General features: G+C 75.3%; 57 protein-coding genes (2 of these 57 running past the window's edge). 25 read left to right on the top strand and 32 right to left on the bottom strand.

Features of this window, described 5'->3' with window-relative positions; genetic code table 11:
• Positions 1 to 858, top strand: partial view of a glycerophosphodiester phosphodiesterase family protein gene (locus ACH436_RS05905; RefSeq protein WP_430559266.1) — the 3' portion only. 624 nt of this gene lie to the left of the window's left edge; only the last 858 of its 1,482 coding nucleotides appear in the window; its start codon lies off the left edge, out of view; its stop codon occupies positions 856 to 858.
• A gap of 45 nt (positions 859 to 903) precedes the next feature.
• On the opposite strand, the gene ACH436_RS05900 is transcribed toward ACH436_RS05905, so the two are convergent.
• Genes ACH436_RS05900 through ACH436_RS05890 form a run of 3 tightly spaced genes read right to left on the bottom strand, consistent with a single transcriptional unit; the run spans position 904 to position 2,991 of the window.
• On the bottom strand, positions 904 to 1,350 hold the full coding sequence (locus tag ACH436_RS05900; RefSeq protein WP_430559265.1) for a DUF6098 family protein: 447 nt from the start codon (positions 1,348 to 1,350) through the stop codon (positions 904 to 906).
• A 7-nt stretch (positions 1,351 to 1,357) separates the two neighbouring features.
• Positions 1,358 to 2,221, bottom strand: a complete 864-nt coding sequence (locus ACH436_RS05895; RefSeq protein ID WP_430559264.1) for an SDR family oxidoreductase — start codon at positions 2,219 to 2,221, stop codon at positions 1,358 to 1,360.
• 59 nt (positions 2,222 to 2,280) lie between these two features.
• Positions 2,281 to 2,991: a PAS and ANTAR domain-containing protein gene (locus ACH436_RS05890; protein ID WP_430559263.1), complete on the bottom strand. Its 711-nt coding sequence runs from the start codon at positions 2,989 to 2,991 to the stop codon at positions 2,281 to 2,283.
• Positions 2,992 to 3,169: 178 nt separating this feature from the next.
• Between ACH436_RS05890 and ACH436_RS05885 the strand changes: the two genes are divergently transcribed.
• Entirely contained in the window at positions 3,170 to 5,638 is a 2,469-nt protein-coding gene (locus tag ACH436_RS05885) for a molybdopterin oxidoreductase family protein (RefSeq protein ID WP_430559262.1), read from the top strand.
• The gene (locus ACH436_RS05880; protein WP_430559261.1) at positions 5,635 to 6,168 is read left to right on the top strand and encodes a hypothetical protein; all 534 of its coding nucleotides are present in this window, start codon (positions 5,635 to 5,637) and stop codon (positions 6,166 to 6,168) included. Before ACH436_RS05885 ends, ACH436_RS05880 begins: the two co-directional genes overlap by 4 nt.
• A gap of 66 nt (positions 6,169 to 6,234) precedes the next feature.
• Here the strand turns inward: ACH436_RS05880 and ACH436_RS05875 are convergent, their stop codons facing one another.
• The gene (locus ACH436_RS05875) at positions 6,235 to 6,408 is read right to left on the bottom strand and encodes a hypothetical protein (RefSeq protein WP_430559260.1); all 174 of its coding nucleotides are present in this window, start codon (positions 6,406 to 6,408) and stop codon (positions 6,235 to 6,237) included.
• 150 nt (positions 6,409 to 6,558) lie between these two features.
• Here ACH436_RS05875 and ACH436_RS05870 point away from each other — a divergent pair, with 150 nt between their 5' ends.
• Positions 6,559 to 7,128, top strand: coding sequence for a DUF2231 domain-containing protein (locus ACH436_RS05870; protein ID WP_430559259.1), 570 nt, complete (start codon positions 6,559 to 6,561; stop codon positions 7,126 to 7,128).
• Between the two features lie 6 nt (positions 7,129 to 7,134).
• Here the strand turns inward: ACH436_RS05870 and ACH436_RS05865 are convergent, their stop codons facing one another.
• Complete coding sequence (locus ACH436_RS05865) at positions 7,135 to 7,797, bottom strand: PAS and ANTAR domain-containing protein (protein WP_430559258.1); 663 nt, start codon at positions 7,795 to 7,797, stop codon at positions 7,135 to 7,137.
• Between the two features lie 397 nt (positions 7,798 to 8,194).
• Between ACH436_RS05865 and ACH436_RS05860 the strand changes: the two genes are divergently transcribed.
• From ACH436_RS05860 to ACH436_RS05850, 3 genes are all read left to right on the top strand, one after another.
• A complete protein-coding gene (locus ACH436_RS05860) occupies positions 8,195 to 9,394 on the top strand; it encodes an alcohol dehydrogenase catalytic domain-containing protein (protein WP_430559257.1) in 1,200 nt (399 codons plus the stop codon).
• A gap of 71 nt (positions 9,395 to 9,465) precedes the next feature.
• Positions 9,466 to 10,080, top strand: a complete 615-nt coding sequence (locus ACH436_RS05855) for a TetR/AcrR family transcriptional regulator (protein ID WP_430559256.1) — start codon at positions 9,466 to 9,468, stop codon at positions 10,078 to 10,080.
• Positions 10,077 to 10,763 (top strand): hypothetical protein, encoded by a 687-nt coding sequence (locus tag ACH436_RS05850; protein WP_430559255.1) that lies wholly within the window; start codon positions 10,077 to 10,079, stop codon positions 10,761 to 10,763. Before ACH436_RS05855 ends, ACH436_RS05850 begins: the two co-directional genes overlap by 4 nt.
• On the opposite strand, the gene ACH436_RS05845 is transcribed toward ACH436_RS05850, so the two are convergent.
• The 6 genes from ACH436_RS05845 to ACH436_RS05820 form a co-directional block, all read right to left on the bottom strand.
• On the bottom strand, positions 10,748 to 12,334 hold the full coding sequence (locus ACH436_RS05845) for an NAD-dependent epimerase/dehydratase family protein (RefSeq protein ID WP_430559254.1): 1,587 nt from the start codon (positions 12,332 to 12,334) through the stop codon (positions 10,748 to 10,750). The two genes, ACH436_RS05850 and ACH436_RS05845, sit on opposite strands and share 16 nt — an antisense overlap.
• 102 nt (positions 12,335 to 12,436) lie before the next feature.
• Complete coding sequence (locus tag ACH436_RS05840) at positions 12,437 to 13,549, bottom strand: aromatic acid exporter family protein (RefSeq protein WP_430559253.1); 1,113 nt, start codon at positions 13,547 to 13,549, stop codon at positions 12,437 to 12,439.
• Complete coding sequence (locus ACH436_RS05835) at positions 13,546 to 13,974, bottom strand: PRC-barrel domain containing protein (RefSeq protein WP_430559252.1); 429 nt, start codon at positions 13,972 to 13,974, stop codon at positions 13,546 to 13,548. Before ACH436_RS05835 ends, ACH436_RS05840 begins: the two co-directional genes overlap by 4 nt.
• Positions 13,971 to 14,360, bottom strand: coding sequence for a hypothetical protein (locus tag ACH436_RS05830; protein ID WP_430559251.1), 390 nt, complete (start codon positions 14,358 to 14,360; stop codon positions 13,971 to 13,973). The genes ACH436_RS05835 and ACH436_RS05830 overlap by 4 nt, the downstream gene beginning before the upstream one ends.
• The gene (locus tag ACH436_RS05825) at positions 14,357 to 15,586 is read right to left on the bottom strand and encodes an NRAMP family divalent metal transporter (RefSeq protein ID WP_430559250.1); all 1,230 of its coding nucleotides are present in this window, start codon (positions 15,584 to 15,586) and stop codon (positions 14,357 to 14,359) included. The genes ACH436_RS05830 and ACH436_RS05825 overlap by 4 nt, the downstream gene beginning before the upstream one ends.
• Entirely contained in the window at positions 15,583 to 16,095 is a 513-nt protein-coding gene (locus tag ACH436_RS05820) for a hypothetical protein (RefSeq protein ID WP_430559249.1), read from the bottom strand. Before ACH436_RS05820 ends, ACH436_RS05825 begins: the two co-directional genes overlap by 4 nt.
• Before the next feature lie 186 nt (positions 16,096 to 16,281).
• Here ACH436_RS05820 and ACH436_RS05815 point away from each other — a divergent pair, with 186 nt between their 5' ends.
• The 4 genes from ACH436_RS05815 (at position 16,282) to ACH436_RS05800 (ending at position 20,547) form a co-directional block, all read left to right on the top strand.
• Positions 16,282 to 16,887, top strand: coding sequence for a DUF4956 domain-containing protein (locus ACH436_RS05815; protein ID WP_430559248.1), 606 nt, complete (start codon positions 16,282 to 16,284; stop codon positions 16,885 to 16,887).
• Entirely contained in the window at positions 16,884 to 17,693 is an 810-nt protein-coding gene (locus ACH436_RS05810; protein ID WP_430559247.1) for a polyphosphate polymerase domain-containing protein, read from the top strand. The genes ACH436_RS05815 and ACH436_RS05810 overlap by 4 nt, the downstream gene beginning before the upstream one ends.
• 46 nt (positions 17,694 to 17,739) lie before the next feature.
• Positions 17,740 to 19,542 (top strand): carbohydrate-binding domain-containing protein, encoded by a 1,803-nt coding sequence (locus tag ACH436_RS05805; RefSeq protein ID WP_430559246.1) that lies wholly within the window; start codon positions 17,740 to 17,742, stop codon positions 19,540 to 19,542.
• A 96-nt stretch (positions 19,543 to 19,638) separates the two neighbouring features.
• On the top strand, positions 19,639 to 20,547 hold the full coding sequence (locus ACH436_RS05800; RefSeq protein WP_430559245.1) for an NAD-dependent protein deacetylase: 909 nt from the start codon (positions 19,639 to 19,641) through the stop codon (positions 20,545 to 20,547).
• A gap of 9 nt (positions 20,548 to 20,556) precedes the next feature.
• Here ACH436_RS05800 and ACH436_RS05795 read toward each other — a convergent pair whose 3' ends face one another.
• Genes ACH436_RS05795 through ACH436_RS05780 form a run of 4 tightly spaced genes read right to left on the bottom strand, consistent with a single transcriptional unit; the run spans position 20,557 to position 23,529 of the window.
• The gene (locus ACH436_RS05795; RefSeq protein ID WP_430559244.1) at positions 20,557 to 21,489 is read right to left on the bottom strand and encodes a DUF4097 family beta strand repeat-containing protein; all 933 of its coding nucleotides are present in this window, start codon (positions 21,487 to 21,489) and stop codon (positions 20,557 to 20,559) included.
• Entirely contained in the window at positions 21,486 to 22,148 is a 663-nt protein-coding gene (locus ACH436_RS05790) for a response regulator (protein WP_430559243.1), read from the bottom strand. The genes ACH436_RS05795 and ACH436_RS05790 overlap by 4 nt, the downstream gene beginning before the upstream one ends.
• Positions 22,136 to 22,993, bottom strand: a complete 858-nt coding sequence (locus ACH436_RS05785) for a sensor histidine kinase (protein ID WP_430559242.1) — start codon at positions 22,991 to 22,993, stop codon at positions 22,136 to 22,138. The genes ACH436_RS05790 and ACH436_RS05785 overlap by 13 nt, the downstream gene beginning before the upstream one ends.
• Positions 22,942 to 23,529 carry a sensor domain-containing protein gene (locus ACH436_RS05780; RefSeq protein WP_430559241.1) on the bottom strand — a complete coding sequence of 196 codons (588 nt, stop codon included), beginning with the start codon at positions 23,527 to 23,529 and terminating at the stop codon, positions 22,942 to 22,944. The genes ACH436_RS05785 and ACH436_RS05780 overlap by 52 nt, the downstream gene beginning before the upstream one ends.
• A gap of 109 nt (positions 23,530 to 23,638) precedes the next feature.
• Here ACH436_RS05780 and ACH436_RS05775 point away from each other — a divergent pair, with 109 nt between their 5' ends.
• Positions 23,639 to 25,177, top strand: coding sequence for a phytoene desaturase family protein (locus ACH436_RS05775; protein WP_430559240.1), 1,539 nt, complete (start codon positions 23,639 to 23,641; stop codon positions 25,175 to 25,177).
• A 13-nt stretch (positions 25,178 to 25,190) separates the two neighbouring features.
• Here the strand turns inward: ACH436_RS05775 and ACH436_RS05770 are convergent, their stop codons facing one another.
• Together ACH436_RS05770 and ACH436_RS05765 are read right to left on the bottom strand one after the other, a co-directional pair.
• Complete coding sequence (locus ACH436_RS05770; RefSeq protein ID WP_430559239.1) at positions 25,191 to 26,225, bottom strand: transglutaminase domain-containing protein; 1,035 nt, start codon at positions 26,223 to 26,225, stop codon at positions 25,191 to 25,193.
• A gap of 54 nt (positions 26,226 to 26,279) precedes the next feature.
• Complete coding sequence (locus tag ACH436_RS05765) at positions 26,280 to 26,711, bottom strand: nucleoside deaminase (RefSeq protein WP_429766818.1); 432 nt, start codon at positions 26,709 to 26,711, stop codon at positions 26,280 to 26,282.
• 190 nt (positions 26,712 to 26,901) lie between these two features.
• Here ACH436_RS05765 and upp point away from each other — a divergent pair, with 190 nt between their 5' ends.
• Complete coding sequence (upp, locus tag ACH436_RS05760) at positions 26,902 to 27,537, top strand: uracil phosphoribosyltransferase (protein WP_430559238.1); 636 nt, start codon at positions 26,902 to 26,904, stop codon at positions 27,535 to 27,537.
• Positions 27,538 to 27,559: 22 nt separating this feature from the next.
• Here the strand turns inward: upp and ACH436_RS05755 are convergent, their stop codons facing one another.
• Positions 27,560 to 31,516, bottom strand: a complete 3,957-nt coding sequence (locus tag ACH436_RS05755; protein ID WP_430559237.1) for a sigma-70 family RNA polymerase sigma factor — start codon at positions 31,514 to 31,516, stop codon at positions 27,560 to 27,562.
• Between the two features lie 225 nt (positions 31,517 to 31,741).
• On the opposite strand from ACH436_RS05755, the gene ACH436_RS05750 reads away from it, so the two are divergent.
• The gene (locus ACH436_RS05750) at positions 31,742 to 32,533 is read left to right on the top strand and encodes a hypothetical protein (protein WP_430559236.1); all 792 of its coding nucleotides are present in this window, start codon (positions 31,742 to 31,744) and stop codon (positions 32,531 to 32,533) included.
• Between the two features lie 46 nt (positions 32,534 to 32,579).
• Here ACH436_RS05750 and ACH436_RS05745 read toward each other — a convergent pair whose 3' ends face one another.
• From ACH436_RS05745 to ACH436_RS05710, 8 genes are all read right to left on the bottom strand, one after another.
• Positions 32,580 to 32,888: a DUF1540 domain-containing protein gene (locus tag ACH436_RS05745; RefSeq protein ID WP_430559235.1), complete on the bottom strand. Its 309-nt coding sequence runs from the start codon at positions 32,886 to 32,888 to the stop codon at positions 32,580 to 32,582.
• Between the two features lie 166 nt (positions 32,889 to 33,054).
• Entirely contained in the window at positions 33,055 to 33,480 is a 426-nt protein-coding gene (locus tag ACH436_RS05740; protein WP_430559234.1) for a heat shock protein transcriptional repressor HspR, read from the bottom strand.
• 34 nt (positions 33,481 to 33,514) lie between these two features.
• Positions 33,515 to 34,519 carry a DnaJ C-terminal domain-containing protein gene (locus tag ACH436_RS05735; protein WP_430559233.1) on the bottom strand — a complete coding sequence of 335 codons (1,005 nt, stop codon included), beginning with the start codon at positions 34,517 to 34,519 and terminating at the stop codon, positions 33,515 to 33,517.
• Positions 34,520 to 34,624: 105 nt separating this feature from the next.
• A complete protein-coding gene (gene grpE / locus ACH436_RS05730; RefSeq protein WP_430559232.1) occupies positions 34,625 to 35,272 on the bottom strand; it encodes a nucleotide exchange factor GrpE in 648 nt (215 codons plus the stop codon).
• Positions 35,269 to 37,152: a molecular chaperone DnaK gene (dnaK, locus tag ACH436_RS05725; RefSeq protein WP_430559231.1), complete on the bottom strand. Its 1,884-nt coding sequence runs from the start codon at positions 37,150 to 37,152 to the stop codon at positions 35,269 to 35,271. The genes grpE and dnaK overlap by 4 nt, the downstream gene beginning before the upstream one ends.
• Positions 37,153 to 37,353: 201 nt before the next feature.
• Positions 37,354 to 38,295: a cold-shock protein gene (locus ACH436_RS05720; protein WP_430559230.1), complete on the bottom strand. Its 942-nt coding sequence runs from the start codon at positions 38,293 to 38,295 to the stop codon at positions 37,354 to 37,356.
• Positions 38,296 to 38,371: 76 nt separating this feature from the next.
• Positions 38,372 to 38,977: a flavin reductase family protein gene (locus ACH436_RS05715; protein ID WP_430559229.1), complete on the bottom strand. Its 606-nt coding sequence runs from the start codon at positions 38,975 to 38,977 to the stop codon at positions 38,372 to 38,374.
• A 49-nt stretch (positions 38,978 to 39,026) separates the two neighbouring features.
• Positions 39,027 to 39,503, bottom strand: a complete 477-nt coding sequence (locus ACH436_RS05710; RefSeq protein ID WP_430559228.1) for a GNAT family N-acetyltransferase — start codon at positions 39,501 to 39,503, stop codon at positions 39,027 to 39,029.
• 153 nt (positions 39,504 to 39,656) lie between these two features.
• Between ACH436_RS05710 and ACH436_RS05705 the strand changes: the two genes are divergently transcribed.
• Both ACH436_RS05705 and ACH436_RS05700 read left to right on the top strand, forming a co-directional pair.
• Entirely contained in the window at positions 39,657 to 40,457 is an 801-nt protein-coding gene (locus tag ACH436_RS05705) for an AraC family transcriptional regulator (RefSeq protein WP_430559227.1), read from the top strand.
• A gap of 104 nt (positions 40,458 to 40,561) precedes the next feature.
• On the top strand, positions 40,562 to 41,176 hold the full coding sequence (locus ACH436_RS05700) for a LysE family translocator (RefSeq protein WP_430559226.1): 615 nt from the start codon (positions 40,562 to 40,564) through the stop codon (positions 41,174 to 41,176).
• A 20-nt stretch (positions 41,177 to 41,196) separates the two neighbouring features.
• On the opposite strand, the gene ACH436_RS05695 is transcribed toward ACH436_RS05700, so the two are convergent.
• The gene (locus ACH436_RS05695; protein WP_430559225.1) at positions 41,197 to 41,874 is read right to left on the bottom strand and encodes a histidine phosphatase family protein; all 678 of its coding nucleotides are present in this window, start codon (positions 41,872 to 41,874) and stop codon (positions 41,197 to 41,199) included.
• A gap of 68 nt (positions 41,875 to 41,942) precedes the next feature.
• Positions 41,943 to 42,353, bottom strand: a complete 411-nt coding sequence (locus ACH436_RS05690; protein ID WP_430559224.1) for a RidA family protein — start codon at positions 42,351 to 42,353, stop codon at positions 41,943 to 41,945.
• A gap of 79 nt (positions 42,354 to 42,432) precedes the next feature.
• On the opposite strand from ACH436_RS05690, the gene ACH436_RS05685 reads away from it, so the two are divergent.
• Positions 42,433 to 42,813, top strand: a complete 381-nt coding sequence (locus ACH436_RS05685) for a winged helix-turn-helix transcriptional regulator (protein WP_430559223.1) — start codon at positions 42,433 to 42,435, stop codon at positions 42,811 to 42,813.
• On the opposite strand, the gene ACH436_RS05680 is transcribed toward ACH436_RS05685, so the two are convergent.
• A complete protein-coding gene (locus tag ACH436_RS05680) occupies positions 42,803 to 44,047 on the bottom strand; it encodes an MFS transporter (protein ID WP_430559222.1) in 1,245 nt (414 codons plus the stop codon). The two genes, ACH436_RS05685 and ACH436_RS05680, sit on opposite strands and share 11 nt — an antisense overlap.
• Before the next feature lie 72 nt (positions 44,048 to 44,119).
• On the opposite strand from ACH436_RS05680, the gene ACH436_RS05675 reads away from it, so the two are divergent.
• Positions 44,120 to 45,013, top strand: coding sequence for a LysR family transcriptional regulator (locus ACH436_RS05675; RefSeq protein ID WP_430559221.1), 894 nt, complete (start codon positions 44,120 to 44,122; stop codon positions 45,011 to 45,013).
• On the opposite strand, the gene ACH436_RS05670 is transcribed toward ACH436_RS05675, so the two are convergent.
• Together ACH436_RS05670 and ACH436_RS05665 are read right to left on the bottom strand one after the other, a co-directional pair.
• On the bottom strand, positions 44,998 to 45,693 hold the full coding sequence (locus ACH436_RS05670) for a response regulator (protein ID WP_430559220.1): 696 nt from the start codon (positions 45,691 to 45,693) through the stop codon (positions 44,998 to 45,000). The genes ACH436_RS05675 and ACH436_RS05670 overlap by 16 nt on opposite strands.
• On the bottom strand, positions 45,690 to 47,414 hold the full coding sequence (locus tag ACH436_RS05665) for a sensor histidine kinase (protein WP_430559219.1): 1,725 nt from the start codon (positions 47,412 to 47,414) through the stop codon (positions 45,690 to 45,692). The genes ACH436_RS05670 and ACH436_RS05665 overlap by 4 nt, the downstream gene beginning before the upstream one ends.
• A gap of 108 nt (positions 47,415 to 47,522) precedes the next feature.
• Here ACH436_RS05665 and ACH436_RS05660 point away from each other — a divergent pair, with 108 nt between their 5' ends.
• From ACH436_RS05660 to ACH436_RS05630, 7 genes are all read left to right on the top strand, one after another.
• Entirely contained in the window at positions 47,523 to 48,533 is a 1,011-nt protein-coding gene (locus ACH436_RS05660) for a Bug family tripartite tricarboxylate transporter substrate binding protein (protein WP_430559218.1), read from the top strand.
• A complete protein-coding gene (locus tag ACH436_RS05655) occupies positions 48,530 to 49,051 on the top strand; it encodes a tripartite tricarboxylate transporter TctB family protein (protein WP_430559217.1) in 522 nt (173 codons plus the stop codon). The genes ACH436_RS05660 and ACH436_RS05655 overlap by 4 nt, the downstream gene beginning before the upstream one ends.
• Before the next feature lie 7 nt (positions 49,052 to 49,058).
• Positions 49,059 to 50,627 carry a tripartite tricarboxylate transporter permease gene (locus tag ACH436_RS05650; RefSeq protein WP_430559216.1) on the top strand — a complete coding sequence of 523 codons (1,569 nt, stop codon included), beginning with the start codon at positions 49,059 to 49,061 and terminating at the stop codon, positions 50,625 to 50,627.
• The gene (locus tag ACH436_RS05645) at positions 50,624 to 51,061 is read left to right on the top strand and encodes a universal stress protein (protein WP_430559215.1); all 438 of its coding nucleotides are present in this window, start codon (positions 50,624 to 50,626) and stop codon (positions 51,059 to 51,061) included. The genes ACH436_RS05650 and ACH436_RS05645 overlap by 4 nt, the downstream gene beginning before the upstream one ends.
• Positions 51,062 to 51,170: 109 nt before the next feature.
• Positions 51,171 to 51,749 carry an RNA polymerase sigma factor gene (locus ACH436_RS05640; RefSeq protein WP_430559214.1) on the top strand — a complete coding sequence of 193 codons (579 nt, stop codon included), beginning with the start codon at positions 51,171 to 51,173 and terminating at the stop codon, positions 51,747 to 51,749.
• Complete coding sequence (locus ACH436_RS05635; protein WP_430559213.1) at positions 51,746 to 53,143, top strand: hypothetical protein; 1,398 nt, start codon at positions 51,746 to 51,748, stop codon at positions 53,141 to 53,143. The genes ACH436_RS05640 and ACH436_RS05635 overlap by 4 nt, the downstream gene beginning before the upstream one ends.
• Positions 53,140 to 54,048, top strand: coding sequence for a phosphotransferase family protein (locus ACH436_RS05630; RefSeq protein WP_430559212.1), 909 nt, complete (start codon positions 53,140 to 53,142; stop codon positions 54,046 to 54,048). Before ACH436_RS05635 ends, ACH436_RS05630 begins: the two co-directional genes overlap by 4 nt.
• A gap of 27 nt (positions 54,049 to 54,075) precedes the next feature.
• Here ACH436_RS05630 and ACH436_RS05625 read toward each other — a convergent pair whose 3' ends face one another.
• Positions 54,076 to 54,147: the 3' portion of a hypothetical protein gene (locus ACH436_RS05625; protein ID WP_430559211.1), read on the bottom strand. 513 nt of this gene lie beyond the right edge of the window; the window shows 72 of its 585 coding nt (coding positions 514–585); its start codon lies off the right edge, out of view; it ends in the stop codon at positions 54,076 to 54,078.

Here is a 54,147-nt window from a genome sequence, read left to right as displayed (position 1 = left end):
GGGCTGTTCAAGTCGAACGCGCCCGTCGCGGAGGTCCAGGCCTTCCGCGAGGCGCACCCCGAGGCCCTCTACCTGCACATGATCAGCGACGACAACCTCGCCTCGTTCGACCAGTTCGGCGACGACCAGCCCGTCGGCTACGAGGTCGTCTTCGGCACCGAGCAGGACGCCGTCGCGCGGGCGCCGTTCCTCGCGCGCCTCGCCGGCGAGTCGCGGGTGTGGGTCAACTCGATGTGGAACGGCCTCGCCGACCACCTCACGGACGAGGCGTCGCTGGTCGACCCGAGCCGCGGCTGGGAGCGCATCGTCTCCACCTACCGGGCGTCGATGATCCAGACCGACGACGTCGAGAAGCTCGAGCGCTGGCTGCACACCGGCGAGGGCGACCCGCTCCCCCGCGGCAGCGTCCGCGTGCAGGCGGAGGACTACGCACCGGGCGGAGAGGGCGTCGCGTACCACGACGTCGACGCCGGCAACCGCGGCGGGCTCGACCTGCGCCCCGGGGACGACGTCGACATCTCCGACGCCGACGGCAACGTGCGCGTCTCCTGGATGCGCGGCGGCGAGTGGCTGACCTACGAGGTCGACGTGCCCCGCACCGGCACCTACGCGCTGTCCGCGCGCGTCTCCTCGCCCTACACCCCCGCCGGCAGCTACACGGTCGCGTTCGACGGCGGCGCTCCGAGCGAGCCCGTCGCCGTGCTCACCACCACCAGCCACAACAAGCAGGAGCTCCAGCCGAGCGGCGTCGTGCAGCGGCTCACGAAGGGCACCCACACCCTGCGGGTCAGCCTGCCGCAGGACGCGTACCAGAACTGGAACCTCGACTACCTCCAGCTCGACCCGGTGCGCCGCTGACGCCACCCCGCGCGGGGCACGGCGGCCGTCACCGACCCCGGACGGTCAGGTCCCGTCGTTGCCGGGGTCGAAGACCCGCTCGTACAGGGCGGCCGCCTCGTCCACGACGGAGCGCGCCACCGACGCCACGGGGGTGCTCGCGTCGAGCAGCGGCTCGCAGTCGGGGCCACGGCCGACCACCTCCCCGGTGAGCACCCACGGGAACCGCTCCGGGGTCATGAGGTGCGCGTACTGGCACAGCTGTCGCGCCACCCAGTGCTCCACGGGCCGGTCCCACCACGGCTCCGGGTCGAGCGGGTTCACGCTCAGCCCCGGCAGCAGGCACCCGCTCTCGTGGTCACGGCTCACCGTGGACGCGTCGGCCGCCGGCCCCGCGCTGAACCGCACGTACAGCGGCGTCGGCACGGCGAGCAGCTCGACGACGTCCCCCAGCGATCGCAGCCGGGGGACGTCGTCGAGCGTGACCGGACCGTCCGGCAGGTGGAGCCCCATGGCGCGCTCAGAACACCGGCTTGCCGCCCGTCACGCCCACGACGGTCGCGGACACGTAGCTCGCGTCGCGCGGGGAGGCGAGGAACACGAACGCCGGCGCCACCTCGGCCGGCTGGCCGGCGCGCCCAAGCGGCGTGTCCTGGCCGAACTTCTGCACCTTCTCCTCCGGCTGGGTGGCCGGCTGCAGCGGCGTCCAGATCGGCCCGGGGGCGACGGCGTTGACGCGGATGCCGCGCTCCCCCAGCTCCCCGGCCAGGTTCACCGTGACGTTGTTGATCGCGGCCTTGGTCGACGCGTAGTCGAGCAGCGACGACGACGGCTCGTACGCCTGGATCGAGGAGTTGTTGATGATGCTCGACCCCTCGCCCAGGTGCTTCAGCGCCGCCTGCGTCACCCACAGCAGCGCGTACAGGTTCGTCTTGAGCACCCGGTCGATCTCGTCGGTGGTGATGTCCTCCACCGAGTCGCGCCGCGCCATCTGGAACCCCGCGTTGTTCACGAGGACGTCGAGCCCGCCGAGCTCCTCGACCGCGCGGCCGGGCAGGCCGCGCGCCGTCGTCTCGTCGGTGAGGTCACCGGGCAGCAGCGCGGCCTTGCGACCCGCCTCGCGCACCCACCGCGCCGTCTCCTGCGCGTCGTCCTCCTCCTCCGGCAGGTAGCCGATCGCGACGTCGGCGCCCTCGCGCGCGAAGGCGATCGCCACGGCCCGCCCGATCCCGGAGTCACCGCCGGTGATCAGGGCGCGCAGCCCGTCGAGCCGGCCGGAGCCGCGGTAGCTCTCCTCGCCGTGGTCGGGGGTCGGGGTCATCTCGCCGGTCAGTCCCGGCGGCTCCTGCTGCTGGGCGGGGAACGACTGCTGGTCGTCGGCCATGCTGTCCTCCTCGGGTCGTGGGTCGTCGTCCGTGCGGTAGGTCGTCAGGCGGGGCGTCGTCAGGCGGCCCGACGGCGCGCGAGCTGCGCCTCGTGCACGTGCGGCCGCTTGGCGGGCTGCACCGCGGCGAGGTCGTCACGCACCGCCTGCTTGGCGATCCGTCCGAACCCTTCGCCCGCGGCGAGCTGCGACATCAGCTGCGTGGCCGCCTCGCGCAGCGTGGCCCCTGCCGCGCCCGCCGCCTCGGTGAGCATGCGCTCCGCCACGTCCTCGTCGACGCCGTGCACGGCCATCAGCACGCCCTTGGCGCGCTCGATGGACGCGGCGGAGACGAAGGCGCTGTCGAGGGCGCGGCGCACGTCCCGCTGCACGGCCTCGCGCTGCACGGGTGTGACGTCGACGACGTAGCCCGCCACCTCGGGCGGTCCGTCACCGCGGGAGCGGCGGGCCTGCGCCGTCACCAGCAGGGTGCGCGTGCGGCCGTGCGCGTCCACGACGCGCCGCGCCGTCACGACCGGGCCGCCACCGCCGAGCGCGCGGGCGGCGTCGTGCACCACGCGGTCGCGCTCGTCGGGGTGCAGCTTGGCCTCGAGGGTCTCCGGCCCGGGCTCGAGCGCGCCGGGCTGGTGGCCGAGCATCGTGTCGACCTCGTCGGACCACCACCACCGACCGGTGCCTGCCTCGGCCCGGTAGGAGCCGGCCAGCAGGTGGGTCCCGACCGCGAGCGCGGAGACGAGGTGGTCGGTGTCGGCGGGAGTTGTCGTCGTCATCGTGACCTCCGAAAGGGGAGGGTCGGTGCCGCTTCCTGACGCCGGGACCTTCACGCTAGCGCGGCGGGCCACGGACGGCCACCGGGCGACCCGACCGGCGACCGCAGCGCCGCCGGACTAGCGTCGACAGGGCCGGTCAAGGCGCGGCCGGCCGTCCTCCGCAGGAGAGGAGGCCCCGGTGGTCTCCATCGACCGGGTGGCGCAGCCGTGGGGCACGCGCACCCCGTACGGGCCGGGCGAGACGTGGCCCGCACGCGTCGACACGTTCCTCGTCGACGACCTCGACCCGGGCGACGTCGACCGCTGGGTCCCGTCCGCGTCCGTGCTGCACTCCAACGGGGACGCGCTCGACATCGCCGTGAAGGACGGGCGGATGGTGGGCGTCCGGGGCCGCGCCGGCGACCGGGTCAACCACGGGCGGCTGGGGCCCAAGGACCTGTACGGCTGGCAGGCGAACGCCTCCCCCGACCGCCTCACCCGCCCCCTCGTGCGCCGCGACGGCCGCCTCGTCGAGACGTCGTGGGACGACGCGATGGGGCGCGTCGTGGCGCGCACGCGCACGCTGCTCGACGAGCAGGGGCCGAGCGCGCTCGGCTTCTACACCTCGGGCCAGCTGTTCCTCGAGGAGTACTACACGCTCGCGCTCGTGGCCCACGCGGGGCTGCGCACCAACCACGTGGACGGCAACACGCGGCTGTGCACGGCCACGGCGGCGGAGGCGCTCAAGGAGTCGTTCGGCTGCGACGGCCAGCCCGGCTCGTACAGCGACGTGGACCACGCCGACGCGATCGCGCTCTTCGGGCACAACGTGGCCGAGACGCAGGCGGTGCTGTGGACGCGCATGCTCGACCGGCTCGCCGGGCCGCGGCCGCCGTCCCTGCTGTGCGTCGACCCCCGGGAGACGCCGGTCGCGCGGGCCGCGACCGTGCACCTCGCGCCCCGCCCGGGCACCAACGTGGCGCTGCTGAACGGCCTGCTGCACGAGGTGCTGGCGCGCGACTGGGTGGACCACGACTACGTCCAGGCGCACACCGTGGGGTTCGCCGAGCTGGAGCAGCAGGTGGCCGCCTACCCGCCCGACGTCGTCGCGCGGGTCTGCGACGTGCCGGAGCGCGACCTGCGCGTGGCGGCCGAGCTGGTGGGCACGGCGGAGCGCCTGCTCTCGACCGTGCTGCAGGGCTTCTACCAGTCCCACCAGGCGACGGCGGCGGCCGTGCAGGTCAACAACCTGCACCTGGTGCGCGGGATGCTCGGCCGCCCGGGCGCGGGGGTGCTGCAGATGAACGGGCAGCCCACGGCGGAGAACACCCGCGAGTGCGGCGCCGACGGCGACCTGGCGGGGTTCCGCAACTGGGCGAACGACGCGCACGTCGCCGACCTCGCCCAGGTGTGGAACGTGGACCCCGACGACATCCCGCACTGGTCCCCGCCCACGCACCTCATGCAGATGCTGCGGTACGCCGAGCAGGGCTCGCTGCGGCTGCTGTGGGTGCAAGCGACCAACCCGGCAGTCTCGCTGCCCGAGCTGGCGCGCGTGCGCTCGACCCTCGCGCAGGACCGCCTCTTCCTGGTGGTCCAGGACATCTTCCTGTCGGAGACGGCCGAGCTGGCCGACGTCGTGCTGCCCGCCGCCGCCTGGGGCGAGAAGACCGGCACGTTCACCAACGCCGACCGCACCGTGCACCTCTCCGAGCGCGCGGTGGACCCGCCCGGCGAGGCACGGCCGGACCTCGACATCTTCGTCGACCTCGCCCGCCGCCTGGGGCTGCGGGACAAGGACGGCGGCCCGCTGGTCCCCTGGTCCGACCCCGAGGCGGCGTTCGAGGCGTGGAAGGAGTGCTCGCGCGGGCGGCCGTGCGACTACAGCGGCCTCACCTACGCCCTGCTGCGCGAGGGCGGCGTGCAGTGGCCGTGCACCGCCGACGCACCACGGGGCACCGAGCGGCTCTACGCGGACGGACGGTTCTGGGCCGCGCCGGACACGTGCGAGAGCTACGGCCGCGACCTCGTCACCGGGGCGCCCGTCGAACCCACCGAGTACCGCGCGCTGAACCCGGACGGCCGGGCCGTCATCAAGGCGGCCGCGTACCTGCCCCCGCACGAGGAGCCGAGCGCGGAGTACCCGCTGCTGCTCACCACCGGCCGCACGCTGTACCACTTCCACACCCGCACCAAGACGGGACGGGTGGCCCAGCTGAGCGCCGCCGCCCCCGACGTCTGGGTGGAGCTGAGCCCGGACGACGCCGCCGCGCACGGGCTGGCCGAGGGCGACGTCGCCGCGCTGACCACGCCCCGCGGCGGGATCGAGGCGCGCGTACGCGTGGGCGGCATCCGGCGCGGCGTCGCCTTCGTCCCCTTCCACTACGGGTCGTGGGACACCGGGCCGCGGCCGGACGGGTCGACGGGCCGCGCCGCCAACGAGCTGACGCCCACGGACTGGGACCCCGCCTCGAAGCAGCCCCTGTTCAAGGCCGGCGTCGTGGCCGTGCGCAAGGTGCGCGCCGGCACGGGCCCCGCGCCGGCCCCCACGACGACCGCCTCCGCACCCCGCGGGGCCGACGTCCCGCCCACCGTGGGCGGGGACGACGCGCTGAGCGACGAGGACCTGCCCCCGGCGCACGGGCGGACCGGGAGGAGCGCGACATGAGGATCGGGACCGCCCTTCGCGACCTGGAGCGGTCGGAGCGTGGCCTCGCCCACGGCCTGGAGCACCTCGCGGACCGCCACCGTGCCGAGCACGAGGTGTGCCACGTCGCGCACGACCTCGCCGGCTGGTCGCGCGTCCACGCCGCCGACGTCGCGGCTGCGGCGGGCCGCTACGAGGATCCGCCCGAGACGGCGGCCGGGCCGGGGGAAGGCCTGGGCCGCGCGCTCGGGGGCACGCTCGCGGGCGTGCTCGACGACCCGCTCGCAGAGCTGGGCGCCCCCGTGCCCGACGTCGTCGAGCCCGGGACCCCCGCGACGGACGGGCTCGCGCTCCTGCGCGACCTGCGTCTGGTGGCGATGCACGCCTACGGCGTCTCCACCGAGTGGGAGATGGTGGCACAGGCGGCGCAGGCCGTGCGCGACCACGACCTGCTGACGCTGTGCCAGCGGTACCACCCCGGGACGCTGCGCCAGCTGCGGTGGGCGAACGCGACGATCAAGGTGCTGTCCACCCAGGCGCTGACGTCGTGACCCGACGCCACGGGGGTGCGTGCGTCCCCCGCGCGGCGTCGTCGTCCGGCACGTCGCCGGGCGGCCTCACCCGGCGTCGAAGCGGTCCTCGCCCTCCTCGTCGGGGTCGTCCTTCGGCTTCTCGCCGGGCACGGCCTCGACGTCGGCGGCGCGCCCGTCGTGCACGGCGCGCTCGCGCTCGGCCTGGTGGCGCGGGTCGTCCTGGTCCGCACGGTGCTGCTCGGTGGGGTTCTCGCTCATGCCGGCCAGCCTGCGGCGGGCGCGACGTGCACGCACCCCGGCCCCGCACGCGCCCGACCCGGGACGGCGAGCATCCGGTCCCCGCCCTACGGTCGAAGGGCGGCGTCGAGCAGGAGGCGCCGTCCCCGACGACGTCGCCCAGGAGGCACGATGCCCGCGCACCGGTCCGCCAGCCCGTCCCCCGACCTGCCGCTGCCCCGGCTCGCCACCGAGCTCGAGCGCGCGGAGCGCCTCGACCCGTTGGCAGGCGTGTACGACCGGATCTCGCGCGCCGTGGTGCCCTCGGCCGGGCGCGTGCGCGACGAGCTGCGGGGCCGCTCCGTCGGGCACCCCGTGCACAGCGTGCTCACCGACCTGCCGATCGGACTGTGGGCGAGCGCGGTGGCGCTCGACCTCACCCGGCCGCAGGGTCACGCCGACGCCGCGCGCCGGCTGGTCGGCCTGGGGGTGCTGGCCGCGCCGCCGACCGCGCTGACGGGCCTGGCGGACTTCCGCGCCCTCAGCGTCCCCGCCCGCCGCGTGGCCGTCGTGCACGCCACGTGCAACGGCGTCGGGACGCTGCTGGCCCTCGCCTCCTGGCGCGCCCGGCGCGCCGGCCGTACCGGGCTCGGCACCGTGCTGAGCCTGGTCGGCATGGGCGCCGTCGGCGCCGGCGGGTACCTCGGGGGCCACCTCGCGCAGGCGATGCGTGAGCCCCGGCACGTGCCCGGGGCGGGGTGAGCGCCCCTACCGCATGCGGCGCTCGGACCGGTTCGTGAGCAGGTCGGCCATGGTCTCGGCGATCTGGCGCATGTCGCCGTTGCCGCTGCCGGCGAGGGCCACGACCCGGGCCGAGATCTCGCGCAGCGGCAGGTTGGAGTGGTTCGAGGCCTCCCGGAGCCACTGGAACGCGCCGTCGAGGTCGGTGCGGAGCGCGCACATGACGACGCCCTTGGCCTGCTCGATCGTCGCCCGGTGGGCGGCGGACGCGCGGATGCTCGCCGTAGCACGCACGTCGGCGATGCGGGCGACCGCCGGGGTGACGTCGGTGAAGTAGCCGACCAGCTCGCAGACGGCTCCCGTGAGGTCGGTGCGCCCCTCCCCGACGACGGCGAGGGTCCGCTCGTCCCCGTGGGCGTCCATGATCCGGTGCACGCTGCTGAACGGCTCGCCGGTCGCGCAGGCGTGCCGCAGCACCTGGCTCACGCGGGCCCGGTCGTCCGGGTGCTTGTGCGCCAGGATGAGCTCGGTGGTCGGGACGACCTCCCGGGGCTCGAAACCGTGGATGCGGTAGGTCTCGTCGGACCACCACCACAGGCCGGTGGTCAGGTCGTGCCGGTATCTCCCGACCGGATGGCTGGCGCCGAGGGCCAAGGTGCCCTCGATGTCCCACGGAGCGATGTCGGTCATGTGGTACTCCCGTCCGGCGTGATGCCGATTGAGCTGAGCCGCCTCATGACTCACCTCGACCGTAGCCCTCTTCCTCCTGGGGCGACAGTCACGCAGGTCGGCCCCTCGCAGGGACCCTCCGAGACCGCTCCGGCCTCGGGGTGCGACCATCCCGCGCGAGCGGGCAGCATCGTGGTACGGCGGTCGTCCGCGGCCGTCGTGGGCCGGATGTCCAGCAGCGCGGCACCCGGTTCCCCCTGTCCCCCGATGTCCACCCACGCGACCCCGGTGCCCGCGGCGGTGCACCGCTCTCGCGCAGCGCCGGGTGAGCAGGACGGCACGGTGGTTCACTGGCCGGGTCGGTGCAGCAGCTCGCCGGCCCCGGGGCCGTGAGGCCCGGCGGCGGAAGGACAGCACGGTGCGCGCACTGACCTGGCAGGGCAAGGAGCACGTCAGCGTCGAGGACGTCCCCGACCCGGGGATCGTCGAACCCACGGACGCGGTGGTACGCGTGACGTCCACCGCGATCTGCGGGTCGGACCTGCACCTCTACGGCGTGCTCGGGATGTTCCTCGACTCCGGCGACGTGCTGGGGCACGAGGCGATGGGCGTCGTCGAGGAGGTCGGCGCCGACGTCGAGCACCTGGCCGTCGGCGACCGCGTGGTGGTGCCGTTCGGCATCGCGTGCGGACGGTGCTGGATGTGCGAGCGCGGGCTGCAGAGCCAGTGCGAGACGACGCAGGTGCGCGACCAGGGCAAGGGCGCGGCCCTGTTCGGGTACACCCGGCTCTACGGCCAGGTGCCGGGCGGGCAGGCGCAGTACCTGCGCGTGCCCCAGGCCCAGTACGGCCCCGTCGTCGTGCCGGACGACGGCACGCCCGACGAACGGTGGCTCTACCTGTCCGACGTGCTGCCCACCGCCTGGCAGGCCGTGGAGTACGCGGACGTGCCGCCCGGCGGCAGCGTCGTCGTGCTGGGGCTGGGCCCGATCGGCCAGATGGCCGCGCGGGTGGCCCTGCACCGCGGGGCGAGCACCGTCGTCGGCATGGACCGGGTGCCGGAGCGTCGGCTCATGGCGCAGCGGCACGGCGTCATCACGTTCGACCCGGCAGAGCGCGGGGTCCGCACGGCGGTGCGGGAGCTGACCGACGGCCGCGGCCCCGACTCCGTGGTCGACGCCGTCGGCATGGAGGCGCACGGCTCGCCGCTGGCGGAGACGACGCAGAAGCTCGTGGGGCTGCTGCCCGACGTGCTCGCCGCCCCGCTGACGGAGAAGGGCGGCGCCGACCGGCTCGCCGCGCTCCTGGCGGCCGTCTCGCTGGTGCGCCGCGGCGGCACCGTGTCGCTCTCGGGCGTCTACGGCGGCGCGAAGGACCCGCTGCCGCTGATGCAGATCTTCGACAAGCAGCTCACGATCCGCACCGGTCAGGCGAACGTGCGGCGGTGGACCGACGACCTGCTGCCCCTCGCCGCCGACCCCGCCGACCCGCTCGGCGTCCTCGACCTGCGCACCCACCGCCTGCCGCTGGAGGACGCGCCCGAGGCGTACCGCACCTTCCAGCGCAAGGAGGACGGCTGCATCAAGGTCGTGCTGGACCCCTGGGCCGACGCGGCCTGAGCCCTCGGGCGGTTCGCGGGGCCGATGTTACTAGTAGTAACATTGGCCCCCGTCGAACCCCGGAGGCCGCCATGCCGCACACCCCTCGCGTCCCGGACCATCGCGTCCCGAACCCCCGCGTCCCCGCCGCCGAGCGGCGCGCCATGCTGGTCGCGGCCGGGGTCGAGATCGCCCGCGCCGAGGGCGGGCGCGCCGTGACCCTCGCGCGCGTGGCCGAGGCCACCGGGGTCACCAAGCCCGTCGCGTACCGGCTGTTCGACTCGCTGGCCGACCTGCTCCTCCAGATGGAGCGGCACGTGCTGGCCGGGTACGAGACCGTCGTGACCGGGGCGCTGGAGCGTGCCGCGGCCCGCGGTGCGTCCCGCGCGGAGCTCCTCGGCGTCCTGGCGGCGGCCTACGTGGACCACAGCCTGGGAGCGGGCGAGGTGTACGACACGGTGTCGGCCGCACGCACCGCCGCGGAGCACGTCGACCAGCACGTCTTCGAGCTGCCCGCCTCCGCGCCGCAGCTCGCCGAGGCGCTCGGGATACCGCCGGACCGGCGGACCGGGACGCTCGTCGCGTTCCTCGGCGCGGCCGACAACCTCGTGGCCGCCGTCCAGGCGGGCGTGCTCGACCGGGACACCGCCGTCGACCACCTGGTCGCGCTCTTCGCCCCGCAGCTGCCGGCGGGCGGGCGTCCGTGAGCACGCTCGCGGTGGTCGGCAGCGTGCTCGGTCTCGGCGTGGCCGGGCTCGACCCGTTCGGAGCGCTGCTCGTCGTCCCCGCCCTGGCCGCCGGCGCCCGGCGCCGCGTCGTCCTGCTCTTCTTCGCGACGGCCTGGCTCACCACCGTGCTGACCGGGCTCGTCCTCGGCGAGTCGGTGCAGCACGTCGTGGCGTGGCTGCGCGACGCCGTGAGCGTCCCCGACCCGGTGCGCCTCGCGGCCCAGCTCGTGGCGGCCGGGGGTGCGGGCTTCTGGGCCGCGCGTCGCTGGGCGCGCCGGCACCGGCCCGCCCCCGGACGGAGGCGGTCCGTCCTCGCCGGGCCCGTGGCGATGTCGCTCGCGGGCACCTTCTGGGGCGTGTCCGCCCTGAGCGACCCGACGTTCTACGCGCTGGCCACGGTGGGCGCGAGCGCACCCTCGCTGCTCGCCGGCGCCGCCGTCTTCACGGGCTGGTTCCTGGTCAGCCAGGCACCCCTGTGCCTGGTCGTGCTCGCCCTCGCGGCAGGGAAGGACTCGCCGCCCGTGCGCCGCGCCGTCGAGCTGGCACGCCGGACGGCGGGCCCCGCCGGGTACGTGCTGACCGCGCTGCTGGCCGCGACGGCCGTGCTGCTCGTGGCCAGCTCCGTCACGTTCCTGGTGGGTGGGGCCTACTGGCCCGTGTAGGTCTCGCGGAACGCCCGCCCGCGCGCGTACTCGTGCAGGCGGTCGAGGGTGGCGAGCTGGCGCTGCGCGCGCTCGGCGAGCTCGCGGAACTGCGCGGGGTCGAGGCCGAGCTCGGCGGCGTGCTCCTCCAGCGTCTGCCAGCCGCCCAGCTTGCCCACCACGGCGGACCGCATGAGCTCCGTCTCCAGCACCACCGACATCGGCGACCGTTCCACCACGCGCCCGTTGAGCTTGAGCCGGCCGAGCCGCTCGGCCACGCCCGCCAGGAGCTGGCGGTGGCGTCGGCGCGGCAGCCCCAGGGCCCGCAGCAGCCGCACGTACAGCTCCCGCTCGCCGCGGATCTGCTCGGCCACCTCCACCAGCTCCGCGTGCAGCGGCAGGTCGGCGTAGTCGCCCACCATCCGCTCGATGCGCCCGAGGCCGGCCGTGGCGCCCGTGAGGTGGTCCGACAGGTACAGGCCGAGGAGCTCCCGGTCCACCTGCGGGGGCACCGCCGGGTCCGCGCCGCGCAGCGGCAGCGTGGAGGCGCCGGCGGGCCGGGTCGCCGACGGCCGCAGCGGCGCGGAGGCGAGGCCGCGCCCCTCGGCCATCCCCGCGACCACCTCCTGGAGCGCGTCGGCCGCCGACGTCCGCGCCCGCCAGTCGAGCTCCGTGACCGCCCGCATCGTGTCCATGACCGGGGCACCCATGGCCATGTCCACCCAGCCCGGGTCGGCGGCGACGACGCGCGCGGCGTACGCGAGGGACACCGTGGCGCGCACGGCCGCGGGCGGCACCTCCACCAGGCGGCCGTGGTCCACCAGGCGTGCGAGGTCGGCGCCGCGCAGCAGGTCGTCCGCGGCCACGTTGAACGCGCCGCCCGCCCGGCGCAGCAGCACCCGCCGGTAGGCGTCCGCGGCGTCGTCGGCGTGCACGGCCTGGAGCCGCAGCCCCGCCGGCAGCGGCAGCAGCGGCGGGCGCCCGCGCCGCAGCAGGCCCACCGGCAGGAGCCGGCCGACGAACAGCCGCGTCACCTCCGCGCCCGCGTCGCCCTGGAAGACGAGCGCGGTGCGCAGGCGGGCGACGGTCACCTCCGGGTGCTCACGCTCCAGGTCGTCGAGCACGTCCTCCTGCGCGGCCTTGTCGACGCTGTAGTGCGAGGTCGGGATGCCGTCGGCGGGCCAGTGCTCGCCGCGCGGCACGTCGTCGTCGACCGGCGCGTACACGCCCACCGAGGACGCCGCGACGAGGTGCGGCACGCCGGCCGCGACCACGGCGCGCGCCACCCGTCGCGTCCCCTCGACGTTGACGGCGCGCAGCAGGTCGCGGTCCCGGTTCGGCTGGATCAGCCAGGCGAGGTGCACGACGGCGTCGGCGCCGCGGAACAGGCCCGTGAGCTGCGCGACGACGGCCTCCTCGTCGTCGTCCGCCAGGTCCACGGCCGCCCACTCCGCGTGCCGGTACGGCTCGGCCGTGCGGTCCGGCAGCCGCCGGGCCACGCCCAGCACGGACGTCACCTCCGCCTCGTCCGCGAGCGCACGCAGCACGGCGGTCCCGACGTTCCCGGTCTGTCCGACGACGACGATGCGCATGCCCCACACCGTGGCACCAGGTCCCGATGCACGCAGGGCACGGGGCCGTCCCCGTGCCCGGGCCGGGCTGGGCAGGGATGGGCCGGGAGGGGCAGGGCCGGGTCACGCCTCCAGGGCGTCGGCGCTGCGCCGCAGCACCACCACGAGCGCGGCGGCGACGAGATGGTCCTCGCCCGAGCGCTCCCGGGCCGCGCGGACGTCCCCGGGGAGCTCCTCGATCCTTCGCGCCAGGCGCGCGACGGGGTCGTCGGTGCCCGCTCCGGCCTCGTCCCCGGCGTCGGCTCGCGAGCGGTCCCCCACGCCGGCCCCCGCGTCAGCCTGCGCCCGCAGCACCTCCGCGAGGGCGCGCAGGGCCGAGGCGAACTCCGGACGCAGCTCGGGCCCGAGCGCGACCGTGTCCAGGTCCTCGCGCTCCCACGTGACGAGCAGCCGCACGATCTCGTCCATCCCCTCCGCGGTGATCCCGAGGGCCTCGACGCGCGCGGCCTGCGCGGTCGCGCGGGTGCGGTGCCGACGGGCTCGGAGGTTGCCGCGCGACGCCTCCGACGTGTGGGCCACCTCGGCGCGGGCGCGCTCGATCGTCGGGCGCAGGCCGGCCCTGCGACGTTCCCACTCCTCGGGGGCCAGTGGGCCGCGGTGCTCGAGCCATTCGGCCAGCGCCTCCGCCTGCTCCGCGAGCGCGTCACGGAGACGGTCGAGCGCCGCCTCCGACGGCGAGATCGGCAGTGGCGGCCAGACCGCGTTGACGCCCACGCCGATCGCCGCCCCGACGAGGACGAGCCCGGCGAACGCCCCGACGTACTGCGCCTCCTCGCCCTGGCCCAGGATGAGCACGAAGAGCGCCGCGTTGGCCACCCAGGTCCCCATCTGGCCCAGCGCCCGCCACCCCGCGCAGAGCATCGCGACGCCCACCACCAGCGCGACCGAGAGCGCGCTGGGCGACATCACGGTGTCCACGGCGAGCGCGACGGCCGCGCCGAGCAGCAGCGCACCCACCGCCTGGGCCGACTCCCGCACCGACCGTGCCAGCGTGCTGGTCGTGGCGACGACGGCGCCGAGCGGGGCGTAGTAGGGGTACTCGGAGAACGGCGGGGGCACGATCATCCCCACGCCCCACGCCAGGGCCGCCGCGACCGCGCCGCGGAGCGCGAGCGACCAGCGCGGGTGCAGGTGCCAGACGCGGTACGCCTCCCCCGGGAAGCGTCGTGCGCTCATCCGAGCTCCGGCGGCAGCTGCGCGTAGCCGGGCGCGAGCCGCACCCACGGCGTCGGGCCGTCCCGCCCCGCGTCGAGGGCGGCGACGTGCTCCCACCGCACGAGGAAGGTGCCGCGGTGCCGGCGGCGCACGAGCTGCGGGACCGGCCACGGCGACCGCACGTCCGTGCGCTCGTACCCGTGGAGCGACCCCGCCCCGCGCGGCCCGACCAGCAGTCCGACCAGCCGCGCGCCGCCGACGGCGTCACGGCGCGCCTGCGCGCTCAGCGGCGCGTCGTGGCCGGCCTCCTCCCGGTCCTCGCCCGAGCCGGGACCGCCGTCCTGCTCGTCGACGACCTCGAGGGCCAGGCGGACGTCGACGACCACGCCGAGGGCGGCGCCGTCGGGCCCGAGCACGCGCGCGTCGAGGAGGTCGCCGACGTTCATGCGCCGGCCTCCGGGTCGTGCCTGCCGCCGGGGATGCGGGCGATCAGCCGCTCGCGGACCCAGTGCTCCACCCAGTCCGCATCGAGGGCGTCGGAGGAGACGGTGAGCTCGATCGCGGTGCCCAGGTGCCCGACGTCGTCCCACGCGATCGACGTCATCCGCGACCGGGGCACCTTTCCACCGAAGAGGCGGGTCGCGAGCACGGGCCCGCCGAGGATCGCCGCGACGTGCACCTCCTGGCCGGCGACGACCTCCCCGCCGTCGGGGCCCGCCAGCTCCAGGTCGTCGACGGTGCTCACGGGCTCGCCGTCGACGTCGAGCACCTGGCGGCTGAGCAGGTGCAGGCGCGCGTCGACGAGGCGGGTCTCGCTCCTGCGCCCCGTCATGAGCCCGCTCCCGTCGCGATCATCAGCGGGATCGCCGCGAGCGCCGCGGCGACCACGACCACCAGGTACACCGTGCCCAGGGCGTTGACCACCCGCCCGTTGACGTGCTCGCCCATGTACTCCGGGTCGTTCGCCACCACGAGGATCGGCACGTACGTCAGGGGCAGCGCGACGGCGGAGAACACCACCGACATCTCCGTCACGGCCACCGGGTCCACGCTGGTCATGAGGATCCCGACGGCGAGCAGCAGCGCCACGATCATCGTGAGGTGGAAGCGCGCCGCCCGGGCGGGGCGGCGGAACTTGCCCCACGACCAGCCGAGGTACTGCGCCAGCGTGTACCCGCTGGACAGGGCGGTCTCCAGCGCGGCGCCGAACGTCGCGGCGACGATCCCGACGATGACGACGGCGAGCAGCAGCACGCCGCCGGCCTGCGCCACGGGCAGCACGATCTGCGAGAGCGAGGAGACCTCGATGCCGGCGGGCAGCAGCACCACTGCCGCGCAGGCGGCGATCGCGAGCGACAGCAGCCCGCCGAGCGGGAACCCGATGAGCACGTTGGCGCGGTTGGTCGACAGGTCCTTCGCCGTCCAGCGTTCCTCGACCGCGCCGGAGGAGAAGAAGAACACCTCGTAGGGGGTCATCGCCGCGCCGAACAGCGCCACCGCGTAGTACCAGTAGGTCGCCGGCGACTCGGTGCCCGGCGGTGACGGCGGCACGGCCTGGCGCAGCAGCTCGCCCCAGTCCGGGCCCAGCAGGAACAGCGCCACGCCGAACCCGACGAGCAGCAGCCCGAGCAGGCCGGCGACGTTCTCCAGGATCTGGAACTTCACGCGCCAGAGCACGAACCAGACCGCGAGCGCCGCCACGGGGATCCACAGGCGGGGCTCGACGCTGCTCGCGAGGTTCAGCGCGAGCGCGATGCCCCCGACCTCCGCGGTGAGGGTGAGCAGGTTGATCGCGAACGACGCCGCGAGGTTCGCTCCGGCGGCGCGCGGGCCCATCCGTTCGCGGATGATCTCGAAGGTGGCGCGGCCGCTCACCGCCGCCACCCGGCCGGCCATGCTGGCGAAGAGGCAGATGCCGACGATCCCGACCAGCACGACCCAGGCGAGCGACATGCCGAACCGGGAGCCGACGACGGCGTTGGTCACGAGGTCGCCGATGTCGACGAAGCCGCCGATGGCGGTGAGGATCCCGAGGGCCGCGGCGAGGAGCTTCTTCATGGGCCACCCGCCTCGGCGAGGGCGGCGTCGGTCGTGTCGAGCGCGGTGGCGAGGTCGGAGAGCAGCTCCTCGGCCGAGGCCGGCACGTCCTGGGCGCCCGCGACGTCTCCCCCGGACCGGGCCGCGACCCAGGCCCGCGCGGCGACGACGGCGTCCGACACGTCGCCCACGGCCTCCAGCCCGGCCGTCCGGTGGTCGGAGGACGCCGCGTCGGGCGGCACGAGGGTGGTGAGCGCGAAGTCGGCGTCGTCCAGGGTGTGGAGCTGGTCCAGCAGGGTGGTGTCCGCCACGGGGCCGGTGATGCGCCCCTGGTCCAGCAGCTCGACGGCGAGCCGTGCGGTCTCGCCGGCCGAGCCGGCCTCGGCGAGGGCGTCCGCGACGGCCCCGGTCGCCTGGCCGGGCTGCTGCCCGCTCGCGACGCACCCGGTCCCGGCCAGCAGGGCAGCGACCACCACGGCGAGGACGCGGCCACCGGCCCCGAGCCGTCGTCGTCCTGTCTGCTGCGTCACGTCCTGATGATCGGCACGACCCGCGGGTGCCCGCACGTCGGGCCTGCTCGGCGACGTTCCCAGGGTCCGCCCACCGCTCCTGGGCGACTCCCAGGACTTCCTCAGCCCCCGCCTGAACACGAGGTGTCTCCTAGGTGTCCTGCCCACCCACGGACCGCCACCGGTCCACGACATCCCGGAGCCCCGATGCCTCCCGCAGCCCTGTACGCCGTCGACCTCGTCGCCGTGTCGATCCTGACCTTCGCCCTCTACTTCCCCCGGCACCGGCGCCGCGACCTCGTCGTCGCGTACCTGGGCGTCAACGTCGGCGTGCTCGCGGTGTCGGCGGTGCTGGCGTCGAGCTCGATCGCCGCCGGCCTCGGGCTGGGGCTGTTCGGCGTCCTGTCGATCATCCGGCTGCGGTCCGACGAGCTGTCCCAGCGTGAGGTCGCGTACTACTTCGCGGCGCTCGCCCTCGGCCTCCTGGGCGGGCTGGGCACGTCGGGCGGCTGGCTCGGCGTGGCCGGGTCGGCCCTGATCCTCGTGGTCATGGCCGTGGCCGACCACCCGCGCCTGCTGGCGCGCCACGCCTCGCAGACGATCGTCCTCGACCGCGCCGTCGTCGACCGGGACGAGCTCACCGCCCACCTCGAGGCGCTGCTCGGCGCGCGCGTGCGGTCGGTGTCCGTGCAGGAGATCGACCTCGCGGACGACACCACGCGCGTCGAGGTCCGCTACGACCTCCCGTCCGGCGGCGCCCGGGCTGCGGCGCCGGCCGCGGTGCCCGACGACGCGATGGCGGTGGCCCGGTGAGCGCCGAGGCCGTCGTCGCCCGCGGCCTCGCGGACGCCGCGCCCGTGACGCTCGCCGAGCTCGACGCCACGGCCGCGCTGCAGACCCGCGTGGACCGCAAGTACGTGCTCACCCCCGCCGAGGTCGCCACCCTGCTCGCCACGCTCGCCCCGCGCGAGCCGCGGGTGCTGGAGATCGACGACGAGCGGTCGTTCACCTACGCCTCCACCTACTACGACACGGCCGACCTGCTGACCTTCCGGCTGGCCGCGCGCCGTCGTCGCCGGCGGTTCAAGGTCCGCACGCGCACCTACGTCGACACCGGGAACACCACGTTCCTGGAGGTCAAGACGCGCGCCGCCCGCGGGGTCACCGTCAAGGAGCGGCGCCCGTGGGAGCCCGCGGCCCCGCTCGACGGCGAGGGCCTGGACTTCGTCGACGACCGGCTCGCCGCAGCCCGCCTCGACGCCCCGCCGTCGGCGCAGCTCTCCCCCGTGCTGCGGTCCGCGTACCGGCGCACCACCGTGCTGCTGCCCGACGCCCGCCTCACCCTCGACACCGGGCTGCGGTGGCGGCTCGCGGGGCCCGGCGCCACCACCGGGACGGCCGGGACGTCTGGCACGGCCGGCACCGCCGACGTCGGCGACCTGGTCGTCGTCGAGACCAAGGCCGGCACCGCACCGTCGTCCGCCGACCGGGCCCTGTGGCACGCCGGCCACCGCCCCGACCGCATCTCCAAGTACGCGACCGGGCTCGCCACCCTGCGGCCCGACCTGCCCGACCATCCCTGGCGCCGGCTGCGGCGCGAGCGGCTCGCTGCCGCCTGACCGCGACGCCACCCACCCGACCCCACCAGCGAAAGAGGACCCCACCATGCGCATCCCCCGCCCGCAGAAGCTCTGGACCCGTGCCGTGGCGCTCGCCGCCGCCGGCACGCTGACCGTCGGTGCGCTCGCCGCGTGCACCGCCGGCACCGACGGCGCCGACGGCGCCGCGACGTCCGACAGCACCACCACCACCCAGGTGTCCGCGACGGACAACTCCGGCCGCTCCGCCCAGGACGTCCTCGCGGAGAACCTCTCGTCCGAGGAGACGGCGGCGCTGGCCGACGCGACCTGGGACACGGCCGACGAGGTCGCCGTCTCGCTCGACGGCGACACTGCGTCGGCCTCCGGCGACGGCGTCACGGTCGACGGGTCGACCGTGACGATCACCCGGCCGGGCACGTACCGGATCTCCGGCACGCTCGACGACGGCCAGGTCGTGGTCGACTCGTCCGCCGACGGCGTCGTGCGCCTCGTGCTCGACGCCGCCGACGTCACCAGCTCCACCGGCGCCGCGATCGACGTGCAGGACGCCGACCAAGTGTCCGTCGTCCTCGCCGACGGCTCGACCAACCGGCTCGAGGACGCCGCCGAGTACGCCGACACCACGTCCGACAACGCGGCCAACGCCGCGCTGTACTCGACCGCCGACCTGGCGATCTCCGGCAACGGTTCGCTGGAGGTGGTCGGGAACGCGAACGACGGCATCACCGGCAAGGACGGCCTCGTGATCGCGTCCGGCACGATCACCGTCCAGGCCGCCGACGACGCGATCCGCGGCAAGGACTACCTCGTCGTCTCCGGCGGCACGATCGACGTCACCGCCGGCGGCGACGGGCTGAAGTCCGACGCCGACGACGACGCCACCGCCGGGTACGTCGCGCTCACCGGCGGCGACGTCACCGTCGAGGCCGGCTCCGACGGCGTGCAGGGCTTCACCGACGTCGCGATCACCGGGGGCACGCTCACCGTGACCGGCTCCGAGGAGGGCATCGAGGCCGCGACCATCGCCGTCTCGGGCGGCGACATCGACATCACCTCCACCGACGACGGTCTCAACGCGACCGTCAAGGAGGCCGAGGACGACACGGCCACCGAGAGCTCGGCCGACGCCACGACGGGCGACGCGACCGACACCACGACCGACGGCACGGCGGACGACCAGCAGGCGCAGCCGGAGCCGCCGGCGGACGACGAGATGCCGGCCGGCGAGCCGCCCGCTGACGGCGAGATGCCCGAACGCCCGGCGGACGGAGAGATGCCGCAGGGCGGAGGCGGGGGCGGGGGCGCGCCCATGGACCAGGTCATGGAGGGCGCGTCGATCACGATCACCGACGGCACGCTGCACGTGGACGCCGAGGGCGACGGCCTGGACTCCAACGGCGTCGCGGAGATCAGCGGCGGCACGATCGTCGTCGAGGGCCCGACGAACGGCGGGAACGGCGCGCTCGACGTCGCGGGCGACCTGGACGTCACGGGCGGCACGCTGCTGGCGGTGGGCTCCTCGGGCATGGCGCAGGCTCCCTCGGAGGGCTCGTCGCAGGGCTGGGTGGCGCTCACCGCCGACTCCACGCTCGAGGCCGGCACCGAGGTCGCGGTCGTGGACGCCGACGGCACGCAGGTCGCGACGATCACGCTCTCGAAGACCGCCCAGTCGGTCGTGTACTCCGGCCCGGAGATCACCGACGGCGCCACGTACACGCTCACCGCGGACGGCGAGGAGGTCGGCACCGCCACGGCGGGCGAGGCCCCCGCGGGCGGCATGGGCGGCGCGCCGTCCGGCACGCGGGACGAGCAGGGCGCGCAGACCGACCAGTCGTCGTCGAGCACCGCCGACACCACCACGAGCTGACCGCGAGGTGGTCCGCACCCCGCCGAGGTAGTTCAACCCTCGGGACTACCTCGCGGGGGACGGTGCCCGGGGGCGGAGCGACGTACGCTCGAAGGCGTGCAACCCGTGCCCCGGCCGCTCGCCCCGACCTACCAGGACCGGCGGTGGGAGCTCCCGCCCGACGCCGTCGTGCACCACGGCACGGTGGACGACGCCGTGCGCGTCCTGGCGGGCGGCACGGTGACCGCCCTGACGGGCGCGGGCGTGTCGACCGACTCGGGGATCCCGGACTACCGCAGCCCCGACTCGCCGAAGCGCGCGCCGATGACGTACCAGCAGTTCGTGGCCGACGAGGCCTTCCGCCGCCACTACTGGGCCCGCAACCACGTGGGTTGGCAGGTGGTGCACCGCACCGAGCCGAACGCCGGGCACCGCGCCCTCGCCCGGCTGGAGGACCGGGGCGTCGTGCGCGGCGTCATCACCCAGAACGTGGACCTGCTGCACGAGGACGCGGGCTCGCGCCACGTCATCGACCTGCACGGCCGCTACGACCGCGTGATCTGCCTGCAGTGCGGGCGCGTCATCAGCCGCGCGCACCTGGCGGAGCGGCTGGACGCCCTCAACCCGGGCTTCGTCGAGTCGCTGCTCGACGACGGCGCGACGGTCGCGGACATCGAGACCGCCCCCGACGCGGACGCCGTCATCGAGCAGACCAGCCACTTCGTGCCGGCGCCGTGCGAGTTCTGCGGCGGGGTGCTCAAGCCCGAGATCGTGTACTTCGGCGAGAACGTGCCGCGCGAGCGGGTGCAGCGCGCGTACTCCCTCGTGGACGACGCCGACGCGCTGCTCGTCGCGGGCACGTCGCTGACGGTGATGAGCGGCCTGCGGTTTGTGCGGCACGCGGCCAAGGCGGGCAAGCCGGTCGTCATCGTCAACCGCGGCGAGACGCGCGGCGACCCGCTCGCCACCGTCAAGGTGGACGACGGCGTCACCGAGACGCTCGTCGCGCTGGCCGACCGGCTCTGACGCGGTCCGTCACCGGACCAGGTAGGAGACGTCCCCGTTCGACGAGCGGATGTCGACGGTGCGGCTCGACGCCGGGTCGGTGGGGCCCTCGATCGTCTGGCTGCCGTTCGACGTGTCGATCAGCAGGTTCACGGGCTCGCCGTCACCGATCACCGTGACCTCGCCGTTGCTGGACTCGGCGCGCACGTCCCCGCCCGCTCCGACGACGTCGACCGTGCCGTTGCTGGAGATCGCGACCACCGACCCGGCCACGCCGTCGGCACGGACGTCGCCGTTGCTGGACCCGGCGTCGAGCGTCCCGCCCACGTCGGTCACCTCGACGGCCCCGTTGGACGAGCGGACGTCCACGTCGCCGCCGGCGCCGCTGACGACGACGTCGCCGTTGCTGGACGTCACGTCCAGGCGCCCGCCGATCCCGGTGGCCTCCACCGCACCGTTGGACGACGCCAGCTCGACGTCGCCGGCGACACCGCTCGCCCGCACGTCCCCGTTGGAGGAGCGGACCACGACCTGCGTGTCGGCGGGGAGCGTGACGTCGAGCCCGCCCCCGCACCGGGACGCGACCCAGAGCCAGCGCACGCACTCGTGCGTCACGACGAGCCGGTCGGCCGACTCCTGCGCGCGGTAGGTCGGGCCGGTCAGCCCGGAGTGCGCGACCCGCTCCACCTCGACGTCGCCCTCGGCGACCGCCACCGTGACATCGGCGTCGGCCACGAGCTCCACCGTCCCGGCGGCCGGGTACGACTCGTGCGTCGTGGTCGTGCGCGCCATCGCGAGGTCGACGAGGAACAGCGCCACCCAGAGCACGACCACGAGCCCCAGCACGACGCCGACGACCAGCAGCACGCGGCCGGTCGCGCTCCGCCGCGGGGCGGGCGGCTGCCCTGGAGGCGGGTACGCGGGCTCGTAGGCGGGCTGGTACGTGGGCTCGGTGCCGGTCATGGTCGTGCTCCGTTCTCGTCGAGCCACCGCAGCACGGCGAGCACGCGGCGGTTGGCGTCGGCGTCGGGCGGGAGCCCGAGCTTGGTCAGGATGCTGGTGACGTGCTTCTCGACGGCGGGCATGCCGACGACGAGGCGGTCCGCGATCGCGGTGTTGGAGCGGCCCTCCGCCATGAGCGCGAGCACCTCGCGCTCGCGACGGGTGAGCTGGTCGAGGTCGGAGCGGCGGCTGCGGGCGATCACCTGCGTGACGACCTCCGGGTCGATGACGGTGCCGCCGGCGGCCACCCGGTCGACGGCGTCGAGGAACGCGTCGACGTCGGCCACCCGGTCCTTGAGCACGTACCCGAGCCCGCGGGCCCCGCGGGCGAACAGCTCGGCCGCGTACCGCTGCTCCACGTACTGCGACAGCACGAGGACCGGGAGCTCGGGGTGCAGGCTGCGCAGGTGGAGGGCGGCCCGCAGGCCCTCGTCCGTGTGGGACGGCGGCATCCGGACGTCGGTCACCAGCAGGTCGGGCAGCGCGGCGCCGGGCCGCGAGAGCGCGGCGACCAGCTCGTCGGCGGTGTGGTGGCCGGTCACCGTGTGGCCCTCCGCCGTCAGCAGCCGGGTGAGCCCGTCCAGGAGGAGCACGGAGTCCTCGGCGATCACGATGCGCACGGCACCTCCACGGTGAGTCGGGTGCCCGCGCCGGGCGGGCTGATGAGGTCGAACGCGCCGTCGAGCGCGGCGACCCTGCCCCGCAGGCCGGCGAGGCCGCTGCCCGGTGCGGGTTCGGCGCCGCCCTTCCCGTCGTCCTCGACCACGACCCGCAGGCGCGCCGCCGGCCCGGCGCCCGCGGGGTCGTCGCGGTGGTCCACGATCTGCGCCCGCACCACGACCGACGACGCCTGCGCGTGCTTGGCCACGTTGGTCAGGGCCTCGGCGACGACGAAGTAGGCGGCCGCCTGCGCCGCCGGGTCCGCAGCGGTGAGGTCCGTCTGCACGTCGACGCGCACCGGGACGGGGCTGCGGGCGGCGAGCGCCGAGAGCGCGGCGTCCAGCCCGCGGTCGGACAGCACGGCGGGGTGGATCCCGCGCACCAGGTCGCGAAGCTCGGCCAGGGTTCCCTTGACCTCGTCGTGCGCGTGCTCCAACGCGGCGGCGGCGGTGGCGGGGTCACGGTCGGCGGCGCGCCGCGCGACCCCCAGCTCGACGCCCAGCGCGACGAGGCGCTGCTGGGCGCCGTCGTGCAGGTCGCGCTCGATACGACGGCGCTCGGAGTCCGCGGACGCGACCGCCTGCGAGCGCGTCTCGGCGAGGACGACGGCGCGCTCACGCGCGGCCCGCGCCTCCTGCTCGGCCACCGCGGTCCGGGCGCGGGCGACCTCGGACGCCGATGGCCCGAGCATCGCGGTCGCCAGCCGGACCACGAGCAGCGTCGCGTACTGGGCGAGCACCGCTGACGCCCAGATCAGCGCGACCGCCAGCGCCAGCGCGGCGACCAGCACGACCACCCAGGGCACGCCGACACCCAGCCGCTCCGTGACGCCGCTGCCGCCGTCACGGCCCCGACGACGACGAGGGCCACCGCGCCGGCGGCGAGGGTCGCGACCAGCAGCAGGCCGACCGTCACGAGCAGCGTGCCGAGCAAGGCGTAGCTCGCCGCGGCCCAGGCCCGCGGGTCCCGCAGGGGTGCGACCAGCAGGGTCCACGCGCGGCCCCACGTCACCGGCCCTGTGGCGGGCGGCGTCGGTGACGGGATCACCACGTCGGTCTGTACCGCGATCCGGCCCCGTTCGACCGTGGCGAACCACCGCGCGACGAACAGCGACGCCGCCAGGCCCGGCAGCCCGATCCCGAGGGCCGGCACCAGCAGGGCGCAGAGCAGCACCGAGACCCACAGGACCGTCCCGGCCATGAGAAGCCAGCCGGACCCGACGGCGAGCTGGGCGAGGGCCCGGAAGGTGGCCGGGTCGACGGGCGCACGCAGCAGCGCGGCCCGCGAGCTCAGGGCCGGGGCGGCGTCCACGCCGTGCGCGGCGGCGTCCGTGCTGGTCATGCCCTCGAGACTAGGCTGCAAGGTGTCGGCCGGACAGCCCGCGCCCCCACGTCCTCAGGGTAGGGAGATCCCACGCCGGGGGCGCCCGCCGCGGCCGGAGGGAGGCAGCATGCTGGACGCCGTCGTGGTCGGGTCGGGACCCAACGGGCTCGCGGCCGCGGTGACCCTCGCCCGCGCCGGGCTGTCCGTCACGGTCCTGGAGGCGAACGCGACCGTCGGCGGCGGGGCGCGCACCCTCGGGCCCGGGGACGAGCACGGCGACGGCGGCGACCCGCTCGCGGGCCTGCCCGCCGGCGTCGTCCACGACCTGTGCTCGGCCGTGCACCCGATGGCGTGGGCGTCGCCGTTCTTCCGCGCCTTCGACCTGCGCGCGCACGGCGTCGAGCTCCGCACGCCGGAGGTGTCGTACGCGCAGCCCCTGCCGGGCGGGCGGGCCGCCATCGCATACCGGGACCTGGGGCGCACCGCCGAGCGCCTCGGCCCCGACGGCGCGGCGTGGCGCTCCCTGCTCGGCCCGCTGGCCGAGCAGTGGGAGGCCGTGGTGGCCCTCGGCATGGGCGCCCACCGGTCCGTCCCGCCGGGGGTGCTCGACGCGGCCGACCCGCTGCGGGCCGGGGCGAGCGCCGTCCGGTTCGCCCTGGCGCTGCTCGAGCAGGGCACGCGGGCGTGGGACGGCCGGTTCTCCGGCGACGGCGGCGCGCTGCTCACCGGTGTCGCCGCGCACACCATCACCCCGTTGCCCTCGCTGTCCGCCGCCGGCACCTCGCTGCTGCTGGGCGCGCTGGCGCACGCCACCCCCGGCCGGGACGGACGGTTCGACGGCGGCTGGGCGATCCCGCGCGGCGGGTCCGGCGCGATCGTCGCGGCCCTCGTCGCGGACCTGGAGGCGCACGGGGGCACGGTCGTGACGGGCCACCGGGTGCGCACCGCGGCGGACCTGCCCGCCGCGCGCGCCGTCCTGTTCGACACGACGCCGCGCACCCTGCTCGGCGTGCTGGGCCCCGCCGTCGCGCCGGGCCTGCGCCGCGCGCTCGGGGCGTTCCGGCACGGCAACGCGGCCGCGAAGGTGGACTACGTGCTGTCGGGTCCGGTGCCGTGGGCGGACCCCGAGGTCGGACGGGCGGGCACCGTGCACGTCGGCGGCACGCGCGCCGAGATGGCCGCGGCGGAGAACGCCGTCGCGGCCGGGCGGCACGCGGAGCGGCCCGTGTGCCTGGTCAGCGACCCGACCGTCGTCGACCCCTCCCGCCGCGTCGTGGCCGGGGACGCCGAACTGCGGCCCCTGTGGACGTACACGCACGTGCCCGCCGGCTCCGACGTCGACGTCACCGGGACCGTCACCGCGCAGATCGAGCGGTTCGCGCCCGGGTTCCGCGACGTCGTCGTGGCGAGCCGCGCGATCCCGGCCGCCGCGATGGCGGAGCACAACCAGAACTACGCCGGCGGGGACATCTCCGCCGGCGCCGCGACGATGTGGCAGATCCTCGCCCGCCCCACCCTCCGCGCGAACCCGTACCGCGTGGCCGGCGGCGTGTACCTCTGCTCGGCGTCCACGCCCCCCGGCCCCGGTGTGCACGGCATGGGCGGCTGGCACGCGGCACGCCGCGCCCTGCGCGACGTCTTCGGCGTCCGCCTCGCGGCGCTGTGACGGTCCGCGCCGGTCAGGCCGGGGCGCCGGCCCAGCGGGTCGTGCGCCCGCGCAGGTCCGTGATCCCGACCCGGCCCGTGGGCGAGAGCGTCGTGACCAGCCCGCGCGCCGCCCACCGGCCGGCGTAGCGCGCCGCGAGCCCGTCCTCGGCCGCGGCGTCCCCCGCGTCGGCGGCGACCAGCAGCGCGGCGACCTCGTCGGCGAGCGCGTCCAGCTCGTCGGACGTCGGCTCGGGCGAGGGTTCCACCGGGGCGTCGTCGCCGCCCGCCTCCTGCGCCCAGAGGTCCCCGACCCCGGGGACGTCGTCGGGCGTCGCGCCCCACACGTCCCACAGCAGCACCTCGTCGCGCATCCGGTGCGCCAGCTCGAGCAGCACGTACCCGCGCACGAAGTCCTGGCCGCCCAGCTCGGGCAGGTCGGGCGCGACGCCGTACGACGCCGGGTCCACCTGCCCGGCGCGGATCGCCCGCCACACCTCCGCGGCGGTCGGGAACGGGGACTGCGGCCCCGTGGGCATGTCGCGCACGTCGAAGCCCCACGCGCCGTCCGGCGTCAGCTCCGGGTCCCAGCGCACCCAGCGCCCCGTGCCCTTCTCCCCCGTGCCGCCGGCGCCCGCGTCCCAGTGCTCCACGACCACGTGGTCGTGGAAGAAGGGCGGCTCGAAGTACCCCGCGAACCCGATCCGCGACCGCGCGGGCACGCCGTGCGACCGCAGCACGCCGAGGGAGAACAGCGTGTGGTCGCGGCAGCAGCCGGCCACCTGCTGCGGCACGTCACGGGGTGCGTCGAGCGGGCCCGTGCGGCGGGCGACCGCGGTGTCGAGGATCGACGACAGCCACCGCTGGTCGATGTCCGCGCGCTGCGCGTCGGTGAGCGTCGGGCGCCCCGCCCGGTAGTGCACGATCGTCGCGCACGCCGCGGCCCCCGTGGCGGCCGGCGTCGGGACGACGGCGCGGAGCAGCTCCTCGTGCGGGCCGGGGTCGGAGTACGCGCTGTGCCGGGCGTAGTCGTCCAGGGTCGGTGCCGTCGCGCGTGCCGTCGTGTCCATGCCCTGCTGACCTCCGTCGTCGTGGGGAATGATCGGCCCGCGCGTGCGTCGTCGTCAGCGGCGGGACTCGAAGAAGTCTCGCAGGATTCCGCCGCACTCGTCCTCGCGCACCCCGCCCACGACCTCGACGGCGTGGTTCGCGCGCTGGTCGCGCACCAGGTCCCACACGGAGCCGGTGGCGCCGGCCTTCGGGTCCCACGCGCCGAGCACGAGGCGCCGCACGCGCGCCGCGACGAGCGCGCCGGCGCACATGACGCACGGCTCGAGCGTGACGACGAGCGTGCACCCTTCCAGCCGCCACTCCCCGCGCGTGGTGGCGGCCTGCCGGAGGGCGAGCACCTCGGCGTGCGCCGTCGGGTCCCCGGTCTCCTCGCGCCGGTTGCGGCCGAGCCCGACGAGCCGGCCGTCCGCGTCGACGACGAGCGCCCCCACCGGCACGTCGTCGCTGGCGAGCGCGTGCGACGCCTCGTGCAGCGCCAGCCCCATGAGCGCGTCCCATGCGCGCCTCCGGCCGCTGACCGTGGGCGGCGGGAACTCGCCGTCGGCCCACGGCAGCGCGAGGCCGGGCGCGGCGTCGGACGTCATGCCCGTCAGGCTAGCCGCCCCGCGAGTTGTCAGGGCCACAGTCGCGTATAGCGTGCGCTGGGCCTGACAACTCGCGGGTACCGTGGGGGCCATGCGCCTGCACGTCGCCGACCACCCGCTGGTCGACCACAAGCTCACCGTCCTCCGCGACGAGAAGACCCCGTCGGCGACGTTCCGCCTCCTCGTCGACGAGCTCGTGACCCTGCTCGCCTACGAGGCGACGCGGCACGTGCGCACGGAGCCGAAGGAGATCCGCACCCCGGTCACCACGACCACGGGCGTGCGCCTCAGCGACCCGAGCCCCCTCGTGGTGCCGATCCTGCGCGCCGGCCTCGGGATGCTCGAGGGCATGACGCGCATGATCCCGACGGCGGAGGTCGGCTTCCTCGGCCTGCAGCGCGACGAGTCGACCTACGAGGCCGTGACGTACGCGAACCGGCTGCCCGACGACCTCACCGACCGGCAGGTCTTCCTGCTGGACCCCATGCTCGCCACGGGCGGCACCCTGGTCGCGGCCATCGACTACGTGCTGGAGCGCGGCGCCCGCGACGTCACCGCCGTGTGCCTCCTCGCCACCCCCGAGGGCCTGAAGGTGCTCGAGGACGCCGTCGGCTCGCGCGTCGACGTGCAGATCGTGGTGGCCGCCGTCGACGAGCGGCTCAACGACCAGAAGTACATCGTGCCCGGGCTGGGCGACGCCGGCGACCGCCTGTACGGCATCGTCTGACGGGTGCCGGCCCCGGTCGGGGTCAGCGGTACTCGCAGTCCCCGACCCGCTCCCAGGCCCCCGCCGAGCCCCGGCCCGACCAGCGGCCGTTGCCGTTCCCCTTGCCGTCGGCGTTCCCGTTCCCGTTGCCGTTGCCGGCCTCGTCGGCCGAGGCGTCCCCGCGTCCCGCGTAGCGGTAGTTCGCGCCGTGCCACGACACGACGTCGCCCACCTCGTGGCGGTCGCCCCACCGCGGACGCTCGGCGCACCAGCCGGTCGTGCCGGTGAAGGGGTCGACGACCAGCTCGACGGACCAGTCTCCGGCGCCCACGGCGTAGGTGGCGCCGTCGCGCCCCCGCACCGTGCCGCCGTCGGCGGTCACGCTCTGGCGGGCCGGCACGGTCACCGCGACGGACGCGCCGTTCGACCCCTGCACGGTGAAGTCCTGCGGCACGGACGAGCCGGTGTTGTCGAGCACCACCGACACGGGCCGGGTGGACGTCGAGCGCCACCGGCCCTTCTCCACCTGCACGGCGCCCGGGTCCAGCCGCGCCTGCGGGTCGACGACGACGCACGACACCGCGTCGTGGTCGACGGTCCGCTCCACGGTGCGCTCCCGGCCCTCGATCTCACGCCCGAGCCGCACGGTCACCTGGCCGGCATCGGCCGTCAGCCCGGCCGCAGCCGTCCGGAGCGTGGCGGTGGAGCCCGCCTGGACGTCCTTCTCCGTGCCGCCCGCGAGCCTCGCCGTCCAGTCGCTCGCGTCGCGGTTGCGCACGTCGACCAGCACCTGAGCCTGGTCCTCGACGCAGCGGGTCGAGGTGGACACGTCCACCGCGTCCGGCCAGGTCACCGTCGCGCAGCTGTCGAACTCCGGGACGTCGACGCTGGTGAGGTCGCGGCCGTCGGCCGTGACCGTCAGGGTGCGGGTGCCCCACGGCACCGACACCGTCAGCGTCTCCGTCGCGCCGGCGTCGACCGTGGCGGCCCGCCGGTCCCCGGCCCCGCCCTGCACCGCGAACCGGACGGGGTGCGTGGAGCCGGAGTTGTCGACGGGGACCGACACCGTGCGCCACGACCGGTCGGCGGAGGCGTCGAACCGGCACTCGGCCGCGGTGAGCGTCACCGCGCCGCCGACGACCGGGGCGAGCACGGCGGCCGGGTACGAGGCCGTCGGCGCGACGGCGGGAACGACACCCTGCGCGGGCTCGTCGCCGTCGGCGTCGGCCACCCACCGGTACAGCCGGAACTCCGCGGCACCCGCGCCGAGCGAGGCGCGGTCGGTGGCGGCGACGAACGTGGCGCTCTCCCCGGCGGCGAGCCGCTTCGGCTCGGTGGTGACGCCCGCCGCGGCCATCTCGACGCGCATCGCCTCCGCGCCCGTGTTGGTCAGCGTGCCGCGCACCTGCAGGCGGCCGTCGACGTTCACCGTCTGAGCCGAGGTCGAGACGTCCCACGCGGGGTCGTAGCAGTCGGCCGCGCGGTGCGTCCCGCCGGGCACGGTGGTGCGGTACGTCTCGCCACCGAGGGTCGTCGCGACGGTCCAGGTGGCGTTGCCCGACGGGACCCGGATCCCGTCGGGCACCTGGACGGTCACCGACCCCCCGGGCGCGACCTCCTGCGCCGCCGCCGCGGTGCTCCCCGCGGCGTCGAGCCGCACGGCGAGGGTCTGGTCGGTCTGGTTGACGTACGTGCCCTCGACCACGGCCGAGGCCGTGCCCACCCCGCCGACGGCGGTGCAGACGGCCTGGACCGCGCCCGCGCCCGAGGCGGCGCCCGCCCACGACTGTGCGACGGTGACCCCGGCGTTGCCGCCCACCGTGTGCACCGAGCCCGGGAGCTGAGGCGTCGCGGCGACGGTCACGGCCCCCGGCGCGGTGGAGCCGTCCGCCACGACGCGCAGGCGGACCGTCAGCTGCTCGCCGGGCGCCAGGGGGGCCGCCTCGGGCCGGGCCACGCAGGTCCACACGGCGCCGGCGTCGCCGGGCACGCACACGAGGTCGCCGTCCGACGCTACGGGCCGCAGCCCGGCGGGCACCGCCAGCTCGACGGACCAGGCGGCGGCGGGCTGGTCGCCGGTGTTGCGCACGGCGACGGGCACCCAGGCGGCGCCGGGGTTGGAGACGGGGACGACGTCGCTCGCGGAGGCCGTGAGCTCGGCGCCGAAGTGCCGCACGGTCGTGGGTGCCAGGGCGACGTCCTCCCGGCCCACGCCGTCCGCCCAGACCGCCGCCCCGATCGCGTAGCTGCCTCCGGCGTTCGCACGCACCGGCACGGAGACGTCGCGGGAGGTTCCCGGCTCGAGCGTGCCGACCGTGCAGCGTGCCGTCCGGCCCGTAGCGTCCCCCGGCGTGCACGCCAGGGCGTCGTCGGCGAGGACGTCGCCGACGGAGGCGCCGGCCGGCGCCTGGGGCAGGGCCAGGTCGACGCCGTCCGGCAGGACGACCTCGACGACCGCCGCGCTCGCCGCCGCCTGTCCCGTGTTGCTCACGGTGAGCACCAGCGGCTGCGCCGTGCGGGGCTCGAGCGGCGCCGCGGCGGCGGTGACCGTGAGGTCCGCGACGGGCGCGAAGAGCGTGGTGCCGAGCAGGTTGACGGGGCTCGTCGGGTCGGCGGTCGGGTCGACGGCGGGTTCGGCCGGGTCGGCGGGCTGCACCTCGCCCTCGCCGGGCTGCTCCCCGGGCGGCGCCCACGGGGCGCCCTGGACGGTCACGGGTGCGGGCGGCACGACCGCCGGCGGCTCCTCGCCGCTGCCGAGCGCGTTGAGCACCGTGACTACCCCGACGGTCGCGACGGCGACGGCGCTCGCCGCGGCGGCCACGCCCGCCGTGCCGACCGCCGCGCCCGCGGCCGCCGCCGTGCCCGCGGTCGCCGCCGCCGTTGTTCCCGCGGTCGCCGCGGTGGCGGTCGCGGCACCCGCCGTCGTGCCCGCGGTCGCCGCGGCGGTCGTGCCTGCCGTGGCCGCCGTCGTCCCGGCCGTCGCTGCCGTCGTGCCCGCCGTCGTTCCGGCCGCCGCACCGCCGCCGATGCTCGCGCCGCCGACGCTGGTCGTGCCGACGGTGCCGGCCGTGGCGGTGCTCGTACCCGAGACGGCGCCGACGCTCCCGGCGCTCACCGTGCTCCCCGCTCCCGCGGCGCTGCCGGCGCTCACCGCGCCGCCGGTCGTGACCGCCCCGCCGAGCATGCCGCCGATCGGGAGCGCTCCCACGACCGCCAGGCCCGCCAGGCCCACGATCAGCGGGGCCACCACGGCCCGCATGCCGTGCGCGATGTCGCCCAGCTCGAGCACGAGGGACCGGCACTCCGCGCACGTCTCGAGGTGCGCGTCGACCTTGGCGACCTCGCGGCGCGCGAGGCCCCCGCGCACGTACGCGCCGAGCAGCGGGTTCACCACGCGGCAACCGTCGGTCGACGCGTGCGTCAGGTGCTCCTGCAGGTACCCGACCCGCAGCCCCTCGCGGGCCCGGTAGGCGAGCGCCGAGACCCCGTTGGGCGTCAGGCCGAGGATCGGGGCCACCTCCGCCGGCGCGCGTCCCTCGATCTCCGTGTACCAGAGCACGGCCTGCCAACGCTCCGGGAGTGCCTGGTAGGCGTTCTTGACGACGGAGTGCTCGAACCCCTCGAACGTCGCCACGTCGGTCGGGTCGACGAGGCCCAGCGCCGCCTCGAACGTGCCGTCGTCGGCCGTCGGCCGTGTCCGCTTCACGCCCCGCGCGAGGTCGGCGGCGAGGCGCCGCACCACGGTGAGCAGGTAGGCGCGGAAGGTCGCGTCGGGGCCGCCGCCGTGCTGCAGGACGTCGAGCACGCGGTGGAACGCCTCGGACACGAGGTCGTCCGCGTCGGCCGACGACCGGACGTACTGCCGGGCCACGGCGCGCGCGGCGGGGACGTGCCGCGTGTAGAGCGCCCCGAACGCCTCGAGGTCTCCGCCGCGCACGTCGAGGATCAGTTCGGCGTCGCTGCGCGCGGAGTCGTCCGATCCCACGTAGACGTCCGTCATGGCCCGACCTCGCTCTGGCTGCGTTGCGTGCGCGCTGTACCGCGCAGACCTCCGTACTCTACGCACCCCCGAGGGCCGCCCCGGGGGTGAAATTCCCCAGGATCACCGCAGGATTTCCGCAGATTTTCGTGCCTCGGGCAGCGGAGAGGGCTCTCCGGACCGATCTCGCCCGTGTCAATGCCGCACAACTGCGTCATGATGGCTGACCATGGCGGTCCCATCCACATGAACCGGTCCACGAGCGGTCCCCCGAGCGCGCCGGAGAACGGCGCGCCCGAGCACGTCTCGAACGTGCTCGACCGCTGGCGCGCGACGAGCCTCGCCGAGGTGTGGCTGCGCCCCGACGACTGGTACCACCCGGCCGTGGACGCGCTCGTCGAGGCCTTCGAGGACGGCCGCTCCCCGCACGCCGCCGCCCACCGCCTCGGCGCCGCGCGCGGCCGGGCCGGCGTCGGCCTGGGCGAGACGCTGGACGACGTCGAGTGCCTGTACCGCGCGGCCCACGAGCCGACCGACCCCGACGCGATCCGCGCGGTGGCCGTCGGATGGGTGCGCGGACGGGACGCCGAGCCGGCGCTCGGGGCGCTGCGCGACCCCAGCTCGGGGCTGCCCACGCGCGAGTACCTCGCCGAGCGGCTGCGGGAGACCTACGGCGCCGCGGTCGGCGCGGACCAGGGCGTGCCGGACACGCACTGCCTCGTCGTCGTCGACGTCGCCGTCGACGGGCTCGCCCCGTGGGACCGCGCGGCGCGTTCCGCGACCGTCGGCCGCGCCCTCGAGCAGGTCTACGGGGAAGGGCACCCGATGGCCGCCCTCACCGACGGGGTGTTCACCGTGCTGGCCCGCCGCGACACGGGCGTGCCCGACCTGGCCAAGGCCACCCGCGGGGTGGTGGAGCGCAACGCCGCGCTCATGGGTCTCGGGGACGCGCTGAGGCGCCCCACCCGGGTGTGGGTGGAGCGCCTCCCGACGACGCACGCCGCCGCCGTCGAGCTGCTGACGCAGCTGGCCCGCTAGCTCCTGACCGACCCTCCGACCCTCTCCGGCGGGGGTCGGCGTCGCGTCAGTGGTGCGCGTAGGTGAGGCAGTCGGCGTGGCTCTCGTCGTCCGGGCCGGGCCCGACGCGGATGGCCGTCGCCGCGCACTCGAGGTCGGAGTTGTGGACGCAGTCGCCGCGCTGACAGGCACCCACGTGGGCGACGACCTTCTCCAGGCCGCCCTTGGAGCTCAGCGGGATGAACGTGGCGCACGCCGCGTCGCCGGTGTGCCCGGCGATGGTGACCGCGCCGGCGTGGCACCCGTGGTCATGGTTGTAGCCGCAGCCCTCGACGGTGCACTCGGTGACCTCGGGCATCTCCATCAGCGTGCTCATCGCGTGCTCCTCGTCGCTCGACGCCGGCTCTCGCCGCTGCGAACCACGATATTCCTCTCGCACGGAATTGCACAGTGAATGCGCGCACGAATTCCCCGGAGATCGAATAAGGAATACCTTACCTATTGCACAGATGAATTAGAGAAGAATTGCGTTGCGGAAAGATCTAGCCGCGGCGGTGCGGGCGCCAGAGCACCAGCGCGCCCTCGGCGGCCTCGATCTCCGCCCGCTCCGCGCGGCGGAGGCGCTGGCCTCGGCGCACCACCACGACGTCGCCCGTCGTGCCGGCCGTGAACACCCGGCCGCCGGGCTCCGTCGCGAGCGCCGCGAGGCGGCCCTCGAGCTGGGCGACATGCTCCTGCAGGTCGAGGATGCGCCGGATCCCGGCAAGGTTGATGCCCTCGACCTGGGCGAGGCGCTGCACCTCGAGCAGGCGCGCCACGTCGCGCTGCGAGTAGCGGCGGCCGCGGCCCGCCGTCCGGCGCGGCGTCACCAGCCCGAGGCGGTCGTACTGCCGGAGGGTCTGCGGGTGCATGCCCGCGAGCCGGGCCGCCTGCGACACGGTCAGCACCGGTGCGTCCTCGGTGACCATCGCTACCTCCCTCGCCGCAGCACGACCCGCCGCGTCATTCCGCCGCGCGCTGCGCGAGCCCGGCCCGGACGTCCTCGTGGTCGCTCTCCGCGGCGAACGTCTCGAGCGCCTCCTTCGCCTTCCTGCTGAGCTTCTGCGGCACGGCGACCTGAACCGTGACCAGCAGGTCGCCCTGCGTCTTCCCGCTCGGCACGCCGCGACCCTTGACCCGCAGCACGCGGCCGGTCGGCGTGCCTGCCGGCACCTTGAGCCGCACGGTGTGCCCGTCGAGCGTCGGCACCTCGAGCGTCGTGCCCAGCGCGGCCTCCGCGAACGTCACGGGGACCGTCATGCGCAGGTTCGCGCCGTCGAGCGTGAAGACCGGGTGGGGCGCGACGTGCACGGTGACCACGAGGTCGCCGGCGTCCCCGCCACCCGAGCCAGGGCGTCCCTTGCCGCGGATGCGCAGCTTGCGGCCGTCGTTCACGCCGGCGGGGATCTTCGTCTTGACCTTGCGGCCGTCCACCGTGAACTCCACGGTGGCGCCCTCCACGGCCGTGCGGAACGGCAGCGTGGTCTCGGCCGCGACGTCCGGGCCCTTCTGCGGGGTCGTGAAGCCGGCGCGCCGGCCGCCGGACCGGAAGCCGCCCTGGCCGCCGAGCATCGAGCTGAGGATGTCCTCGAAGCCGCCGCCGCCCGCGCCCCCCTGGGGGTACTGCTGGTAGCGCACGTTCGGGCCGGCGCCGCCGCCGAACATGGAGCCGAAGACGTCCTCGAAGCCGTTGCCCCCGCCGCCCGGGCCCGCCGCGAAGCGGGCGCCGCCGCCGGCCATGGCGCGCACGGCGTCGTACTGCTGGCGCTGCTCGGCGTCGGACAGCACGGCGTACGCCTCGCCGATCTCCTTGAACTTCGCCTCGGCCGACGCGTCGCCCGGGTTCTGGTCCGGGTGGTACTTGCGCGCCAGCTTGCGGTACGCCTTCTTGATCGCCGCGTCGTCCGCGTCCTTGGGGACGCCGAGAGCGGAGTAGAAGTCCTTCTCGATCCAGTCCTGACCTGTCACGACGTCCTCCTTCCTGTCATTGTCCGCGAGATCGACCCACCCGTCGTGGGGTCGACCCTCGGTGGGTCGATCTCACGACGGGCGGGTCGATCTCGCGGAAGGGTGTCACTCGGGGCCGACGACGCCCACGCGGGCGGCGCGGACGACCTTCTCGCCGATCCGGTAGCCGGGCTCGACCACCATCGCGACGGTGGTCGCCGTCGCGTCGGGGTCCACGTTGTGCATGAGCGCCTCGTGGACGTTCGGGTCGAACTCCTCCCCGACCGCGCCGAACCGCTCGATGCCGAACCTCGCCAGCGACGCGTCGAGCTTCTCCGCGATGGCCGCCATGGGCCCGGACAGCTCGGCGTGCTGCTTGGCGCGCTCGATGTCGTCGAGCACCGGCAGCAGCGCGCTGAGCACGTCCTGCGTGCCCTGGGTGCGCGCCGCCTCCTGGTCGCGCAGCGACCGGTTGCGGTAGTTGGTGAACGACGCCCGCTCGCGCTGCAGCGCGTCCAGGTGCTCCGCCGCCTCGGCCTTGGCCTTGAGGACCTCGGCGCTCTCGGCGGCCTCGCCCTCGGGCTCGAAGTCGAGCGCCGCGAGCGGGTCGGAACCCTCGGTCGCGCCCGCGTCGTCGGCCCCCGACGACGCGGCACCGGAGGCCGCGCGGGCCTCCCCGGACGTCGGGTCGACCTTGCGCTTGTCGGTGAACTGGAACGGGGTGTCCCCCGAGCCCTCGGGCTCGGGGGTCCCCTGCGTGTTCTCGTCCGTCACTTCTTGTCGTCCTCGTCGTCGACGATCTCGGCGTCGACCACGTCCTCGTCGGGAGCGGAGGAGGCGCCGGCGGCGGAGGCCGCGTCGTCCTCGGCGGCCTGGGCGTTGCCCGCGGCCTGCTCCTGCTCGGCCGAGGCGTAGAGCGCCTGGCCGATCTTCTGCGAGGACGCGCCGAGCTTCTCGTACGCGGCCTTGACGGCGTCGGCGTCCTCGCCCTCCAGGGCGGTCTTGACGCCGGCGATGTCGGCCTCGACCTCGGTCACGACCTCGGCGGGGAGCTTGTCGCGGTTGTCCGCGATCTGCTTCTCCATCGAGTACGCGAAGGCCTCGGCCTGGTTGCGCGTCTCGGCCTCCTCGCGCCGCTTCTTGTCCTCGGCGGCGTGCTCCTCGGCGTCCTTCACCATGCGGTCGATGTCCTCCTTGGGGAGGGCCGACCCGCCGGTGATCTTCATCGACTGCTCGGTGCCCGTGCCACGGTCCTTGGCGGACACGTGCACGATGCCGTTCGCGTCGATGTCGAAGGTGACCTCGATCTGCGGGACGCCGCGCGGCGCCGGGGCGATGCCGGTGAGCTCGAACGTGCCCAGCGGCTTGTTGTCGCGGGTGAACTCGCGCTCGCCCTGGAAGACCTGGATCGCCACGGACGGCTGGTTGTCCTCCGCCGTGGAGAAGATCTCGCTGCGCTTGGTGGGGATGGCCGTGTTGCGCTCGATGAGCTTGGTCATCACGCCGCCCTTGGTCTCGATGCCGAGGGACAGCGGGGTGACGTCGATGAGCAGCACGTCCTTGCGCTCGCCGCCGATGACGCCGGCCTGCAGGGCCGCGCCCACGGCGACGACCTCGTCCGGGTTGACGCCCTTGTTGGGCTCGCGGCCGCCGGTGAGCTCCTTGACGACCTCGGTCACGGCCGGCATGCGGGTGGAGCCACCCACGAGCACGACGTGGTCGATGTCGGAGATCGAGATGCCGGCGTCGCGGATGACCGCGTGGAACGGCGCCTTGGTGCGGTCGATGAGGTCCTGCGTCATCTGCTGGAACTGCGCGCGCGTGAGCTTCTCGTCCAGGTGGACGGGGCCGTTCTCGCTCATCGACAGGTACTGCATCGAGATGTTGGTGCTCGTCGCGGAGGAGAGCTCCTTCTTGGCCTGCTCCGCCGCCTCGCGCAGGCGCTGCAGGGCGATCTTGTCCTTGGAGAGGTCGACGCCCGCGCTGTTCTTCACCTGCTTGATGAGGTGCTCCACGATGCGCTGGTCCCAGTCGTCGCCGCCGAGGCGGTTGTCGCCGGACGTGGCGCGCACCTGGATGGTGGAGAAGTCGTCCTCGTCCTTGCCGACCTCGAGGAGCGAGACGTCGAACGTGCCGCCGCCCAGGTCGAAGACGAGGATGAGCTCGTCCTCCTTGCCCTTCTCGAGGCCGTAGGCGAGGGCCGCCGCGGTGGGCTCGTTGACGATGCGCGTCACGTTGAGGCCCGCGATCTGGCCGGCGTCCTTGGTCGCCTGGCGCTCGGCGTCGTTGAAGTACGCCGGGACGGTGATGACCGCGTCGGTGACGGGCTCGCCCAGGTACTCCTCGGCGTCGCGCTTGAGCTTGCCGAGCACGCGCGCGGAGATCTCCTGCGCGGTGTACTTCTTGTCGTCGATCTCGACCGACCAGTCGGTGCCCATGTGGCGCTTGACCGACGAGATGGTGCGGTCGACGTTGGTGACCGCCTGGCGCTTGGCCACCTCACCGACGAGGACCTCGCCGGTCTTGGAGAACGCGACGACGGACGGCGTCGTGCGCGACCCCTCCGCGTTCGCGATGACGGTGGGCTCGCCGCCCTCCAGGACGGCGACCACCGAGTTGGTGGTACCCAGGTCGATACCGACTGCTCGAGCCATGTGTGATGCCTCCATGCGTACGTCCGGGCGCCTGTGCACCCGAGGTTGAGTCAACTGCACTCAACGTAAATCTCGGCGCCCGGGACTCGCAAACTGCAGGCGCCAAAGTTGAGTCTGCTTGGCTCAACCTTGCTCGGCGCGTCGATATTCCCCCAGGTGGCCCCGGCCGTTCGCCGTGAGCGAACAGCCGGGGGCCTCGGTTCAGATCAGCTCGACGCCGTCGGCCTGCGGCCCCCGGTCGCTCTGGCGCACCTTGAAGCGGACCCGGTCGCCCTCCTCCAGGAACTCGGCGTCCCGCACCACCGACACGTGCACGAACAGGTCGTCGCCACCGGCGTCCGGGGTGATGAAGCCGAAGCCGCGGTCGGCGTCGTAGCGCGCGACGGTGCCCTCGCCCGCACGCGCCCGCCCGGCCGGTCCCGCGGGGCGGCCCGACCGGCCGCGGTCGCGGTCCCGCCCGCCGCCTCCGTGCGCACCGCCGGACCCGCGCGCGAGCCGCACGTCGCGGGCGTTCGGGCCCTTGTCGCCCTCGACGACGTCGAACGTCACGCGGGCGCCCTCGGAGAGCCCCGTCAGCCCCGGGCCGAGCGCGTTGACGTGGACGAAGACGTCCCCGCCACCCGCGTCGGGGGCGATGAACCCGAAGCCCTTGACGTCGTCGAACCACGACACGGTGCCGTCCGCCCCGTCGGACGCCGGCGCGGACGCCTCCGCCGCCAGCGGCAGCAGGTGGTCCGCCTGCGGCCCCTTCTCGCCGTCGACGACGAGGAACGCCACCCGCTGACCCTCGGTGATCACGCCGCCGGTGACGATGGCCGAGCTGTGCACGAAGACCTCGCCGCCGCCGCCGTCGGGCGTGACGAAGCCGTACCCCTTGGCCGGCTCGTACCAGGCGACCGTCCCGAGCACGCCCACCGGCGCGTCGGCGGCCCGGTCGCCCGTGACGCGCACGCGCCGCGCCTGCGGGCCGCGGTCGCCCTCGCCCACCTCGAACTCGACGGTCTGCCCCTCGCGCAGCTGCTTCGGGCCGTCACCGCCCAGGATCTCGGACGCGTGCACGAACAGGTCCTCCGCCTCGTTCCCGAGGTCGATGAAGCCGAACCCTCGGTCGGCGTCGAACCATCGGACAGTTCCCTGCGGCACCTGGTACTCCTTGTGTTGGCAGACAGTAGTGCTGTCCCCAGTGTCCCCCGACCGGACGCGGGCTGGTGCTCCGAGGTCAGCGGCGGCGGGTGCGCCCCAGGCGGTCGCCGGTCCCGAAGTACTCGCGGAACACGTACAGGGCCGGCGACCACGCCGTCGTGTCGACGTGCCCGGTGGCCTCGTCGACGACCTCCCGGTCGGCGTGCACGGCGCGCACGTACACCTCGACCATGCGGAAGTCGTCGGCGTCCGGGCCGGACGGCGCGTGGATCGCCTGCACCTCGGCCTCGCACTGGATCGCGCACTCGGCGATGCGCGGCGGACGCACCACGGTCGACGGCTGGGCGGTGAAGCCGCCGGGCGTCCACTTGTCGCGCGCGGTGCGGAACTGGCCCTGCTTCTGCGGCGGGAGCGGGTCGCTGCCGCTGAGCAGCGCGATCTGCTCCACCTGCGGCCACCGCCGCGCGTGCGGGTAGTTCACCACGCACTGGCCGTCGCGCTCGAGGTTGGCGAGCGTCTGCGACCCGGTCCCCCAGCCCAGCACGACCGTGCGGCCGATCGCCCACGCGGACGACATGGGTCCGATGTTCGTGCCGCCGTCAGGGTTCGTCGTGGTGACCAGCGCGATCGGCGTGCCGACGTACAGCACGCGGGGCTCGATGGTGACGTGGGTCTGGCTCATGCCGCCAGGATCGGGGCGGAACCTTTCGGTCCTCGCCGCACCGTCGTCGTCAGAGCGTCTTGCGCATCTGCTGCGTGACGACGGCGTACCCGGCGGAGTCGTAGAGCGAGACGGCCGCGGCGTTGCGCCCGAAGACGTTCAGCTCCAGCGCGGTGGCGCCCGCCTGCCGGGCGGCGTCCTCCGTCGCCTCCAGCAGCGCGCGCCCCAGGCCTCGACCCCGCCGCGGCTCGACGACCTCGATGTCGTAGAGGAACGCGATCCCGGCCACGCCGAGCGGCGGGTGCAGCGCCACCCAGGAGCGGCCGACCGGCTCCCCGTCGGCGTCCACCGCGAGCCGGACGAGCATTCCCTCCGTGTCCGGCCCCTGCGGCAGGAGCCGCGCGGACTCGTCGCGGGCGCGCCGGACCGCGCCCTCGTACGGCCAGCGCCCCGCCGCGACCTGCTCCGCCGCGTAGTCCTCGGCCAGCGCGTCCTGCCACTCGTCGAACTCGGCCGGGGTCATCGGGCGCAGCGTCACCGTCGTCATGCACCGCATGGTGGCACCGTTCGGGTCGACGTAGTACCTGGCGTCGTCTCCGGCCGGGGATGCCTCATCGGGTACTACGTCGACCGGCCCACCATGGGGGTCGCGCGCGACGACGGCGTCGACGCGCTCGACGATGCCGTACGGTCGGCGTCGATGACGGAGTTCTGGCACGACGCGGCGCTGCCGCAGCTGGAGGCGCGGCGGTCCTGCCAGGACGCCGCGTGCTACCGACCGCACTCGCACGAGAGGTTCTCGGTCGGGCGGATCGACGCGGGGACGACGAGGTTCACCGGCGCGGACGGCGGCCTCGTGCCGCTCGCTGCCGGCGACGTCATCCTCATCCCTGCCGGGCACGTGCACTCCTGCAACCCGGACCGGGGCCGCTGGGAGTACGGGATGATCCACGCCGACCAGGACTGGGTCGCGGGCCTGCTGCCCGTCGGGTCGGACGCCCTCCTGACCGGTATCACCGTCCTGCGCGCTCCCGACGCCTACCGCCGGGTGCGCGACGTGGAGGACCTGCTGTTCGCGGCCGGCGACGGCTGCGCGGTCGACGGCCCGCAGGTCGCGGAGGCTCTCCGCCACGCTCTGCGGGCGTGCGCGGCGACGTCGGCGCACCGCCGGATCGATCCCCTCACGGACGACGCGCTGCTGGAGCGCCTGCGCCCGGTGCTCGCCCGGCTCCACGAGGACGCGTCGACCCCGGCCCTCGACGAGCTGGCCACCGTCGCCGGGATGGACCGGTACGCGCTGGTGCGGACGATGAAGCGGGCGACAGGGCTGACGCCGGTGGCATGGCGCCACAACGACCGGGTCACCGCCGCGCGGGCGATGCTGCGGGCGGGCAGACCGCTCGCCGAGACCGCCCACGCCCTCGGGTTCGCCGACCAGAGCCACTTCCACCGGGTGTTCCGGGCGCACGTGGCCGCCACTCCCGGCGCCTACCGACGCTGACGCCGCCCAGCCCTCGCTGCCCCTCGGCCCGCGCACCGCCGGCGGTCGCCAGGTGCGCAATCTCGTTCAAGACCACGACGGTGTGCCCGTCCCAGCCTGGGCGCATGGAGCAGTTCCTTGCCGTCGCCGTCGCGCACTTCCTCGCCTTGCTGATCCCCGGGGTCGACTTCTTCCTGGTCGCACGCACCACGATGACCAGCGGCTGGCGCAGCGCGAGCGGTACGTGCGTCGGGATCGCCTGCGCGAACGCGGTCTTCGTTGCCGGGGCGTTCGCCGGGCTGTCCGTGATCACGAGCCCCGCGGTGCTGCTGGCGGTCCAGGGCGCGGGCGGCGTGTTCCTCGTCGTCATGGGTGTCGCCTTCCTGCGCGCCCGGGTCGACGTCGACCTGGGCGCTCCGGCCAGGGACGGTCGCGCCCCGTGGACCCGGAACCTCGGCCTCGGCCTCGCCTCCGGGCTCCTCAACCCGAAGAACGCGCTGTTCTACGTCAGCCTCGCAGCCACCCTCACCGCCGCGTCCGCCGGCGCGCGCGCGTTCTACGGCGCCTGGATGGTGGCCGTCGTGCTGGCGTGGGACCTGTTCGTCGCCGTCGCCCTGGGCTCGGAGCGAGCGCTCGCGCGGCTCGCCCGCCTCCTGCCGTGGCTGACCCGGGCGGCCGGCGGTGTCCTCGGGCTGCTGGGGCTCGGGATGATCGTGGCCCTCGTCGCGAGCCCGGGCTGAGCCGGCCGTCGGTCGTCCCGTCAGTCGTCGACGGGCTCACCGGTGGGGTCGTGCGCGACGACGGCGTCGAGGCGCTCGCCGCCGACAGGCTCGCGCTGCCAGTCCACGAGCCGCCAGCCGGACGCCGGGTCCCCCTCGACCTCGATGAGGCCGGTGTTGGCGAGCGGGGTGTGCGCCAGCTCCTCGACGTCGAGCCCGCGCACGCGCGCGCCGGCCCACGAGCGGATCGCGGCCCCGTGCGAGACGGCGAGGACGACGTCGTGCCCGTCCGCCTCGCCACCGGCGGGCACGAGCGCCGCGACGGCGTCGTCGAACCGGGCGAGGAACGCATGCCCGTCGGGCCCGCCGGGCATGCGGCGCGACCGGTCGCCGCGCGACCAGGCGAACACGGTCTCGAGGTAGGTGTGGTGGTCGGCGAGGTCGGCCGACATCTCGAGGGAGCCGGCCTCGATCTCGCGCAGCCCGTCGAGCACGCTGGGGCGCAGCGCGCGGTCGGCGGCCAGCGGGCCGGCGGTGAGCGACGTGCGCACCAGCGACGACACCGCGAGCGCGTCGATCCGCCGCCCCTCCAGCGCGGCAGGCACGGCGGCGGCCTGCTGCTCGCCCAGAGGCGTCAGCCGGGGGCCGGGCGCACCCGTGTCGAGCAGCCCCGCCACGTTCGAAGGGGTCTGGCCGTGTCGCAGCAGGAGGAGTCGCATGCCCCCAGGGTTTCATCTGGCACCACCGGCGGGCGGCGCGTCCGCGGCCCGGCCGCGGACGCGACCGCTCAGTCGAGCACGGCCTCCGCCTCGATCTCGACGAGCACGTCCGGCTCGAACAGGCTCTCCACCCCGACGAGCGTGGCCGGCGGCCACGGCTGCGGGATGCGGAGCTCGTCGGCAACCTCCTCGATCCCTGCCAGCAGCTCGCCGTACTTCTCCGGGCGCCAGCCGACCACGAGGAAGCGCAGGCGGACGACGTCGCCGAAACCCGCCCCGGCACCGGCCAGGCCTCGGGCGGTGTGCCGCAACGCCGCGGCGACCTGGCCGGCGAGGTCGCCGGCAGGGGCAGGCGACCCGTCGGCGGCCCGGCCGACCTGCCCCGCGACGTGCACGTGCCGGGACCCGAGGCCGACCGCGACGTGGTGATACGGGACGGGGTGGAGCATGCCGGGCGGGGTGCGGAGCTCGACGGTCATGGGGCGTCCTTTCGACGGGGTGATCAGGTATCCGATGTCTACCTGGTCTCCGAAGGCCACTTCAACGAGACTTGGTGTCATGAGCGATACCGCCCCCGCCCTGGCACCCGCGCACCGTGAGCTGCTCGACGAGGTCCTCGACAAGTGGTCCCTGCAGGTGCTCGAGTCGCTGTGCGAGCGACCGCAGCGGTTCAACGAGCTGCGCCGCAGCATCCCCGCCGTGACCCAGAAGTCGCTCACCGCCACGCTCCGACGGCTCGAACGCAACGGCATGGTCGAGCGGACGCTGCTCAGCTCCCGCCCGGTCGCCGTCGAGTACCGCGTCTCGGACCTCGGCAGCACGCTCCAGGGCCTCGTGGACGCCCTGCTGGCCTGGTCCACGGCCGTCCTGCCCGACGTCGAGGCGGCCCGGGATGCCTTCGACAGCCCCGGACCGGACGCGACGACGCTCAGCCGCTGACGACGGCGCCCGGCGCGCCCGCCGTCGCCCGCCCCCGGATCCCGAGGCGCCGGGTCGCCAGCAGACCGACGCCGCCGGCGAGGACTTGCACTGCGCCCGTCACGACGAGCACCGGCCCCGCGCCGACCCACCCGATGACCGCGCCGCCCACGAGCAGCCCGAGCGACGCGCCGCCCGAGTGCAGCACGGTTTCGGCGGTGAACGCGGCCCGCCGCTCGGCCCCGAAGGTCTGCTCGCTGATCAGCGCGTTGAGCGCGGCGATCCCGAACGGCGTCGCCAGGCCGCCGACGGCGGACACGAGCGCGACGCCCGCCACGCTCGGAACCACCGCCGGGAGCGCCGCGAACGACAGCCCGAGCACCGCCCAGGTGCCGACCGCCGTCGCGAGGCGCGGCAGCCGGTCGACGACCAGCGGCGCCACGAGCGACGCGGCGACCGACGTCGCGCCGTAGCCGCTCATCCCCGCCGCGATGAGCGCGCCGGGCATCCCGTGCTCCACGCCGAGCACCGCCAGGCCGAGGCTGAAGCCGAACCAGCACAGGCCGCCGACGCCCGCCGCGACGACGCCTACCGTGACCTGCGGGTGGGCGCGCAGGACTGCGAGCACCGGCGTCGGCCCCACCCCGCCCCGCCCGGTCGTCGTCCGGCCGCCCGCCCGCGGGACGCCCAGCATCGCCGCAGCCGCGACGAGGACGACGGCGGCCTGGCACCACAGCAAGGGCTCCGCGCCCCACACCACGACCAGCCACGCGCCCAGCGGCGGCGCGAAGACCATCGACACCCGGTGGGCGAGGTCCTGCCACGCGAGCCAGCGGGCGGCGGTGCCGCCGAGACCGTCGGGGGCGTGGCGTCCGGCGTCCGCGAGGTCGGCGACGAGAGCACGCTCCGCGGGCCCGAGCAGCGCCGTCGCGACGCCGGTCACGAGCCCGGACGCGCACAGGCTGACCGCACCCACCTGACCGAAGAGCGCCGCGACCGGCACGATCGCGAGGCCCGCGACCTGCACCAGCATGACGACGGCGAGCGCCCGCCCGGACACCAGCCGCTCGCGCAGGCCGCGCCCCCACCAGCCGACCGTCAGCAGCGGCAGCCCCGACATGCCACCCACGAGGCCGGTGGCCCACGCCTCGCCCGTCTCGGCGAGGGCGACGAGCGGGAGCGCGACGGCGGTGACGCGCGCACCCACCCAGGTGAGGAAGGTGATCGCGGTGAGGATGAGCAGGGGTCGTCGCATGCCTCGATCCTCGGCGGCCGCGTCCGACGCCGGTAGACGATGTCGAGGGCCCGTCGCTCATACGCTGGGGACATGACCTCCCGTCTGACCGTGGACGACCTGCAGCTCGCCGAGGCGGTCGCGCGGCACGGCTCCGTGGGAGCTGCGGCCCGCGAGCTGCTCGTCGCGCAGCCGTCCGCGAGCCGCCGTCTGGCCACGCTGGAGCGACGCCTCGGCACGCCGCTGTTCAACCGCGACACCACGGGCGCCCGGCCCACCCCGGCGGGCCGCGAGCTCGCGCGCCTGGCCGCGCGGTTCCTCGCGGAGCTCGACGCCCTGCCGGACCAGGTGCTCGCCGCCGTCGCCGCGCCGACCCTGTCGGTCGGCACCATCCAGGCGCTCAGCCCGATGGTGCTCACCGCCGTCGAGCTCGAGCTGCCCGAGGTCACGATCCTGCCGGAGGTGGATCACGGCCCGAACCTCGTGCGGCAGGTGCACGAGGGCACCCTGGACGCCGCGATCGTCACGGTGGCGGAGCAGATCGTGGTGCCGCGTGGCCTCCAGCGCACGCCGCTGGGCTCCTCGCCACGGGTCGTCGTGCTGCCCGACGGCGTGGCGCCGCTCGAGACCGGGAGCCGGCCGTTCGCGGGGCGCACGGTCGTGTACAGCCTCATCGACCTGGCGGGCGAGGCGACGCACCGACGCCTGTCCGCGCTGGGCGCCGTCCCGCGCCGCGGCCCCACCACCGAGGCCACGCTCCGCATCGCGCGCGAGCTGGGCTGCCCCGCCCTCATGCCCGAGCTCACCGCCCGCTGGTATGCCGTGCCCGAGGACCGGATCGTGCCGTCCCCGATACCGGGGACGGTGCGCGTCACGCTCGTCACCCGCACGCCGCGGCCCGCCCCGCTGACGGACGCGCTGCCCCGGATCACCACCCGTGTGCTCGGACCCGGGGCGCCGGGCGATCCGGCTCAGCGCAGCCGGTAGCGGCGCTCGGGGCGCCCCGCGGTGCCGTAGTTGAGGCGCACCGCGGCGCGCCCCGTCGTCGCGAAGTGCTCCAGGTAGCGGCGGGCGCTGACGCGGCTGACCCCGACGGCGTCGGCGCACTCGGTGGCGCTGAGCTCGGCGCCGTCCGCGAGCGCCGCGAGCACGGCGTCGGCGGTCTCGGGGCTGAGTCCCTTGGGCAGGGGCGCGCGGGGCGCGGCCAGCGGCGAGCGGGCGAAGACGGCGTCGATGTCGGCCTGGATGTCGGCCGGGCTGCCGGCGGCGCCGTCGTCGTCCAGGCCCTCGAGCGCGGCCCGCGACCGGCGGAACTCCTGGAGCCGCGCCGTGAGGTCGTCGGACGCGAACGGCTTGACGAGGTAGTGCGCCGCCCCGCCCGCCGCGGCGGCGCGGACGGTGTCGGCCTCGCGGGCGGCCGTGATGACGACGACGCCGAGGTCGTGGCCCGCGGCCCGCAGGCGCCGCAGCACCTCGACGCCGCTCATGTCGGGCAGGTGCACGTCCAGCAGCACGAGGTCGGGACGCAGCGCCTCGACGGCGGCGAGCGCGTCGGCGCCGGAGTGCGCCTCGCCCACCACCCGGAAGCCCGTCACCCGCTCCACGAAGCGGCGGTGGATGGACGCGACCATGAAGTCGTCCTCCACCACCAGCACGTCGAGGCTCACGCCTGCTGCACCCCCTGATCGGCTCGTCCGGCTGCGACGACCTGCGGCAGCCGTGCGATGAACACGGCGCCCTGGTGGTCACCGCCGCCCTCGCGGGCGCCGCCATTGTGCACCGTCACCTGCCCGCCGCGGCGCTGTGCCAGCACGTGCACGAGCGCGAGACCCACGCCCCGGCCGGTCGCGCCGTGCGGCTTGGTGCTCCACCCGCGCCGGAAGATCGCGTCCGCCTGCTCGGGCGGCACGCCGCGACCGGTGTCCGCGACCTCGACGAGGACGTCGCGCGCGGGGCCGTCCAGGGCCAGCCGCACCCGCACCATCGCGGGAGCGGCGACGCCGCGCGCGTCGGGGCCCGCGGCCCACGCCGCGGCGTCGACGGCGTTGTCGACGAGGTTGCCGAGCACGGTGCCCACGTCCGCCGACAGGTCCGGGTCGAGACGCGGCAGCGCGCTGCCCGGGTCGACGACGAGCTCCACGTGCCGCTCGTCCGCGAGCGTCGCCTTGGCGATGAGCAGCGCCGCCACCGCCGGGTCGGCGATACGCGTCGTCACGACGTCGCTGAGGTCCGCGCGCCGCCGCGTGAGCCGCTCGACGAACCGCCCGACCTCGTCGTACTCCCCCAGCTCGATGAGCCCCGAGACGGTGTGCAGCTGGTTGCTGAACTCGTGCGTCTGCGCGCGCAGCGTCTCCGTGACGCTCTCGCGCGCGTGCAGCTCGCTCTGCAGCGCCAGCAGCTCGGTGCGGTCGCGCAGGGTGGTCACCGTGCCGGCCGGGCGGCCGTCGTGCAGCACGCGGCGCCGGTTGAGCACGAGCACGGTGTCGCCCGCGACCAGGACCGCGTCGTGCACCTCGTCGGTGCCGCGCAGCAGGTCCAGGACGGCGGGGTCGAGGCCCAGGTCCGCCAGCGGGCGGCCGGTCGGCTCGGGCGCACCGGCGGGGATCCCCAGGAGCTCGCGCGCGCTGTCGCTCATGAGGCTCACCCGGCCGTCGTCGCCCACGACGACGACGCCCTCGCGGATCGAGCGCAGCACACCCTCGCGGTGGTCGGCGAGCGCCGCGATCTGCGCCGGCTCCAGGCCGCGCGTGCGCCGCTTGACCAGGCGTGCCAGCAGCCATGACCCGCCCGCCGCGAGCGCGGTGCCGATGCCGAGCACCACGAGCACGTCGCCGCCGGCGTCGGAGAGGCGCTCCGTCAGCGGCGGGTACGGGTCGGCCAGCACGACGACGGCGACCGGCTCGGGAGCGCGCGGCTGCGGCACCGGGTCGCTGCCGCCGTACACCGGCACCCAGGCCGCGATGGAGCGCCCCGCCACGTCGGCGACGTCGCCGCTGCCCGCGCGCGTGGCGGCGTCGTCGGGCAGATCGAGGCGCTCACCCGTGCGGGTCGGGTCCGTGGCGGCGAGGATCCGCCCCTCGGGGTCGGTGAGGTAGGCGTTGCGGGCGTCGACGTAGGCCGCGCGGGTCTGCAGGTAGAACGCGAGAGCCCGGGTGTCGGGCGCGTCGGCGGCGAGCGTCGCCTGCACCGCCGGGATGCCGGCCAGCCCCTCCGCCGCCACCTCGAGGCGATCCGCCCGGTCGTCGCGGAACGCGGCGTCGGCCTGCCCCAGGAAGACGACCGCGGCCGCGGCCACGACGACGAGCAGCACGGCGAGCTGCAGCGCCAGCACCTGACCACCGAGCGTCAGGTGGTGGCGGCGGGACCCCCGCGAACGTCGTGACCGCAAGTTCCACAACCTCCTTTGGTTGCCCAATGATGACGCGCCCGGCGGTCACCTGTGACGATCTCACCCGGGGCACAGCCGCCCCGCAGCACCGACAGTCTGGAGTACCCGGTGTCGACGACGACATCCCGCCGACGACGCGGCGTGCGCACCGCCGTCGCGGCCGCCCTCGCCGCGACGCTCGTGGCGGTCTCCGCCGCCTGCGGCGTCACCCGCGGCGACGACTCGACCGACCTCGACATGTGGATCCCCAACAGCCCCGGCGGCGGCTACGACCAGACCGGCCGTGCCGCCGTCGGTGTCCTGGACCGCGGCGACATCACCGGCGGCGACATCCAGGTCACCAACATCCTCGGCGCGGGCGGCTCGGTCGCCATGTCGCGGCTCATGGGCGAGGAAGGCAACGAGCGCCTGCTCATGACGCTGGGGCTCGGCGTGGTCGGGTCCACCTACTCGTTCGGCGTGGACGCCCGTCCGCACGATGCGACGCCGATCGCCCAGCTCATCGAGGAGCAGGAGGGCGTGCTGGTCCCCGCGGACTCGCCGTTCGAGACGATCGACGACCTGGTCGCCGCGTGGGAGAAGGACCCGGGCTCGGTCGTCGTGGGCGGCGGGTCGTCGCCCGGCGGCCCCGACCACCTGTTCCCGATGCAGCTCGCCAAGGCGACCGGCGTCGACCCGAAGGACCTGCGGTACGTGTCCTACGACGGCGGCGGCCCGCTCACCAGCGCCCTGCTCGGCAACAAGATCCAGGTCGGGTTCTCCGGTCTCGCCGAGTTCGAGGGGCAGATCGAGGCGGGCGAGCTGCGCGTGCTCGCCGTCTCCGGCGAGGAGCGCGTGGCCGGCGACGTGCTCGCCGACGTCCCGACCCTCACCGAGTCCGGCATCGACCTGGTCTTCACCAACTGGCGCGGCGTCGTCGCCCCGCCCGGGATCAGCGACGAGGCGCGCGACCGGCTCATCGACTACCTCACCCGCATGCACGACTCGCCCGAGTGGGAGCAGGCCCTCGCCGACAACGGCTGGACCGACGCCTTCACCACCGGCGACGACTTCGAGCGGTTCCTGCGCGAGCAGGACGAGCGGGTGTCGACCACCCTGAAGGAGCTGAACCTGCTGTGAGCACCCAGGAGGAGACGCCGACGACGCCCGCGACGACGCCCCGCGTCGACGCGGCCCAGTACGGGCTGGCGGCCGTGCTGCTCGCCGTCGGCGCGTACACGGTCTACGACGCCGCGACCCTGGAGGTCGGTTTCGCCGACCCGGTGGGCCCGCGCATCTTCCCGTTCGTCATCGGCGACGGCCTCGTCGTGACGAGCGTGCTGCTGGCGATCGCGACGGCGCGCGGATCGCGTCCCGCACCCGAGGCGGGCGAGGACGTCGACGTCACGACACCCGCCGACTGGCCCACCGTGCTGAAGCTGGTCGGCGTCATCCTACTGACCATCGCCACCGTGAGCTGGCTCGGGTGGGCGCTCGCGGGCGCCATCCTGTTCGCCGGGTCGGCGTGGGCGCTCGGCAGCCGCACCGTGATCCGCGACGTGCTGGTGGGTCTCGTGCTCGCCGTCGGCAGCTGGTACGGCTTCGTCGTCGGGCTGGGCATCCCGCTCGCCCCCGGCGTCCTCGACGGGATCCTGTGAGGCTCTGATGGACAACCTCGGACTGCTCTGGGACGGCCTCGGCGCCGCCCTCACCCCCATGAACCTCCTGTACGCCGCAGTGGGCGTGCTGCTCGGCACGTTCGTCGGCGTGCTGCCCGGCATCGGGCCGGCGATGGCGATCGCGCTGCTGCTGCCCGTGACGTTCGGTCTGGAGCCCACGCAGGCGTTCATCATGTTCGCCGGGCTGTACTACGGCGGCATGTACGGCGGGTCGACGACGTCGATCCTGCTCAACACGCCCGGCGAGTCCGCCTCCGTGATGACGGCGCTCGAGGGCAACCTCATGGCGCGCGTCGGGCGGGGCGCGCAGGCGTTGGCGACCGCCGCCGTCGGGTCGTTCGTAGCCGGCACGATCGGCACGCTGCTCGTCGCGATGTTCGCCCCCGCGCTGGCCGACGTCGCCGTCGAGATCGGCGCGCCGTCGTACTTCGCCCTCATGGTGCTGGCGCTGGTGATGACGGCCACCGTGCTCGGCGCGAGCCCGCTGCGCGGCCTGCTCTCCCTGTTCGTGGGCCTGACGATCGGCCTCGTGGGACTGGACCTCAACACCGGGCAGCCCCGCCTGACGTTCGGCGTCTCGCAACTCGTGGACCGGCTCGACATCGTCGTCGTAGCCGTCGGCATCTTCGCCCTCGGCGAGGCCCTGTGGGTGGCCGCGCACCTGCGCCGCAAGCCCGCGCGCGTCGTGCCGGTGGGGCAGCCGTGGCTGGGCCGCGAGGACCTGCGCCGGTCGTGGAAGCCGTGGCTGCGCGGCACCGCGTACGGGTTCCCCTTCGGCGCGCTGCCCGCCGGTGGCGCAGAGCTGCCCACCTTCCTGTCGTATGTCACCGAGCGCAGCCTCGCGAAGCGCGGCGTCGCCCGCCGTCGGGCGGACGCGAAGGACGAGTTCGGCCGCGGCGCGATCGAGGGCGTCGCCGGGCCGGAGGCCGCGAACAACGCGTCGGCCGCGGGCATGCTCGTGCCGATGCTCGCGCTCGGCCTGCCCGTGACGGCGACGGCGTCGGTCATGCTGTCCGCGCTGCAGGGCTACGGCATCCAGCCCGGCCCGCAGCTCATGACCGAGCACGCGGACATGGTGTGGACCCTGCTCGCGAGCCTGCTGGTCGGCAACCTCCTGCTGCTGGTGCTCAACCTGCCGCTGGCGCCCCTGTGGGCGAAGCTGCTGCGCATCCCGCGCCCCCAGCTGTACGCGGGCATCCTGTTCTTCGCCTGCCTGGGCGCCTATGCCACCAACCTCGACCCGTTCGACATCGGGCTGCTGCTCGTCTTCGGCCTGCTCGGGATGGCGATGCGACGGTTCGGCCTCCCGGTGCTGCCCCTCATCCTCGGCGTCATCCTCGGTCCACTCATGGAGACCAAGCTCCGTGAGGCGCTCACCATCTCCGGCGGCGACCCCGCCATCCTCTGGAGCGAGCCCCTGGCCATCGCCATCTACGCCGTCCTGGCGCTGGTGCTGCTGACCCGGCCGCTGCTGTCGCGGTGGCGGAACAGGACCGAGTCGCGGATCGTCGCGGAGGCCGAGTCCGAGACCGAGCTGGAAGGGAGCACGCGATGAGCGAGCAGGAGCAGACCCCGCCACCGGCCGACGGCTGGGTGGTGGTGGCGTGGACGCCCGACGAGTTCGGCGACGCCGCGCTGGAGCACGCGATCGCCTGGGCCCGCGAGGGCGGGCGTGGCGTCGCCGTCGTGAACGGCACGCGCGGCGACGCCCTCGTGGACGAGCGGTTCGCCGCCCCCGCCGGGCTCGCCGACCTCGCCGAGCGGCTGCGGGGCACCGGGCTGCCGCACGTCGTGCGGCAGGAGATGGGCCGCGACGTCGCGGAGCAGGTGCTCGACGTCGCCGCGGAGCTGTCCGCGCGGCTCGTCGTCGTGGGGCTGCGGCACCGCAGCCCGGTGGGCAAGCTGCTCATGGGCTCCGTCGCGCAGCGGATCCTGCTCACCGCCGAGTGCCCCGTGCTCGCCGTCAAACCAAGGGAACGCCCCGCCTGATCCCGTGAGTTCGGTCATCCGGTACGAGGTCGGTCCACATCCGGACCGATCTCGCACCGCATGACCGATCTCGCGGGTAAATCCGCGGCCGCCCGGGACACTACGTCGTGTGAGCACCCCCGACGACGCGGCCGAGCGGCGCGAACGACTGTCCGCGCTGTGGAGCGCGCACGCCGTCCGCGTCCAGGCGTACCTGTGGCGGCACACCGACCCGGACACCGCGCAGGACGTGCTCTCCGAGACGTTCCTCGTCGCGTGGCGGCGCCTCGACGACGTCCCCGACCCGTCGCTGCCGTGGCTGCTGGTCGTGGCCCGCAACCTCCTGCGGAACGCGCACCGGGCCGCCCGGCGTCGGCGCACGCTCGACGACGAGCTTGCCGCCCTCGCGGCCTCCGCGCCCCTGCCGGAGGCCGCCCCCGAGGCCCTCGCCGTCGAGCGCGACGCGCTGCTGCGCGGCCTCGCGCGCCTCGGCGAGCGCGAGCGGGAGGCCATCCTCCTCGTCGCGTGGGACGGCCTCGCCCCGGCCGACGCCGCCGACGTCGCGGGCTGCTCGGCCGCCACGTTCCACGTGCGCCTGCACCGCGCCCGACGGCGCCTGGCCGCCTACGCCGACAGCACCGACGGACGCCCCTCGCCGCGCCCAGCCGACCCCACCCGCTCCCCCGCGTCCTCGAGGAGGTCCGCATGAGCCCCACCGACCGCACCGGGCACGGCACCGCGGGCGTCGACGCGCGGCTCGCGCGCCTCGCCCCCACCGTCTCTCCCGATCCCGCGCGGCTGGCCGCCGCCCGTGCCGGCCTTGACGCCGCACTCGACGGCGTGGCTGACCGCGCCACGAGCGGGACGGGCGGCGGGACGACGGCCGGGACCGGGCCCTCCCGCAGCCGGCGCGTCGGCGACGCGCACGTGCTCGACCTCGACCCCGACCCCGGTGAGCACGACGACCTCGACGACGCTCGTCTCTCCCGGGTCGACGACGACCGCGTCGTGCCGATCGGCCGCGGACGCACCGCTCGCGAGCGCCGCCAGCGGAGAGTGCGGCTCGGAGCAGCCGCCGCCGGCGTCGTCGGAATCGTCGCCGTCGGGTTGGTGCTGGTGCCGCGCCCGACGCCGGGTCCCGCCGCACCGGTGGACTCGTGCGCCGCGAACCTCACGGCGTCAGCGGTGCCGGAGGGGGCCGACCTCGATCCTGCCTGGACCCTCCTCGCCCAGGCTCAGGTCGATGGCACCGACCTCACGCTGCTGCGGTCGCCCACGACCGACATGACGGGGTTCTGCTCCGAGGGCGGCTCGACGTCGACCAGCACCCTGTGGACGACACCCCCGCCGGAGGCCGCGGACGGCGAGGTCGCCGTCGGTGGGGTGTCGCACGACGAGTGGTACGTCGCTTGGGGGTCGGTGGGCTCGGGAGCCCGGGCGCTCAGACTGTTCGCGGAATGGCCGGACGAGGACGGCTCAGGCACCTCAGGCCGTGTGGTCGACATGGTGCTCGACGGCGCCGGCTGGTCGGTCGTCCTGCCAGACGACGATGTGCCGCCGGACGCCCGCGTCTCGCTCCTGTGGCAGGAGTACGGCGTCGAGCGGTCGCTCCCGTTGGACTCCGGCTGGCCGGCGAAGGGGGAGCCCGCCACGTCGCTCACCGAGCAGCGCCGCCGTGCCTGCGCCGCCGGTCCGGACGTCTCGGGCATGCATCCGGTGGTCGAGCAGCGGCACGGCGACGTCGGCCTCACCGCGCTGATGAACGACCGGAGACACCTGGTCGCGTGCGTGCAGGAGGCGGACGCGCCCTACGACGCCCTGACCACACTGTCCGGCCCGGCCTCCGAGGCCGCCCCCGCACATGACGGGGCGACCGCGGAGATCGGCGGCGGGGACGGCGCGCGGTTGATGATGATGGGCTCCGCGGGCGAAGACGTGGTGAGCGTCGAGCTGAAGACCGAGGACGGCACTGTCCAGGCGGAGCTGTCCGACGGGTACTGGGTGGCGTGGAGCACGGACGTGATCGAAGAGGCCTGGGACGAGGCGCTGCTGGTCTGGTACCTGGAGGACGGCTCACGCCACGAGAGCGAACCCTTCCAGTGATCCCGGACTGCATCGAGCTGGGCGCCCTCTCCGACCGCCAGCGCGGGCTGCTGGGCACGTGGCTGCCGGACCTGGAGGTCGAGGCGGACATGAGCTGGGGCCTGGTGGCCACGACGGTGCTGCGCGTGGCAGCGGACGGGCGGACGCTCGTCGTGAAGGCCGGCGGCGAGCGGGACCACCACATCGCGCGGGAGGTGCGGGCGCACCGGGAGTGGACGGGGCCGTGGCTCGCGGGCTGTCGCGGTGCGTCGCCGGACGACGACCGCATCGGGCGCCTGGTGCACGCGGACGTCGACGCGAAGCTGCTGGTCACGACGTTCCAGCCGGGGCGGCTGGTGCAGGACGACCCGGGCGCCGCGGCCGATCCCGGGACGTACGAGCAGGCCGGACGGCTGCTGGCGGCCTTCCACGGCCAGCTCTCCGTCGAGGACGCCGGCTACGAGGCGCGGGCGAACCACCGGTCCGAGGAGTGGTTGGCCGGCCCGCACCGGATCGCCGCGGCCGACGTCGCACGCCTGCGCGCCCTGATCCGCTCGTGGCCCACGTCCCCCGCCGTCCTCGTCCCGACGCACGGCGACTGGCAGGGACGGAACTGGCTCGTGGACGACGGCGTCGTGCGTGTCATCGACCTCGGCCGCGCCGACCTGCGCCCCGCGGCGAGCGACCTCGGGCGCCTGGCCACCCGTGAGTTCCGCCGGTTCTCCGGCGCGGAGGAGGCGTTCCTCTCCGGGTACGGGCACGACCCGCGCGAGCCGGACGCGTGGTTCCGGTCGCAGGTGCGCGAGGCGATCGGCACCGCCTGCTGGGCCCACCAGGTCGGCGACGAGGCGTTCGAGGCGGAGGGTCACCGCCAGGTCGCCCAGGTGCTCGGCGACGCCGACGGCGCCCGCCCGGCGTGCCCCTGATCAGGCCGGACGAGCGCCGCCGGCAGCTCATCGCGGGGCGGCGAGGCGCTCCTCCCACGGCAGCAGGGTGACCGGGTGCGGCGGGTGGTCGGACGCCCG

This window comes from Isoptericola sp. NPDC019693 (assembly GCF_044389085.1).
Taxonomy (GTDB): domain Bacteria; phylum Actinomycetota; class Actinomycetes; order Actinomycetales; family Cellulomonadaceae; genus Isoptericola.
This window is presented reverse-complemented; position numbering and strand designations above follow the sequence as displayed.

What these genes read in the sequence shown, in the direction of transcription:
- ACH436_RS05690 (WP_430559224.1), bottom strand. Translation starts at nt 42,353, where the DNA reads ATGACCGTCGAGCTCCGCACCCCGCCCGGCATGCTCCACCCCGTCCCG.
- ACH436_RS05845 (WP_430559254.1), bottom strand. Translation starts at nt 12,334, where the DNA reads ATGCGCATCGTCGTCGTCGGACAGACCGGGAACGTCGGGACCGCCGTG.
- ACH436_RS05700 (WP_430559226.1), top strand. Translation starts at nt 40,562, where the DNA reads ATGGAGCAGTTCCTTGCCGTCGCCGTCGCGCACTTCCTCGCCTTGCTG.
- ACH436_RS05880 (WP_430559261.1), top strand. Translation starts at nt 5,635, where the DNA reads ATGAGGATCGGGACCGCCCTTCGCGACCTGGAGCGGTCGGAGCGTGGC.
- ACH436_RS05855 (WP_430559256.1), top strand. Translation starts at nt 9,466, where the DNA reads ATGCCGCACACCCCTCGCGTCCCGGACCATCGCGTCCCGAACCCCCGC.
- ACH436_RS05900 (WP_430559265.1), bottom strand. Translation starts at nt 1,350, where the DNA reads ATGGGGCTCCACCTGCCGGACGGTCCGGTCACGCTCGACGACGTCCCC.
- ACH436_RS05890 (WP_430559263.1), bottom strand. Translation starts at nt 2,991, where the DNA reads ATGACGACGACAACTCCCGCCGACACCGACCACCTCGTCTCCGCGCTC.
- ACH436_RS05835 (WP_430559252.1), bottom strand. Translation starts at nt 13,974, where the DNA reads ATGAACGTCGGCGACCTCCTCGACGCGCGCGTGCTCGGGCCCGACGGC.
- ACH436_RS05650 (WP_430559216.1), top strand. Translation starts at nt 49,059, where the DNA reads ATGGACAACCTCGGACTGCTCTGGGACGGCCTCGGCGCCGCCCTCACC.
- ACH436_RS05755 (WP_430559237.1), bottom strand. Translation starts at nt 31,516, where the DNA reads ATGACGGACGTCTACGTGGGATCGGACGACTCCGCGCGCAGCGACGCC.
- ACH436_RS05805 (WP_430559246.1), top strand. Translation starts at nt 17,740, where the DNA reads ATGCGCATCCCCCGCCCGCAGAAGCTCTGGACCCGTGCCGTGGCGCTC.
- ACH436_RS05815 (WP_430559248.1), top strand. Translation starts at nt 16,282, where the DNA reads ATGCCTCCCGCAGCCCTGTACGCCGTCGACCTCGTCGCCGTGTCGATC.
- ACH436_RS05825 (WP_430559250.1), bottom strand. Translation starts at nt 15,586, where the DNA reads ATGAAGAAGCTCCTCGCCGCGGCCCTCGGGATCCTCACCGCCATCGGC.
- ACH436_RS05740 (WP_430559234.1), bottom strand. Translation starts at nt 33,480, where the DNA reads ATGGTCACCGAGGACGCACCGGTGCTGACCGTGTCGCAGGCGGCCCGG.
- ACH436_RS05865 (WP_430559258.1), bottom strand. Translation starts at nt 7,797, where the DNA reads ATGACCGACATCGCTCCGTGGGACATCGAGGGCACCTTGGCCCTCGGC.
- ACH436_RS05705 (WP_430559227.1), top strand. Translation starts at nt 39,657, where the DNA reads ATGACGGAGTTCTGGCACGACGCGGCGCTGCCGCAGCTGGAGGCGCGG.
- ACH436_RS05750 (WP_430559236.1), top strand. Translation starts at nt 31,742, where the DNA reads ATGAACCGGTCCACGAGCGGTCCCCCGAGCGCGCCGGAGAACGGCGCG.
- ACH436_RS05795 (WP_430559244.1), bottom strand. Translation starts at nt 21,489, where the DNA reads ATGACCGGCACCGAGCCCACGTACCAGCCCGCCTACGAGCCCGCGTAC.
- ACH436_RS05710 (WP_430559228.1), bottom strand. Translation starts at nt 39,503, where the DNA reads ATGACGACGGTGACGCTGCGCCCGATGACCCCGGCCGAGTTCGACGAG.
- ACH436_RS05675 (WP_430559221.1), top strand. Translation starts at nt 44,120, where the DNA reads ATGACCTCCCGTCTGACCGTGGACGACCTGCAGCTCGCCGAGGCGGTC.
- ACH436_RS05870 (WP_430559259.1), top strand. Translation starts at nt 6,559, where the DNA reads ATGCCCGCGCACCGGTCCGCCAGCCCGTCCCCCGACCTGCCGCTGCCC.
- ACH436_RS05685 (WP_430559223.1), top strand. Translation starts at nt 42,433, where the DNA reads ATGAGCGATACCGCCCCCGCCCTGGCACCCGCGCACCGTGAGCTGCTC.
- ACH436_RS05895 (WP_430559264.1), bottom strand. Translation starts at nt 2,221, where the DNA reads ATGGCCGACGACCAGCAGTCGTTCCCCGCCCAGCAGCAGGAGCCGCCG.
- ACH436_RS05765 (WP_429766818.1), bottom strand. Translation starts at nt 26,711, where the DNA reads ATGGGGCTGGCGCTGCACGAGGCGTCGCACGCGCTCGCCAGCGACGAC.
- dnaK (WP_430559231.1), bottom strand. Translation starts at nt 37,152, where the DNA reads ATGGCTCGAGCAGTCGGTATCGACCTGGGTACCACCAACTCGGTGGTC.
- ACH436_RS05645 (WP_430559215.1), top strand. Translation starts at nt 50,624, where the DNA reads ATGAGCGAGCAGGAGCAGACCCCGCCACCGGCCGACGGCTGGGTGGTG.
- upp (WP_430559238.1), top strand. Translation starts at nt 26,902, where the DNA reads ATGCGCCTGCACGTCGCCGACCACCCGCTGGTCGACCACAAGCTCACC.
- ACH436_RS05840 (WP_430559253.1), bottom strand. Translation starts at nt 13,549, where the DNA reads ATGAGCGCACGACGCTTCCCGGGGGAGGCGTACCGCGTCTGGCACCTG.
- ACH436_RS05830 (WP_430559251.1), bottom strand. Translation starts at nt 14,360, where the DNA reads ATGACGGGGCGCAGGAGCGAGACCCGCCTCGTCGACGCGCGCCTGCAC.
- ACH436_RS05680 (WP_430559222.1), bottom strand. Translation starts at nt 44,047, where the DNA reads ATGCGACGACCCCTGCTCATCCTCACCGCGATCACCTTCCTCACCTGG.
- ACH436_RS05770 (WP_430559239.1), bottom strand. Translation starts at nt 26,225, where the DNA reads ATGGACACGACGGCACGCGCGACGGCACCGACCCTGGACGACTACGCC.
- ACH436_RS05875 (WP_430559260.1), bottom strand. Translation starts at nt 6,408, where the DNA reads ATGAGCGAGAACCCCACCGAGCAGCACCGTGCGGACCAGGACGACCCG.
- ACH436_RS05635 (WP_430559213.1), top strand. Translation starts at nt 51,746, where the DNA reads ATGAGCCCCACCGACCGCACCGGGCACGGCACCGCGGGCGTCGACGCG.
- ACH436_RS05695 (WP_430559225.1), bottom strand. Translation starts at nt 41,874, where the DNA reads ATGCGACTCCTCCTGCTGCGACACGGCCAGACCCCTTCGAACGTGGCG.
- ACH436_RS05715 (WP_430559229.1), bottom strand. Translation starts at nt 38,977, where the DNA reads ATGAGCCAGACCCACGTCACCATCGAGCCCCGCGTGCTGTACGTCGGC.
- ACH436_RS05775 (WP_430559240.1), top strand. Translation starts at nt 23,639, where the DNA reads ATGCTGGACGCCGTCGTGGTCGGGTCGGGACCCAACGGGCTCGCGGCC.
- ACH436_RS05745 (WP_430559235.1), bottom strand. Translation starts at nt 32,888, where the DNA reads ATGAGCACGCTGATGGAGATGCCCGAGGTCACCGAGTGCACCGTCGAG.
- ACH436_RS05780 (WP_430559241.1), bottom strand. Translation starts at nt 23,529, where the DNA reads ATGACCAGCACGGACGCCGCCGCGCACGGCGTGGACGCCGCCCCGGCC.